The following is a 57,671-nucleotide window of genomic DNA, read 5'->3' as shown; positions in this document are numbered from 1 at the left end:
GCCGACTTAGTAAACACCCTCTCAGGATGACGAGCGCGCGGTTTAATCACGATTCGTATGAGATCCCTCAGGTCGCTACCGCTCCCTTCGGGATGACACATAGAGCGTGTTATGCACTTTCCAGCTGAGAAACTGGCTTGGGTGCCACGGTTTGGTACTCCAAGCCGTGCCGGTACACGCAGACACGGCTTGGAGTACCAAACCGTGGCACCCAGCGTCGTCACGCCTGCGTTACTGGTCCCCAAAGTGCATAACACGCTCTAAGGACTTACAGCCACGCGAGCGGGCGTGTCCGGCAGGCGTAGCGGCCGGCCAGTGCCGTCATGAAGGGTGACGGAACATCGGTATTACCCCAAAAGCCGTCAATCATTCGCGGCGAACGGTCGACCATTCGACCCGGACCGTCGACCGTTTGCCCCAAATGGTCGACCGTTTAGCCCAAAGCGTCGACCGTTTGACCCAAAACGTCGACCGTTTGACCCAAAACGTCGACCGTTTGGGGTGAACGGTCGACCGTTCGACTCAAACCGTCGACCGTTTGCCCTGACGCGTCGACGTTTTGGGACGGAACGTCGACGCGTTGGCCCGACTGGCAGACCGTTCGGCCGACGAAAGGCATCGCGCTCGACTTATGCGTGTAACGGTCCGACGTAAAGGACGCCAATCATGATCGGCCGATAATCGTCGGCCGCTCAATCCACCCCGATGTCCTCGTTCCACAGCGTGGGGTTGTTCTTGATGAAGTCGGTCATCATCGCGATGCACTCGGCATCGTGCAGGTCGATCACCTCGATGCCGTTGGCCTTCATGAAGTCGGGCGACTTACCCCACCTGCCCTCGCCGCCGGGGAAGGTGACGGATTCGCCGACGACGACCTTGGGGATGCCGAACTGGATGACCGCCCCGGTGCAGAGGTAGCAGGGCATGAGCGTGCTGTAGAGGACGGTGTCCTTGTAGGTCGTCTGCCGTTTGGCCTGGGTGAGGCAGTCGATCTCGGCGTGGGCCATCGGGTCGCCATGCTGCACGCGGCGGTTGTGGCCGCGGGCGACGATCTGCCCGCCCCGCACCAGCACGCTGCCGATCGGCAGGCCGCCCTCGGCTAAACCTTGTTTGGCTTCATCGATGGCGGCGCGGAGGAAGGGATCCATGGGGGAATGCTCCTGGTTGGGCGGCGGCTGGTTCGGCGGAGTATAGCGGTCGGTGGATGGGAAGAGAACGCGAAGCCGCGATGGCGCGAAGGAAGCCGCGAAGGTGAAGAGGGAGGGAATTGAACCACAGAGGACACAGAGGGCACAGAGGCAGATACGGAGAAGAGAGGGTGAGTGGCCGTGGCATGGGCGTCTCGCCCATGCCTGTAAGGAGTCGAGAATACTTCCTTTGTGGCAGTTGCTCGGTCGAAGCGGACGGCCACTAAAACATTTCCATTCCAACCCACAGTCATGGGCGAGACGCCCATGCTACGTGAGGGTCCCGCTCTGCGCCTTCGCTCTCTGTCTTTCGCTCTGTGCCCTCCGTGTCCTCGTGGTTCAATCCCCTCTTCTTCGCGGCTTCCTTCGCGCCATCGCGCCTTCGCGTTCTCTTCTCATCTTGTCGAGCCCCGCTGTCACGGCTACGCTTTCCGCCATGTCCTACCAACCCGCCGCCGATCGTTACAAGTCGTTACCGAACCCCGAATGGTTTCGCCGTTGCGGCAAGTCCGGCCTGAAGCTGCCCGCGATCTCGCTCGGCTGTTGGCACAACTTTGGCGGTGTGGGGACGGATTCCGGCAAGCATACCGACGAGGCGTCGTTCCACGACAACTGCCGGCAGATGCTCTTCACGGCGTTCGACCACGGCATCACCCACTTCGACCTCGCCAACAACTACGGCCCACCGGCGGGCAGCGCCGAGGAACGCGTTGGGCGCATCCTGAACGACGACTTCAAGGCGCAACGCGACGAGCTGATCATCGCGACCAAGGCCGGCTACGGGATGTGGGCGGGCCCGTACGGGGACTTCGGCAGCCGTAAGTACCTGCTGAGCAGCCTCGACGCCTCGCTGAAGCGGCTGAAGCTGGACTACGTCGACATCTTCTACCACCACCGCCCCGACCCCAACACGCCGTTGGACGAGACGATGGGCGCGCTCGACCAGGCCGTGAAGAGCGGCAAGGCGATCTACGCCGCCATCAGCAACTACCGCGGCGGCCTGACCGCCGAGGCCTTGGGCGTGTGCAAGGAGAACGGCTTCGCCAAGCCGATCCTGCACCAGCCGAACTACAACATGTTCGACCGTTGGATCGAGAACGACCTGCTGCCCGTCACCGAACGCCTCGGCCTCGGCACGATCGTCTTCTCGCCCATGGCCCAGGGCATGCTGAGCGACAAGTACCTGAACGGCATCCCCGCCCACAGCCGCGCGACGGCAGAGGGCGGCTTCCTGCGCCCCAGCCATGTGACCGACGCCAAGCTCGCCAAGATCCGCAAGCTGAACGACCTCGCCAAGCAGCGCGGCCAATCGCTCGCCCAGATGGCCCTCGTCTGGACGCTGCGCAAGCCCGCTGTCACCAGCGCCCTGATCGGCGCCAGCCGGCCGGAACAGATCACGGAGAACATCGCGGCGCTGAAGAACGCGAGCTTCAGTGAGGATGAGCTGAAGCAGATCGAGACGATCCTGGCATCGTAGTTGCCGGTACGGGCGCGACGACGGCGACATGCGTGAGCGTTGCGTCTCCGACCCGGAAACTCCTCCGAGGACACGACCGAACGCCCGTGGTCGCGTCGATCTGCTTTCTCGCGCAGGGGGTTGGGGAACGAGTCTGCTCAAGTCTCAGATCAGCGGAGCGCCTTGCGAATCGTCACACCTCTAAGCGTCGGTCTGGGCCTGCTCGGCGTCACGGCGATTTCCGCCTTCACGCCGTTCAACAACTACGTCGCCAGCAACACGGACATCATCGGTAGCGCCCTGCCTACCGGCGTCGTCGTGCTGCTGTTGTTCACCGTGATCGTCAACGGCCTGATCCATCGCGCCGCGCCTCGATACGCAGCGAGCCCCGGGGAACTCGGGCTGGCGGTGGGCATGATGTTGGTGGCGTGCGGCGTTGCGGGCGTCGGCTTGATGCGCTGGCTGCCGCCGCACCTGGTGCAGTACTACGCGATGCCCGTCGAGAACACGTCGTTCGCCGAGGTCGTGCGGACGATGGACCTGCCCGACTGGCTGTGGCCGAACGTGTCGGGCGCGACGGAAGCGGCGCGGGCGTCGGACCCGCTCGTTCGGGACTTTATCGGCCGCGCGCCGTTGATGGACCCAACGCTGCTGGACCACGTGCGCGCCGTGCCGTGGGCCGCCTGGGCGACGCCCGCCGCCACGTGGGGGACGTTCTTTGCGCTGCTGTTCGGCGCGGTGATCTTCATGTCGCTGATCTTCCGCCGGCAGTGGGTGGACAACGAGCGCCTGCCGTTCCCGCTGGCGACGGTCTACCTGTCGCTGATCGAGCCGCCGGCGCCGGGGCGGGCGTTGAACCGGTTGCTGTCGTCGCGCGCGTTCTGGATCGCGTTCGGGTGCGTCTTCGTGGTTCACCTGCTGAACGGGCTGTCGAAGTACGACCCGACGCACTTCCCGCCGTTGCCGTTGACGTACGACCTGACGGGCGTGCTGAGCGAGCAACCCTGGACGCTGACCGACTGGGGGCTGAAGCGGCAGACGATCTACTTCACGGTCATCGGCGTCATCTACTTCGCCGACACGCGGGTCGCGCTGAGCCTGTGGGGCCTGTACCTGGCCAAGCAGGTGTACCACGTGACGGCGGGCGCCAGTGGGGCGGAACTGACCGAGCCGATGCAGCTCGACCAGATCATCGGCGCGACCGTGGCGTTCGCGGGCGCCATCCTCTGGATCGCGCGGCGGCACCTGGCGGAAGTCGTGCGGCAGATGGTCGGGCGGCGACGCGACGGCGACTCGCAGGGGCGCTACCTGCCCCACGCGCTGTCGGGCTGGGGGCTGGTGGTCTGCCTCGTCGGCCTGGTGGCGTGGCTGACGCTGGCGGGCGCGTCAGTCGTGGGGGCGGTGGCGCTGGTGACGATGCTGATGCTCATCTACCTCGTGCTGGCCAAGGTGGTCGCCGAGACGGGGCTGCTCTACGTGCTGATCCCGTTCGACCTGCGGCGACCGTGGGCGATGGTGGGGCAGGACCTGCCCGGTGGGCTGTCGGGACGCACGACGCTCGGGTCCTATTTTTACGCCTCGATGTTCAGCGGCGTGCTGACGCACGACTTACGCCAGGCCATGCCCGCGTTCGTGCCGCAGGCGATCCGCGTGAGCGATGAGACCGGGGCAGCCGAGGGCGACCGCGATGGGCGGGCGGCGACCGCGTCGTGGCGCAGCCGGTGGCCGATCGTGGCGTGCCTGGCATTGGCGATCGTGACGGCGTTCGTGGTGTCGGGCGCGTCGATGCTGCTGGCCGAGTACACGTATTCGACGGCGCTGGACCGCGTCGCCGAATCCCCGTTCTCCATCTGGAGCACTGTCAACATGCCGCGCTACATGACCTACGGCCCCGTCGCCGATTACCTGCCCCCGCGACTGGGCCCGCGCGAGCCGCACGACCGGCTGGTGCACGTGGGCGTCGGCGCCGCAGCGGTAGTGGCCCTCAGCGCGCTGCGCCTGCGCTTCGTCGGCTGGCCGGTCCACCCGGTCGGCTTTTTGCTCGTCCACACGTGGGGGATCCAGGTGACCTGGTTCAGCATCTTCCTCGGCTGGCTCGCCAAGACGCTGATCATTCGGCTGGGCGGGTCGGACCTGTTCGCCCGCGCCAAGCCGCTGTTCCTGGGTCTGATCGTCGGCGAGGCGAGCGCCGCGGCGTTCTGGCTCACCGCGAGCTGGATCCGGATCGCCATGGGGCTTCCGTACGAAACCATCCAGCTATTGCCGACGTAAGCCGGCGCAACGCGTTACGCGAGCAGGGTGCAAAGACTTCGCCACTGAAGTGGCGAGCCCCGGGCGGGGCAACCGTGCCTACAGGGGCCCGCCCTTGGCGCCACTGGGAGGACGCGGCAGGCGGCTATCACTGCGGTCGACCTTCCGAATCTCGACGATGATGCGGTTCTCGGTGCCGGGCAGTTCGACCGGGTGAATGATCGGCGAGCCCCCACCCCCGAGGCGGATGGCTTTCTTTGAGAATGGCAGTTCCTCGTGGGCCTTGGGGCCCTTCAGGCAGAGGACCTTGCCCCCCTTGCGGGCCAGCGGCAGGCACCACTCGGCTAGCCAGGGCATCGTGGCGACGGCGCGGGCGACGACGACGTCAAAACTCTCGCGGCGACCGCCAGTGGCGGCCTCCTCGGCGCGCTCGGCGGTGATGCGCACGTTGGTTAAGCCCAGCGCGGTCACGGCCTCGGTCAGGAACGCGGCCTTCTTCTTCGTCGCCTCGATCAGCGTGACCCGCACGTCGGGTCGCGCGATCGCAAGGGGAATGCCGGGCACGCCACCCCCGGTGCCCACGTCGGCCAGCGAGTGCCCGCCGGGCGGCAGGTGGGGCAGGACGGTCAGGGCGTCACCGATGTGCTGCACCTCGGCCGTCTCGCGGTCGACGATGCGCGTGAGGTTCATCCGATTGTTGGCGGCCGTCAGCAGCTTCAGGTAGGTCGAGAGCTGTTCGTGTTGGGCCTCGGTCAACGTCACGTTGGCCTTGGCAGCGAGTTCGTTCCAGAGCGGGTGCATGTCCGCCATGGTGCGGGAAAGCGCCCCGGATGCCAAGGGCGGTTGCGGAGGTGACCTCCCGGCCGGCTTGTTGCTCTTCTGAGGACAGGCATTCCTGCCTGTCTCTCCCCCCGTCTTCTGTCTTTGCATCGGGTGGGACGGACATTCTTGTCTGTCTCTATTGCGCTTTCACCCGCAGAGAAGAGACGCGAAGGCACGAAGAAATCGCGAAGGCGGCTCTGCAAACTGCTGTCGCGGCGGCGGTTTGGGTAAGGCAAAATGCGATTTCGTGCACCATTTTGCACCATTGTGCAACATCGGGTGATGGCGATGGGGACTGGCCCTGTCACGCGCGTCGGCTATTCGGTTGTCAAAGAGCAGGCTATCCATCTCTACGCCCGCGCTGCGCGGTTGAGGGGGAGCCGGCGCAACGCGCTTCGTTTTCCTTCGCGTCTGGCTTCGCGCCTTCGCGACTTCGCGTCTCTTCGTTCTTTCAACAAATTCGCAGAGAGACAGACAAGAATGTCGGTCCCAACGGCAGAGAAGACGAAGAGACACAGGCAAGAATGCCTGTGCCACAGAAGATAGAGACGGAATACGGGGGGAGAGCAATACCGGGGGGAGAGACAGGCAGGAATGCCTGTCCTACAGAATAGGGACACGCGGCCAGACGCGAGGGTCAAATCATGATCGACCCACCCGCGGCCAGCGTGCTGCGGAGGTCGTCGGTGTTGACGCGGCGGACGTCGCGGTCGTGGCGCATGGCAAGCACGCTGGCGACGCCGGCGGCTTCGCCGGTCTGGTTCATGTTGACCATCACGCGGATGGCGGCATGGGCCTCGGTGTCGGCGTCGATCATCCGGCCGGCGACCAGCAGGTTCGACAGGCCCTCGGGCAGCATCGAGCGGTAGGGGATCTGGTAGAACGTGGGGTCCTGCGCGATCGGTTCGCGCCAGCGGCTTTGCACGGCCGGCTCGCCGGGGACGACGTAATGTTCGGTGCCGTCCAGGTAGCGGAAGGTCAGGCCGGGGCGCTCCTGGTGGTGGATGTCGACGCGGTACGAACCGTTGGCGATCGCGTCGGGGAAGCGCCGGCCGTTTAAAACGTCGGCGCCGGTCAACTGGTGGCCGCAGTGCACGTGGCGGCTCTCGCGCAAACCGATGCGGGCTGGCAGGCCGACCAGCCGCCAGTCGGCGTGCGGCGCGTGCTGCTTGACCATCTTCAGGAACCCATCCACCTGCCGGCGGCCCTCGATTTCGCTGGCGGTCATGTCGTTGCCGTCGGACGGATCGAGCCCGCGCACGCGCGTGCCGGCCATCATGTACAGCTGCGAACCGGGGATGCGCACGCCCCAGACGAAGCCCTGCGTCAGCCCGAACGCCTCGCCGTGCTGGCGCAGCAAATCGCCGATGTCATTGGGCTTCAGCGAGTCGTAGTTTTCGATGAGGGCGCAGGTGGTGGATGGTTGGGCGTGTGGTGCCTTGTAGCAGGGCAGGCCCGCGCGATGGGCGACGTCGCCGTCACCCGTGGCGTCGACGAAGGTCTTCGCGCGGATCGCCTGTCGGCCGGTCTTGTTCTCGACGATAACCGCGTCGATGCGCCCGCCGTTGACGATTGGCGCAACGAACGACGTGTGCAGCATCGGCTCGATGCCGTGTTCCAGCACGAGCTTGTCCAGCTCGATCATCATGTCGAACGAGTTGAACGCCCAAGCCCAGTGCGGGCTGTTGGGGCGTTCGGTGATCGCGCCGCGCCGCTTCAGGCGGTCGACGAGTTCCAGCGTCAGGCCACCGATGATCGGGCGCTGGTAGATGGTGTCGAGCGGCGTGTGCCAGACGTTTACGAGTGAGATCGTCGCCACGCCACCGAACGCGCCGGCCTTTTCGACGATCACCACCTTCGCGCCCAACCGCGCCGCCCGCACCGCCGCGAACACACCGGTGCAGCTGCCACCGATGACGCAGAGGTCGACATCGTGAATGACGGGCGTTTGGCGGGAGGGTTCGGTGATTGTGGTCATCGTGCGGGCGATCTGTGAAGGTAACGAAGGATGCGAAAGAGAAACGCACGGGCGGGCAAGGCGCCAGGGGCGAGCGCTGCGCTATCCGATGAAGGCGCCCAAGACCATTAGCCCGATGACGCCCAGGATGATCAGGCCGTTGAAGATCAGGCCGAGCACGGAGAAGACCTTGGCGGCGTTCGCGTTCACGAGGCCCACAATCGAGAAGATCAGCCCGACGAGCGCCAGCGCGATCCCACCGAAGAGCCCCAGGCCGATCGCGATGGCTTCGGGCGAGGTTTCGTCGATTTCGCCGTCGGCGTTCATCGCGATCACGGCGGCGATGACGAACAGCGCGATCATGGCGACGATCGATACCAGCCCAATAATGAACGATGCGATGCCGAACTTCGAGTGCGGCCGATTGACGGGCGCGCCGTAGTCGGGGTAGCCGCCGTACGATTGCTGCCACTGGGTGGGGGGCTCGTGTTGGTTTTGCTGCTGGGGGTTCTGCCAGGTCATGCGGAGGGGTCCTTGGACGTAGTGGATGGCTGGGCATCGCCCCCGGTCGGTCGCGCGCGGTTACTCGCCGGGAATGTAGCTGATGACGCCTTCGAACGGGCTGCTGGCGGTCGCGTATCGCTTCTTCGGAATACGGCCGGATTGGTAGGACAGGCGGCCGGCCTCCAGCGCGTGGCGCATCGCGGCGGCCATCTTCACGGGGTCCTTGGCGTGGGCGATGGCGGTGTTGAGCAGCACGCCGTCGGCGCCCAGTTCCATCGCGACCGCGACATCACTGGCGGCGCCGACGCCTGCGTCGACGATGACGGGGTAGGATGGGTCGCCGTCCTTCAGCAGTTCCAGACAGAGCGAGATGTTCAGCGGGTTCAAAATGCCCTGACCGCTACCGATCGGGCTGCCCGCGGGCATCACACTGGCGGCGCCGGCCTCCTTGATATGCACGGCCGAGCGCGGGTCGTCGCTGGTGTAGGCAAGGACGGTAAAGCCCTCCTTCACCAGTTCGCGCGTCGCCTCGATCGTACCGACGGGGTCGGGCAGAAGCGTCTTCTTGTCGCCCAGCACTTCCAGCTTCACCCAGCCGGCGCCCTTGTTGCCGTTCTTTTCCAGCAGATCGCGCCCGAGCAGCGCCACGCGAATCGCGTCGTCGGCGGTGAAGCAGCCGGCGGTGTTGGGGAGGATCGTGTAGCGGTTCAGGTCCAGGTAATCCAGCAGCGACTTGCCCGCGCTGTCGATCAACCGTTCCCGGCGAACCGCGACGGTGACCACCTCGCACGCGCTGGCGTCGAGCGCCTGCTGCATGACCTCGTACGACGCGTACTTGCCGGTGCCGACGAAGAGGCGATTGTGAACTTCAAAATTGCCGATGCGAAAGACGTCCATAGGACGCGGATTATAGGGAAAGTGGGGCGGCGCGTCTTGTGGGGGAAGAGGCGGACCCGCTCCGGTCCCTCTCCCGGTATGCCGGGAGAGGCTAAGTGAGGGTGATTTTCGAACTGCTGACCCGTTGTGCCGGCTCCGGTCACCCCCACCCTAGCCCTCCCCCGGAGTACCGGGAGAGGGGATCGGAGCGTCGCGCTCACCCGCCACCCACGAACGTCACGATCTCCACCTCGTCGTTCTCGTTCAGCGGGGCGTCGTACTTATCCGCCCGCACCAGCCGGCGGTTCAGTTCGATCGCGACCTTTTCGGGCGTCAGCTTCGACTCGGCCAGCAGCGACCGCAGCGTGGTGCCCTCGGGAACGGTGCGGTCGGAGCCGTTGACTTTGATCTGCATGGGGAACGTAACTTAGCTGTTGCGCGCGGCGGGGCAAGTTCGCGCGTGCCGCGGGCGGGCCGCCCGTGAATCTCCGTTAGGAAGTAATAACGACTAGGTGCAGGCCATCGTCATCATGAAAGGGTATCAGAGAACACGGACGCGGCTGCCTTGCCGTGGCATGGGCGTCTCGCCCATGCATGTGGACTGGAATGTGAAGCATCATTTGTTGGCCGCTGCGCCGACCAAGCCGCTGCAACCAATGGTGTTTTCTGGTTCCAACACACGCATGGGCGAGACGCCCATGCCACGGTCGGAGCGGACGCGGCATTCTTCTTTAGCACCCTCGCAGGATGACGATGGGGGCATACTCAAATTTCGGCGCGTTGAAGCGAAGACACGGACGGGTCGTTCGTGGTACGGGGCTACTGCGGCTTACGATCGTTCAGGGCTTCGCGGTAGATGCTCTTCAGCGGCTCGCTGGTGCGGTTCAGGCCGCCGTCGGCTTCGAGGGTGATCGTGTAGAGGCGGTTGGGTTCGAAGGGGCCCCAGACGCTTTCAGGGTTGGCGACGCGCACGCCCTTGCTGACGCGCAGCGACTCGTCGGTCGTCAGCCGCCAGAAGCTGTCCCACAGGTCGCGTTCGAAGGTCGTCACCTTCGGGTCGGCGTCCTGGTAGATCGCGGGGATGCTGCCGGGCTCATCGATGCGGAAGCCGTCGGCGGGCGTCTGGTGTTCGCCAAACAGGCGGTGGAACAGCACGATGCTGTGGCCGCGCAGCGGGTCGTTCTCCTTCACGAAGTCGCGGTCGAACTTGATCACCATCGCGTCGATGTGCGCCCCGTTGCCCTGAACCGTAAACCGCTTCGGCGGCAGCTCGCGGCCGGTCTTGTCGAACTCGACGAACAGCAGCGTCGTGTGCGGCACACCGTCGATCATCGTCACGTCGGTCACGATGACGTTGGCGACGCGTTTCTCGTCCGTTAGTCGTTCGACGAACTGCTGCAACTGCGCGTTCTGCCGTTCCGCCTCGCGCAACTTCGTCGCCGTCGAATCGTGCTGCACGTACGCGACGATGCCGATGCCCGCAGCGACCGTGAGGGTGAAGAGGACGAGGGTTTTACCGAGGGAACGGAACATTTTTGGTTCGTCATCCGGAGGGGGCGGTCAGGACGGTGCTTGGCTCACTCCGGCCGTGGCATGGGCGTCTCGCCCATGCTTGTGTTAAGGCGGTGATATACAATTCGAATCGGCGGCTTGGTCAGCGCGGCAGCCAGTCAATCGCATTTCCTTCTCCAGTCCACATGCATGGGCGAGACGCCCATGCCACGGCCGGAACAGAAGCGTCCCAAGAGAACCACGCTGACTTACCGACAAATAAGCCATCACACGTTTTCAGTTCTGCCTTCCCACGTTCACCTTACGATTTATCGACCATTCCCGCCATTGGGCTCCACCTGGGGTGTTTCACTGGGGCGGGAAAGGTTCAGGCCTTCCCAACGCTTGGCCAAATCGTCACTTGTGGTCGCGACGTAGCTGATGGTCAGCGGGGTGCCGGACTCATCAGGGTACTTGGTCTCGCTGCCGAGGTAACGGCCGCCGTCCTCGATGTAGTGGGTGGTCACGTAACCGTCGAGGCCGATTTTCTCTTCAATCGGGGTTGCGCGGACCGTCTGGCCGGCGAACGTCACCTGCCGGCTCGGCAGCGTGTCGACGTAGCGCATCATCACCTCGCGGCGGTCGGGGACGAACGTCGCGAACAGGTAACCCTTCCGCTCGCCCAGCGGCAGCGCGCGCGGCAGGATGTGGCCCAGCGCCTGTGGCATGTACCACGGCGGCAACTGGCGCTCGACCGGTTCGGGCGCGCCCTTGCTGCCGGCGTACTTCACGGTCAGCGGGTAGTCGTCGACCATGCGAATGCCCGGCTTCACGCCGCCCATCTGCTGGTCCCGGTCCAACTGCTCGGCGACGGCCTTGGTCGCGTGGTCGCTGGCGCCGATCTCGGTCGCATGCGTGCGTTTGTCGCCGTCGATCGCCACCGACAGGCGCGACCACTGTTCGTGCTTGCGGTCGGTGGACATGCGCAGCCACGCTTCGGCGTCGACCTGCCGCTTCTTGTCGTCGAACGTGCGGCTGCGCATGCCGACCTGGATGGCGGGGAAGCCGCCGAGCTTGGTCTTTTCCTCGACGGTGTAGAGGTAGCCGATGTCCTTGCCGTTCTTCAGGATGCGGAACCACTGCTCGGGCACGAGCGCGTTCTCGATCGCGCGTTGCGACAGGTTCACGAAGAACGCGCGCGTGCGGTAGAGCCGCTGGTCCTGGTCCATCTTGATGTTCGAGCGGTCCAGCAGCTTCACGGTGTCCAGCACGGCCGAGAAGGTCTCGAAGGCCCGCTGTTCGCGCGGGTCGATCGATTCTTCTGGCGTGTTTGGACGTGAGCCGGGCGTGACGTAGGTCAGCGTGTAGTACAGCTGCGGCGAGCCCTGCACGATCGCCTGCTGACTGAGGAACGAACTGGTGCCGAGCGAGTAGCGGGCGACGATGATGCCGACGGAACCGTCGCCGACGTTGGTCAGGTCCTGGCGGATGATCTGCGCGGCAGGGTGCTGGCCCTTCAGGTCGGCCACTGCCATTTCGAGCATGCCGTCGGTCGTGGCGCCCGGCACGTTGGTGCTGGTGAGCGGCGTGGGGTTGCGCGGCGTGGACTGCACGACGATGAACGCCGCGCCGTCCGGCTCGTACACGTAGCGAACCACCTCCGCGTCGCCCGGCCGGCGGATGACCTTCCCACCCGCCGGTGGCCGCAGGCTGATGCCCGCGACGGCGCTCTCGAAGACCGGCCCGAGCTGCTCGGTCGCCGACACGTCCTGATCCGGCCGGCCCGCCAGCAGGTCGACCGGCCCCGGGGCCTCCTGCGCCAGGCAAAAGCTCGACATCGCGATCGACAGTACGGCAGTGCGGAGCGTGGGGTAGTTCATGGTGGTTCCCGCAGATGATACCGAACCGCAGCCGATTCCCATCGTGCATTGCGCGGTTGACGGGAGGAAATTCCGGAAGAGTAGAGTCTGCCGGCCGCCGATGCGATGGCCTGAGCAGCCGCGGCTGTCTTCACGTGGCATGGGCGTCTCGCCCATGCCTGTCGAGTGGAATAGGAGATTTTATTTGTGGCGTGCCGCGCTGACCGCGCAGCTGACAACAAATGAGATTGCTCGGCCTTACCACGGGCATGGGCGAGACGCCCATGCCACGGTCGGAGCGGCCGCACACTGATCGGCTGGTCACTCGCTACGTGGCGCCGGCCGCGGGGGCGTCGAACGCGCCTGTCCGATAATGGGGGTGGGCGCAACTTCCCAGTGTGCTTCAAGCGGCGCGAATCGATGGCCGCGTTGGGGAAGCGGGCCAGCCGGTCAGGACGTTCCCCGGGTACGACGGAAATACGCCGCCCCCTTCACAAGGGCGCCGCGCCGTTCACAACGGAGACTTCCCCTTCACAAATGCGCATCGCAATTCAGAAATGCGCCGCGCAATTCAGAAATGCGCCGCGCATTTCCCTGGCAAATCGCTTGTTTGGGATACGAATCAGAGCGTTATCGGAACGGTGCTGCCCACTCCAGCGTTATCCGGACGTAATCTCCCCCTTACGGCCACATGCCCGGGGCGGTGCCGAAGGAGTTTTCCAGTTCGGTTTCGGTGGTCGAACTGCGATGCAGGCCGTTGGCGAAGTCGATTTGGGCGATCGTGCCGTCGGCGTGGAAGTACCAGCGGGAAATCTGGCCGCTGCCGTTGACGCTGGCCGTCACGCAGCGGAGGGGGCCGGAGTGGTCGTCGGCCTGGCGGGGGAACTCGACGCTGGGCTCGATTAGCACGCTGAGCAGGCCGCCTTTGACCGAGGGCTCGTGGCCGGGGAAGTAGTCGGTGCGAATCAGGATCGGTTCGTCGCCGAGCCGGTTCATCATCCCCTCCAGCACCGGGCCGGGCAGGAAGTTGGCGGGCGCGACGCGGTCGTCGACCTTCACGCTGCCCGTGGGCACGGTCCAGCTGATGCTCAGCCGACCACCCACCAGCCGCACCTGTTGCCGCGGGCCGGTGGCGTCGTTGGAACTGGCGGCGGTGGTGTCGTTGGCGCGGTCGTCCACGTCGGTCGTCGTTTGGCGGGAATAGGCGGTCGCGCCGGCGTTGCGTTCCCAGCGGTCCTGGGACTGGCCGACGAGGTCACCGTTGCGCCAGCGCGTTTGCCGCAGGCCGGCGAGCGGGTTGCCACCGATGCCGGTCTCGGCCGACGACCAGCCGATCAGCGGATCGTCACCGTCGCGAAACCAGAGCCACCACGATTCCTGGCCACCGGCGTTCCCGGGTGCCCGCGCCAGTTGTTTCTTCACGCGATCGGCGACCCGCTCACCCGCGGCCGTCAGCGTCGCGACATCGCGCGGCTGGCCGAAGGTAAGGCCGGCCACGATCGCCCGCCACGCCGCGTCGGCGGAGGTGTCGCGCGGCAGGTCACCGCGAATGACGGCCAGCACCGCGGCGCCCGTGGGGTCGGCCGCGAGGTAGGCGATTGCCTGGGCCGGGTTGGCGGTGCCGGCGGCCGGCAGGATCTGCCATTGCCGCACGCCGGGCGTGGTGTTGGATAGCGGCTTGAACGTGCCACCGTGGAACGACGAATCGTGCAGCTCGGCCAGCACGATCTTGTCGGCGTTCGTGTCGCTGGGCGCGATCGTGCAGGGCACCAGTTCCAGCACCGCCGACGGGCCACTGACGAACGCGCGGGCGGTCTTGTTCGCGTCGCGCTCGTCGACCCCGACGAACCCCGCGGGCAGCGTGATGCGCGTGCCGCCGGTGAGCGTGACCGATTCGGCGATCTCCGGCGCGGGCGGGACGATTGTCGACGACGCGGTAAACGACTCCTTCAGCTCGATCGACTGGGCCACGCGGCGCAGGATGTCGAGGTCGTCGGGCATGGGCTGCCCGGTGCCCTGCAGCGAGACCATCACCGCCAGCCGTTGCGGCAAGATGGCAGTGGCGAAGTAGGCCTGCGTGGTCATGATCCGGCCGAGCATTTCCTCGTCCACCGTACGCCGCCGCCGCGCGCCACCCGTGATGAGGCCGGTCTGACCGACCATCTTGATTTCCTCTGTGGGCATCGGCTGGCTGCGGCCATTCTGCAGCGCGACGAGCCCGGTCGGCAGGCGATTGCGGGCCAGGAATTGCGCGGGCGTGAGGGAGCGGTCGATCGGCAGCACGTGGATGCTGATGCTGCGCCCGGAGGTATCGTCGGCCGGCTCGAGCGCGCGAATGATGACCGACGCATCGTCGGCCGGGTCGTCCACGGGGGCCCACCCGCGCGGCAGGCGGTAATCTTTGATCGGCGTGGAATCGTCGTCGGCCAGCTGCATGAGCTGCATCGGCCGATTCGACAGAAACGCCGCCGCCCCCAGTGACGCGGCAAACACCGCCCACATCGCCCCCTGCATCGTCATCCGCCGCCAGCGTGGATATTGCCATCGGTTGGCCATGGGGCGAATTGTAATACGAGGATCGGGGGAAAGCGCGGGAAGGGGGGAGGGGTGGGACTCCGGCTCCTCTCCCGGTATTCCCGGGGGAGGTTGGGTGGGGGCGATCTGAGTGACCAATGGCGAATCCCGTCATCCTGTGAGGGTGCTGACGAACGCGATCGCGTTTGCCTTTCACGTGGCATGGGCGCCAGAGCCCATGCCTGTGGACTGGAACGGGAAAGGCGATTTGCTGGCGAATGCGCCGACCAAGCCGCGGCTCTAAATCGAGTCTTCCGGCCCTGACACACGCATGGGCGAGACGCCCATGCCACGTTCGGAGCGGACGCAGCGTCGTTCTTCGATACCCTCTGAGGCCCTCCGAAGGATCTCTTCCGTCCCACATTCGAATAACGGGGGGAGATCCTTCGGAGTACCTCAGGATGACGAGCTTTTAGGCTGGCGCTAAGTGATAGGACCGGAGCGACGTCGTCCGACGCAATCTACGCCCGCACGGCCCAGCGCAGCTTTGCGCTGCGGCTGCGGGGGTTGTCGCGCAGTTCGGCTTCGGTGGCGATGATGGGGTCGGAAGGGGCTTCCTCGAAACTCTCGTCGCGCAGCATGTCGCGGAAGGCTTTCTTCACCCGGCGGTCCTCGCCGGAGTGGAACGAGATGATCGCGACGCGCCCGCCGGGCTTCAGGATCTGCGGGATGACCGCCAGCAGGCGGTCGAGGTTGGGCACCTCGCGGTTCACCAGCATGCGCAGCGCCTGAAACGTGCGGGCGGCCGGGTGCAACTTGGCGCCGGCGGCGCGCTGCAGCGTGAAGTCGCGGGCCTCGCAAACGATGGCGGTCAGGTCCTCGGTCGTCTCGATCGGTTTGACCTGCCTGCGGGCGACGATCAGCGGGGCGATCTTGTCGGCGTCGTCCTCGTCGCCATATTCCAGCAACGCGTCGCGCAGTTCCTTTTCGGTCATGCGGGCTAAAAGCTGGGCGGCCGACTCCTTGCGCGATGGGTCCATGCGCATGTCGAGCGGCCCCGGCCTGCGATACGAAAACCCGCGGGCGGGGTCGTCGATCTGCGGGCTGGCGACGCCCAGGTCGGCCAGAAGCGCGTCGATTTTCTCCACGCCCTCGCTCGCCAGCACACTGGGCAGCGCAGCGAAGTTCGTGTTGTGGACTGAGAACTGCCCGTTGCGCACGAACGACAGATGCTGGCGAGCGAACTCGATGTTTCTCGGATCGAAATCCGTCGCGATCAACCGGCCGTCCGGCTTCACCCGCTCCAACATCAACCGCGAGTGCCCGCCAAGACCCAGTGTGCAATCGACGACGACGTTCCCGGGCCGCAGTGCGAGCGTGCGTAATACGGCGTCGGCCAGGACCGGCACATGACGAAAATCGCGCGGTTGATCGCGTTTGGGCATTCAGCCGAAGTTTAGCCGCTGCGGGGCGCGCTCGCACGCACTGGCGCGGTCAGGGGCATAGAAGATGAACCGCGGAGACGCGGAGGACGCGGAGATAGAGGGAGAAGATGCAGTAAAGGGGATCGTCCGGTCCCTCTCCCGGTACTCCGGGAGAGGCTAGGTGAGGGTGATTTCGATCGGCAGACCGCCCACGAATGGGCACGAATCACCACGAATGGGAAGACGCAAGATTGCTTAGCTCTTATTCGTGTTCATTCGTGCCCATTCGTGGGCAACTCTCAATCGTGACGTGTGGGGCAACTAGAAATCACCCTCACCTAACCTCTCCCATGAGTACATGGGAGAGGGACCGGAAGACTACCACGTCACAAATGATCTCCTTCTATCTCCGCGTCTCCGCGGTTCAACCTCTTCATCCCACAGATGAGCGGCGGAACCAAAACCACACGCGCATGAAAAAGGCCGCACGGTGGAGGGTTAGAGTCCGTGCGGCCTGGCGGAGGAGGAAACGAGGCTTGTCGCGAAGCGGTCGTCTGTCGCGGGGGTGCGATCTGTCACACCCGCAGTCAGGCGACCTGCTTCGCCTTTATGTTTTGGTGAGTCGGCTCCAGTTTGGGAACGGTCAAAATGCTGTTCCAGCCCATTTTCGTCTGCTCGACCCCGGTGGCGGCGTAATCAACGAAGGCCTGCCCGTCGGCAAGGTATCGGAAGCGGTAATCACCCGCGGCGATTGTCGCCACCGCCGACCACCAACCGTTGCCCTCGTGCCGCATCGCGATCGGATCGACCGGTCGCGGTGCGTTGAAGTCACCCATGATGCGAACTTCCCGAACGCCCGGCCGGTAGAACCGGAATTCGATCCGGCCGTCGCTCGTTATTGTCGTCATCCTTGTCCGTCCCTTCGAAAAGCACTAGAACAAAGGTCGTGCCACGCGCCGCAGACGAAAATAAATCTGCTGGTGTACGCTCTCCATCTGCTCTAAAATCGACGTTTCCTTCGGGAAATCGCGACTTTTTCGGTGTTCATGCATTATTGGTCCGTCGGCGTCGCCATCGCGCGATCGAAGATGGACGCTTGCCCGGTTGGCGAAAGATGTGGCAATCTCTGACCCCCATGCGTAACGACTGTGCAACGGCGCGACGAGAGAGGACGCATCAGGCATGATGTCGCCCTTTTACCTGGCCGTCGCGCGCGCGGTGTTATTGCTCGTTGGCCTGATCGCGGTGCTTCCCATGGGGTGCAGCGGTGGATCGCGGTCCAACGGATGGTCGGGCCGGGCTGGCGACGGCGGGCTGATCGCAACCGATTTGCACGACACCGCGGGGCCGGCCGAGCGCCCGGGACCGATCGCGCTGGTGGGGGCGCGCAACGAATGGCTATCAACGACCATCCGCATTCCCAACTGGCAGGGTGGCCGCGGCGCGCGGTTGCGTTTGCGCAACGCCAACAGCATCTCGGCGGCGCCGCAATTGAAGCCGACGCTGGCGGTCATGCAGTTGATCGCAATGCCGGTCGACCAGTCCGGCGCCGCCTTCGTGCGGCAAGCCGGCAGGCCCGCAGCCTCGCGCACCGCGCCACGGGCGCTGCTGCCGGTCGCGCGCGACCGCAACGGTGAGTTTGACCTGTCGACCCTGCGCGACCCCAATGCGCCACCCGGTGGCCCGGCGCGCACCGCCGATGGATCGCGGCCGGTGGACCTGTGGATCGACCTACTCGTGCCCGCAGAGACGCCGGCGGGGCGGTACGAGCTATCGATCGAACTGCTTCGCAAGCCCGGTGGGAAGCCGGTGGCGCAGCTGCCCCTGTCGATCGACGTGCACGACTTCGTCCTGCCCGACGACCGCCATCTCACGCTGGCGGCCAAGCTGGATTGGGACGATCTGGCGCAGCATTACAACGGGGCGTTCCAAGGCGTTTCGCCTCGCCTCGTCAATCGCACCAACCCGCGTTTCAGCGATGCGGTGCGCGTGCTCGATCGGTTGATGACGCTGGCGCAGTCGCATCGCACGAGCCTCTTCGTGCCTCAGTTGCAGCCGACCGTGAAGTGGCCATCGGGCGAGCCGCCGAGCATCGATTGGAACGATTACGATTCGATCGTGCGTCCCTGGCTGAGCGGCGACCAGTTCAACGACCGCATTCCCCTGGGCTTCTGGGCGCTGCCGTCGCCGGACCAGATCGACGAGTTCGACCCGGCGAGCCAGCGGGAGTATTGGGGGCTTGCGGCGTCGCACTTCGACCAACTGGACTGGCTCGATCGCTCGGCCATCCTGCTGTCCAGCGGCGACGCGACCGGCGCGACGGGCCGTGCCAACGCGGTCAGCAGCATCCGCCTGTCGACCGAGGCCGCCGCGGCGCTGGCGGGGCATCCGCGGTTGCGCGTGGTGGTGCCGTTGAACGGCGACCAGGTGCAGTTCGCCGGGCCGTCGACGTCGAACCGCCTCGTGCCCCCCGAGGCGGCCGACCGGTTGGTGATCGCAGCGCCGGGGTTGATTTCCGCTCCACCGATTCAAAACTGGCCACGGGCCGCCGGCCACCCCAGGCGGTGGATGCGCACGGACGTGCGCGAGGTGGTCCCGGCCACCGGGGCGGCCGGCGGCGAGCACGACGTGCGCCTCTGGGCGTGGCTGGCTTTCCTGCGCGACGCCGGGACCATTATCTGGAACGATCCGCTCCCGTCGCAAATGGTGCCGCAACGGTCGGCCGACCCGGCGAACCTCGTGTGGTTTTATCCCGGGCATTGGTTCGGGCAGAACGACCCGGTTCCCACCGTGCACTTGAAGTGGCTTCGCCGGGCCGAGCAGGACTACGAGTACCTGTACCTTGCATCGCAGCGGGGCGAGACGACCAACACCCGGCTGCTGGCCGAGCTGCTCGCCAAGCCGGTCGAGGTGCAACCGAACCAGAACCCTGACCCCGTCTACGGCCTGTTGACCGGCACCACCGACGCCGCGGCGTGGGACGGGGCGCTGCAACTGGTCGCCCGGTCGATTCTGCTGCGGCCACCGGGACAGTTGCCCGATTTGGCGGTGCAGCACCAGTTGGAACTGGAGACGCGCCGCTGGACCGATCCCCAGCAACGGCCGGTGCTGGTGGCGCGGTCGTCGCAGTGGTTGATCGACCCGCTGATGCCCGGGCGGGGCATCAGCAACTGGATCGACCTGCGCTGCGGCATCGACATCTACAACACCGCCGCCACCGACCCCACGACGCACACGCTGCAGTGGACGGGCATCGGCGCGGGTTGGCGCGTCCCCGGGCAGCCCACGGTGGTACGGGCGCTGGACGGCTACCGCGTTCGCCGGGTGTCGATGGACGCGCGGGTGAACCTCGGCGAACTGGGCGCCGAGACGCGCGAGCCGCTGGAGATCACGTTCACGCACGGCTTCACCCGGCGGGAGACCAAACTACAAGTTGTGGTGCCGGCCGCGGCGCTCGACCGGCGCGACGAGCCGTTGACGGTCGACGGTTCGCTCGGCGACTGGCGCGAGGTGGACGCGATCGGCTCCGGCGCGCTGGTGAAGATGCTCAGCCGTCCGACGGTGCAGCAGGGGGCGCTGGAGCGGATGTCGACGCCGGTCAATTTGTACGCCAACTGGGCCGACGATGCGGTGAACGTCGCGTTTCGCGTCGAGGGCCTCAGCAGCGCCGGCGGACGGGTGTCGCGGAACTTCATCGAGTACGACCTGCGGCGCGCCTGGGGCGAGGACGTCTGCGAGGTGCTGATGCAGCCCGTTTACGCCGACAATTCGGTCGGGCCGACGTTGAACGTGACGCTGAAGCCCACGAGCGTGTGGGTCGAGCGCAAGCTCGATGCCCGCACGAACGCCGACCCCTGGGCACCCCTGGAGGGCGCCGCCGTCCGGTACGCCGCGACCGTGGATGGTGGGCAGGTCTGGCGCGGCGAGATCACCGTGCCGTGGAAAGCGATCGGCGACCCCGCCAAGGGGCGACCGGTTCTGCTGCGGTTCAACTTCTCCCAGCATCGCGCCGCCACCGGTGAGAGCGGCTCCTGGGCGGGGCCGATCGATTTCGGACGCGACGACGCGTTCACCGGTATCCTGCACATCCGTGACACCGGCGCGTTCGTGGCACCGGGTCGCTAAAGCGACCATGCCGGTGGCGCACGGCTCTCGTCATCGTCACGCAAGAGAACGAGGTTCTATGAAGCCCCAGCAGGTCACCGTCAACGATCGCATGCAGCAGGGCTACGTCTACCAACGCACCGAACCGCCGGGGAAGAACTTCCGTGAGGACTTTCGGCCGGACCTGTCGCCGAAGCAGATGCTGGAACTGGGCGTGTTCGGTGGAAAGTACATGACCGACTGCACGGCCGAGTTTCCGGCGGATTGGTTTGCCAAGGCAAAGCTGTCGCCCGAACGGCGCGACCCGACGCTCAACTGCTTCGGCGTGCACGCGTCGCAACCGCTGGCGGTGTGGCAGGAGAAGGGGTGGATCCACAAGGACGACCCACGCGGGTGGTTTCAGTGGTATTGCCGTTACTACATGGGCCGGCGCAGCGGTGACGACGACCGACAGATCGCCCGCTGGCGGGCGGTGCGACGGCACATCGCGCAACTGCGCCACCACTGCCAGCCCGGCGACGTGAACTGTCGCCCGCGCCAACGGCAGGCGCTAATGCACTGGGCGTACGACGCGCGGAAGCTTTAAGGCTAGCAGACAAAACCCCTGCATTGGTCACGGACGTGTCATCCCGATGGGAGGCTCGCCGACCTGACCCATCTCCCAAGGCCGAGAACCGTCCGTGGCTCGAGATCCCTCAGGTCGCCTTAGGCTCCCTTCGGGATGGCAACCGATCGCGAGGCGACAAGGTGTTGTTCGCTAGAGCGCGTTATGCACTTTCCAACTCAAAACTGGCTTGGGTGCCACGGTTTGGTACTCCAAGCCGTGCCGGTACACGCAGACACGGCTTGGAGTACCAAACCGTGGCACCCAGCGTCGTCACGCCTGCGTTACTGACCCCGAAAGTGCCTAACACGCTCTAGCCTTTAGGGACGCGTCACGCTTACCTGTAGCGTCCTAGATTTAGCTACGGGCTTTCCGGTGTCCTTCTACTGACCCGCGCAAGACCACGGGCAAGCCCGTGACTATATGAATGGCATCCGGAGAGGGCCTCGACCCTACTTCACCCCGCCCATTCCCATGCCGCCACCCATGCCACCGCCCATCGTCCCACCCATGCCACCACCCATCGTCCCACCCATGGATGGCGCTTTGGCATCTGCGTCATCGTCATCGTGATGGTCGTGTTCCACGGTCGGGTCGGCGATCGCGCAGCCCATCAGGCCGTTGTTCATGCTGGCGATCGTGCGGGCGGCGAACTCACTGGCGCGGCTGCGTTCGTCGGCAGGTTGCAGCGCGGCGCACGGGGTGCCGAACTTCGGCACCGCGAACGGCAGGTGCGTGTTGCCGCGAGCCAGGATATGGCTGGCGTTGACGCCACCGGTGACCGGGTCCTTACCCTTGTTCGGCTGCGACTCGTCCGACCCCCAATACGTGAAGCTGCGCGCGTTGCAATAGTGACTGACAAAGCTTCGGCGGAATCGGTCGGTCGACCAGTTCTGCTTGCTGCGGTGCAGCACGTGCCCGTTGAAGAACGCCACGTCTCCCGCCTTCATCGGCGCCAGCACTTGGTCGTACCGGTCGGCGATCGGGGACAGGGCGTTCTTCGTGTCGTCGGTGTTCGACGCGCCATTGATGTAGCGGATGTCGCTGAGCAGCTTCTCACCAAACCCGTAACCCACCTCCGGGCAGGGCGGGTAGACCGGCTCGTTGCCGCTGCCCTTGGCGAACCACATCGCGCCGTTGCGCTCGTCGCAGTCGTCGATCGCAATCCACGCGCCGCAGAGCGTGTCGGGGTGCGTGGGGATGTAGTAGCTGTCCTGGTGCCACCCCTGCCCGGCCGAGCCCGCGGGCTTCAGGAAGAGCATCGTCTGCAGCGCCAGCAGATCGGGCCCGATCAGCACCTCCAGCACGTCGAGCACGCGCGGGTGCAGCATGAACCGCTCGTGCAGTTCGAGCTGGCGGTGCAACATGTGGATGCGCAGGAAGAAGTTGGCCTTTTCCGCCGGCGACAAGTGGGCCGGCGGGGCGCCGAAGTCGTTGACGGTCACGGTGCCGCTACTGCTGTCGAGGTGCCGCGCAGTCACCTGCTGCTCGGGCAGGCGGCCCTGCATCAGGTCCTCGGTGTGCTGCCGCAGTTCGGCAATCTCAGCCGGCGACACGAGGTCGCGCACGATCAGGAACCCGTCGCGGCGGAAGTTGATGTACTGGGCAATCGAAACCTGATAACGATCCAGCTGCACGTTGTTGATGGGTGCGGTGGCGACCATTTCTTCGCTCCTGTGGTGGTGAAGAGTTGTAACGCCAAGAATATTGCCCATTCCGGCAACCAGGGCCATGGTCGGCTTTACCCGAGTCATGGCTGCTATTGATTTTTCGGCGTTTCGCCGCTGACCCGATGCGTGCCATTCCAATACTTCAGCAGACGGCTCAGGGGTGGCGACTGCCCGGCCTCGATGCGCTTGCGCAGCACCGCCGGGGCCGCGCCGAATGCGCGGGTGAACAGTCGCGTGAAGTGGAACGGTGTGGCAAATCCGCACGTGGCGGCGATCTGCTTGACCGAGAAGTTGCTGCGAACCACCAGTTCCAGCGAGCGATCCAGTCTAGCCAGACGAACCGTCTCGGCGGGGGAGTGACCGGTAGCGCTCTTGAACAGTCGGCAGAGGTGCGGCCCGGTGACGCAGCTGGCCTCCACCAATGCGTCGAACTCAATTGGCGCGGCCAGGTTACGATCGAGGGCGGTGTACAGGAACGTCATCGCACGCTCGACCGGGTCGGGCAGGGCGTCGTGCGGAACGTCAGCGGTGGTCGCCTCGCCGGTAACGAACGTGGCCAGCAGGTGGTTCAGCGTCAGCTGGACCAGCGTGGGATCGCCACGCTCGTGCCACGCCAGCAGGTGGCGGAACATAGGGGGCACGATATGCGCGTCGGTGAAGGCACGCACGACCGGCCATTGGGCGGGGGACGGCCAAGCCGGCGGGTACCGGTCGACGTGAAAGTGCACGTACGCGTGACGCGTTCGGCGGGCAGGGTCCCAACGGAACGAGTCGGTAATCCCCGGGCGGCACAAGACGACGCTCCCCTGTGGCGCGGCCACCTCGTGGTCGTCGTGAAAATACTGGGCGTCCCCCTCGATCATCCAGACCAGTTCGTATTCGCGCATCACCCGTGGGCCGAAAGTCGCGCCCGGTGGGTACGTGGCAATGTCCGTCCAGCCTCCGAGCCGCGTCTCTAAATCGAGCGCCATCGGGACCCATCTTAACGCAAAAAATATGCATTTGCTGCCCGAATCACCTCAACTTCGTCTGCGGAAACGCCGATGACGCCCTTTGATGGATGCTGCGATCACCACCCAACCCGACGCGGCGCCGGCGGCGACCGGCGCGTCGGTGAACCGCCGGCGAACCTTCCGCGTGCCGGCCGACGGGCTCACGATGAAGGCGTGGCGGATGGACCCGCACGAGCGCCTGATCGACCGTCCCCTGCCCAGCCGGCGCATCGTGATGTCGACGATCGACCTCGGCCGGTACGGCGCCGGTGTGGTCGTGCCGGTCAGTGGCCCTGTCCTGCCCGTATCGATCAATTCGCCGACCCCACCCGCCCTCGGCGACCGCTGGCGACTAGAAGTACCGCTGGACACCGCACATACGACGATTATGCTGGAAGGACGCGTCGCGTCCGTCGTGCCGCGCGACGATGGTCAGTTGCGCATCGGGTTGGCCTTTCGCGAGGCGCTGTCCGAAACGCAGGTCCGCCGGATCAACACTGCCATGGATAAGCTGCTGGCCACCCTTCAGCGGGTCCAATTGCGTCGCTTACGGGAGAATGTGGCATAATCCGGACATTTCCACCCGCACCTGTGTCAGAGCCCTCCGTGGACGGCGTCAACGGCTTGCCGCCGGGCCATCCTGCGGTACGCTGTTGCTACTGAACACGGAGACCGCCATGGCCAAGTCGCACTCCCCCCGGTTTCTCAAGCTTGCCGAGGAGGCAAAGCAGAGCGTACGCGAGGTATCACCGACCGAGGTAAAGCGAATGCTGGACACCGGCGATCGGTTCCACCTGATCGACGTTCGCGAGGACCACGAGTGGGCCGTCGGTCACCTGCCGCAGGCAAGGCACCTGGGGCGCGGCATTCTGGAACGCGACATCGAGAAGGCCGTCCCCGACGAGCGCGACCCGATCGTGCTGTACTGCGGCGGTGGATACCGATCCGCGATGGCGGCGATGAACCTGGCGCGCATGGGTTACACGAACGTCCTGTCCATGCAGGGCGGCTTCAGTGGTTGGGAAGAGGCCGGGCTTGACGTGTCACGTTAGCGCAATAAATGAGTGCCGGTCGCACGCGATGTGTTGAAACGCCTGTGAGGAAATGGTAACTGGAAAAGACGGACGAATAGGCAAACTGAAGTGGAGCACTGCAATAGAGATTTAGTTGCCGATACCATGACATCGTGATCAGTTTGAGCCCAACAGGACAAATGCCTGACTGCAAATGCATGATCGAAATGTGGTCAGGCGGTCCTGAAACATTCGAAGAATTACATCATGGGCTTATTCGATCAACTTAGTCCAAAACTCTACAGCCTGGTCAAGCGGAATCGACAGCTGCGCAATGCCGTGATGCCCCTCTGGCAGTTGATGGCGAGGGCCTTCGTCAAAGGGCGAAGCATCCTCAATCGTGACGTGGAACTGCCGGCACCGACCGGCATCTGCACCTCGACCGAGCAGTGGGTTCAATCCGCCCTGGCGCGCGATCCCGCGGCGCGTCATTCGTTCCAACTGCTTCACCCCGCGACCGAGATCCGGCGGGCGCTGCCGAAGACGATCGAGAAGACCGTCCACTGGCGATTCCGCGCCGGTGAGGTGACGACCCAACCGGCGACCTTCGTGGCGACGATCGAGCAGGGCCGGGCCTATAACGAGGGCGCGGTCATCACGCCCGACGATCAATTGCTCGCCGACGTCTCCTGGATGATCGTGGCCGGTGAGTACAGCAAGGACGCGAGCGATCACGCCGTCTTCAAGAACCGCAGGTTGCCGCCGCTTCACAAGGTAGATGGGCGGGTCGCGGTCCTCTCGGCGACCAGTGGTCGGGGGTATTACCATTGGATGTTCGACGTGTTACCGCGCCTTCATCTGCTGCGCGAGGCCGGCATTTCGCTGGATTCGATCGACCGGTTCCTCGTCAACAACTACGTGTCGCGCTTCCACATCGAGACGCTGAGCATCCTCGGCATTCCGCGGGGCAAGATCATGGAAAGCCACTGGAACCCGCACGTTAAGGCGGACCAGCTGATCGTGCCCTCGCTCGTCGGCGACACGGGGTACGTGCCGGTGTACGCGTGCGAATTCCTGCGTGACACGTTCCTTCCCAAGGTGCCGATCGACGGTGCCGCGCGGCCCAAGCGGCTCTATTTTAACCGTACGCAGGTCACGCATCGGCGGGTGACGAACGAGACTGAGGTCATCGACCTGCTCGGGCGACATGGCTTCGAAAGCATCACGCTCGAGAACCTGCCGCTGACGGAGCAGATCGCGTTGCTGGCGGGCGCCGAGGTGGTCGTGGTGCCCCACGGCGCTGGCCTGACGAATATCGTCTTCTGCAAGCCGGGGACGAAGATCATCGAACTGCTGTCGCCGAACGCGGTCAACGTGATGTACTGGACGATCAGCAATCAGGTGGGGCTCGACTATTATTACGTCTTGTCCGACGGCGCCCGCGCACCGGAGTTCGTAAATCCATATAATAACAACGACGACCTGCGCATCAGCTTGACGGACCTGAGCGACGTCCTGGAAATGGCGGGGTTGGACCGGCAGTCGACGGCGATAGTTGGCCAGACGTTGCGCGGCAGCGCGTGAGACTTGTTTGACGCTGCTGCTTCCCCGCCTCCGTAAGGTGTGGTAGACGTGCCGTGGGGACCACTGCTTACGGAACGATGATCATCATGGGCCTGTTTGAACGCATTACCCCTCGACTGTACGCGCTGGTCAAGCGCAACCGTCGGTTGCGCAACGCGCTGATGCCGGTCTGGCAGTTTTCGGCCAAGGCGACGACGCGGACCCGAAGCCTGCTGAGCCGAGAAGAGGTGCTGCCACCCCCGCAGAGTTTCGCCGAGACGACCGCCGATTGGGTGGCCGCGGTCAACGCCGCTTCACCGGAGGGGGAGCGACGGTACACGTACCTGCCACTGCACGACCCGGTCACCGTCGAGCGCACGCCCCCGAAGACGATCGACCCCGAGGTGCACTGGAAGTTCCGGGTTCACCGGACGCGCACGCTGCCCGCACGCTTCGTCGCCTTGATCGAGGACGGGCGCGTGTACGGCGAGGGGAACGTCATCACGCCCGACGACCAGCTGCTCGCGGACGTCTCGCGCACCACCGCTGGCGGTCAGTTCGCCGACACCGACAAGCACCCGATCTTCACGAAGAAACTGCTGCCGCCCCTGCGCAAGGTAAAGGGGAACGTCGCGGTGCTTTCGGCGTTGCACGGGCGCGGGTACTACCACTGGATGTTCGACGTGCTGCCCCGGCTGCAATTGCTGACGGAGGCCGGCTTTACCGGCGACTCGGTCGACCGGTACCTGGTCAACAACTACGTGTCGCGCTTCCACATCGAGACGCTGAACATCCTCGGCATTCCGCGCGAGAAGGTGCTGGAGAGCCACTGGAACCCGCACATCCGCGCCGAGCAGCTGATCGTGCCGTCGCTCGTGGGCGACACCGGTCACATTCCCGCTTACGCGTGCGACTTCCTGCGCAACACCTTTTTGCCGAAGGTGTCGGCCGACGTGCCCGACAGCCCCAAGCGCCTGTACTTCAACCGTGGTCAGGTGACGCACCGCAAGGTGACCAACGAGGCCGCGGTCGTCGAACTGCTCGGCCGGCATGGGTTCAAGAGCATCACGCTGGAGGACCTGCCCCTGATGGAGCAGATCAAGCTGATGGCCAACGCCGACGTGGTCGTGGTGCCGCACGGTGCGGGGCTGACGAACATCGTCTTCTGCAAGCCGGGCACGAAGGTGATCGAGTTCCTGTCGCCCGTGGCCGTCAACGTGATGTACTGGACGCTGTGCAACCAGGTCGGCCTAGAATACCACTACCTGCTGGCCGAGGGCGAACGCCCACCGGAGCCGATCGACCCGCATCAGAACCACGAGAACATGACGATCAACCTCGCGGGGCTGGCCGACCTGCTGAAGGTGGCGGGGGTGGACTAAGCACCCTCCGACTGATCGCAGCTAGCGGTTCATATCCCGTAAGCTCAGGTTGTCATCCCGATGGGAGCCCTGGCGACCTGAAGAATCTCCCACTGGCGTGAATCGCTCGGCATTCGAGATCCCTCCCGTCGCCTGAGGCTCCGCTCGGGATGACAACTGGGGCGTCTGGACCACTCACTCAGATCCGGTCAACACTACCCCACGGGTCGCGGAGCGAAATCCAAAGTAACACTTTCACGGACCGCTTCGCCTTACGTGCACGCCTGCCGCTCGTAGGCCCGGCGGTGGATGCGCTCGGCCTCGGTCTCGCGGTCGTACATCTCTCGCCATTCCAGGAAACGGGAGATCACCCGCTCGAAGTCGCTCGCGCTGTCGATCGTGCGCATCTCGTCCTTCAACGGCCAGCAGGGGTGCATCTGCTTGGCGTACCAGCTGACGCGCTTGCGGAACTCGACGACGGCCGCCCGTTCGCTGCGGTGGTCCATGTAGACGCGGAAGTGGTCGCGCATCAGTTGGGCCTTGTGCTGGATCGTGAGCGGCTCGGGGATGACGCCGGTCGTCAGGTAGCTCCAGGTGTCGCGGAAGATCCAAGGCTGGCTGAGCGCCGCCCGGCCGATCATCACTCCGGCGCAGCCCGTGTAGTCCATCATGTGCTTGGCCACCTGCGGACTGGTGACGTCCCCGTTACCGACGACGGGGATCTTCTTCACCGCTGCCACGACCGCAGCGATGCCGTCGAGGCGGCACTGGCCACCGAAGCGCATCTCGGTGGTGCGCCCATGGATGGTCACGAGTGCAATGCCCGCTTCCTCCAACTTGGCGGCTAGCTTGGGCGCGACGATGCACGTGTCGTCCCAGCCTAATCGCAGCTTGGCGGTCAGCGGCGTGTGGCGCAGGACGGCGACGATTTTTTCAACCATGCACAGCGTGTTGTCGACGTCGCACAGCAGCTTGCTGCCGCCGTCACGCTTGGTGATCTTGTCGACCGGGCAGCCCATGTTGATGTCGATGACGTGGGCCCCGCGGTCCTCGGCCCAGCGGGCCGCGTCGCACAATCGGTCGGCCGACGAGCCGTACAACTGCATGCAGATCGGCGAGTCATGCTCGTTGGTGGCCGCCAGGACCATCGACTTGTAGTTTTCGCGTAGCACGCCTTCGGGGCAGAGCAAGTCGGTGCTGGCCATCCCCACGCCGCCACACGACCGCGCGACCAGGCGAAAGCCCAAATCGCAGTAACCGGCGATCGGGGCGAGCAACAGATTCGTGGCGAGCTTCAGCTTGCCGATGGTGAGCGGCGCGACCATGGGGCGATTCTCCCACAACGTGATGGCGGAGCAAGCGCGGCCGCCCGGTCCCTCTCCCGCATGCGCCGGGAGAGCCTAGGTGAGGGTGATTTCGAGCTGCTGACGGGTCTGGTAGAACGAAATCACCCTCACCTAGCCTCTCCCATGAGTACATGGGAGTTGGACCGGAGCAGGGCCGCGATCATCCCGTCCGATAACCCTGTCAACCCCTTTCGGCGTCAACCCAGTGAATTTACTACGATAATCCGTCGATACTCCTATCAAGGTCCGACTGGGTCGCGGTGTGTCGCTTGGGAGCGATCGCCAGACAGCGCCCGCCGGCCATGCTCGAGGTAACCGTCAATTCTATGGCCACCGATACCTTGGCCGCAGCCGGCTTAGCGCCGGTTAACCTGTCCGATCGCGCCGTGATGGCACCGTACTTCGACGCGGTCGCGCAACCGCTGTCGGACTACACCTTCTCGCAGGTCTTCACCTGGCGCAACAGCCTGCGCCTCGGGTGGCGGATCATCCGCAACCACCTGTGCATCTTCGCCAACGGTAGCGGCGACCTCACGCTGCTGTTGCCACCGATGGGCGACACCGGTGGCGACGCCGCGCTATCTGAAGCGCGCCAGCTGATGGACGCCTACAACGCCGACCACGACGTGCCCGACCGCACGCGCGTCGAGTACGTCAGCGAGTGGATGCTCAGCCGCTTCGACCGCAGCAACTTCGACGTCCAACCGATGGGCGGCGACTACGTCTACGACGTCACCCGCATGATCGACCTTGCCGGTGGCGACCTGAAAAGCAAACGGCAGGAGAAGAACCGCTTCTCGCGCAACTACGTCGCCCGCGTGGAAACGTACGACGCCAACCGACACCTGAACGACTGCCTGCGCCTGCTGCACGCGTGGCGCGATCGGCAAGATACGAAGCACGCCGGCGACACGTCGTCCGGCACGGCGGCGGTCAAACGACATAAAGAGGCGTTGGCAACCGAGGTCGCGCTCTGTCACGCCAAGGAGCTTGGCCTCGGTGGCATGCTCGTCTGGGTGGCCGACGAGACGGGCGTCGAAAGCGTCAAGGGCTTCACGTTCGGCGAACTGCTGGGCGGCGACCAGAGCAGCATCGTGATCGAGAAGACCGACCTGGAGATCAAGGGCCTGTCGCAGTTCATCTTCAGCGAGTTCTGCCGTCTGCATTGGGCCCACCGACCGCTGGTGAATGCCGGCGACGACTGGGGCCTGGAATCGCTCGCCTGGACGAAGAACAGCTACCGCCCGGTGACGATTTTGCCCAAGTACGCGATGCGCCCCAAGGCCGCGGTGCAGAGCACGACCGGCTGGTCGCCCGAAGCGATCGCGACGCCCGCGGTAGCCGTTGAAGAACAGGCCGCCGCGCCGGCGATGAGCATCGTGCCGGACGAGCAGCCGATCCACGTCCGCGTCGCGCAGCCGACGGATCTGGAAGCCATCGCGAACCTCGAGTCGCGCTGCTTCGACACCTACAGCCTCTCGCGCCGTCGGCTGCAGTACCTGGCGGCCCGGTCGAGCGCCGTCGTGCTTGTCGCCGAGAACGACGGCCAAGTGGTCGGCGAAGCCGTCGGCCTGCTGCGTCATCACAAGAAGGGCCTGACGGGCCGGATCTACAGCCTCGTCGTCGACCCCGCGATGCGTGGACGCGGCGTCGGTCGGCAGCTGATGGCCGATTTGCTCGTCACCTTCGCCCAGCGTGGTGTCGGCCGCGTCTACCTGGAGGTCGAGCGCACCAACGCTGGCGCCGTCGCGCTCTACGAGAAGCTCGGCTTCCGGAGCATCGGCACGATCGGCGACTACTACGGCGACGGCCGCGATGCCCTGCACATGATGTGCGAAATGGGCGTCAACCCAAGACTGCTCAAGCCGCTGGCGGCGTGATGGGCTCCGGTCCCTCTCCCGGTACGCCGGGAGAGGCTAGGTGAGGGTGATTTCGACGGCTGACGATTTCCGTCGCTCAGAATCACCCTCACCCTAACCTTTCCCGGCGTACCGGGAGAGGGAACAGAGCCCCCCGATCCCTCCTCTTCCCCTCCAGCCGTGCTAAGATACGCATATGCCGTCCTCACCCATCCCGGAGATCTTAGAAGAACTGAAGCGTGGCAAGCCGATCGTGCTCGTCGATGATGAGGATCGCGAGAACGAGGGCGACATCGTCTACGCCGCCGAGAAGTGCACGCCCGAGGCGGTCAACTTCATGGTGACGCACGCCCGCGGCGTCGTCTGCCTGGCGCTGACCGAAGAACGCTGCAGCCACCTGCTGCTGCACCCGCAAACCGACCTGAATACCGCCCAGCTCGGCACGGCGTTCACCGTCACGGTCGACGCCCATCCGAAGTTCGGCGTTTCCACCGGAGTTAGCGCCCGCGACCGCGCGACGACGATCCAGGTTGCCATCGCCGAAGATGCCCAGCCACAGGATTTGCTGCGGCCCGGGCACATCAACCCGCTGCGTGCCCGCGATGGGGGCGTGCTCGTGCGGGCCGGGCAGACCGAAGGTTCCGTCGACCTTGCCCGTTTGGCCGGCATGAAGCCGGCGGCCGTCATCTGCGAGATCATGCGCGACGACGGCGAGATGATGCGCCGCCCGGAGCTGGAAGGGTTCTGCGCCAAGCACGATTTGAAGATCTGTTCCGTCGCGGAGCTCATCAGCTACCGCATGAAGCGCGAGCAGTTCGTGAAGCGCATCGAATCGATCATGCTCCCCACGCCGTGGGGCGACTTCCAACTGCACGCGTACCAAAGCATGATCGACCCCCAGCCGCACCTGGCTTTGTGCAAGGGAGGCGTCGGCGACTACGACGCCCACGGCCAGCCGATCGCACACCCCGAGCCCGTGCTGGTGCGCGTCCACAGCGAATGTTTGACCGGCGACATCTTCGGCTCCGGCCGGTGCGACTGTGGCCCGCAACTGTCGACCGCCATGCAGATGATCGAGGCCGCCGGCAAAGGGGCCTTGATCTACCTGCGCCAGGAGGGCCGCGGCATCGGTCTGGCCAATAAACTGCATGCCTACGCGCTGCAGGATAAAGGCTTCGATACCGTCGAGGCCAACGAGCGCCTCGGCCTGCCGATCGACAAGCGCGACTACGGCATCGGCAGCCAGATCCTGCGCGACCTTGGCCTGTCGAAGCTGCGCATCATGACCAACAACCCCAAGAAGATTTACGGCATCGACGGCTACGGCCTGCAGGTCGTCGAAGAGGTCCCCGTTCAAATCGAGCCGGGCGACCACAATCGGCGGTACCTGGAGACGAAGAAATTAAAGATGGGACATAAACTTTAGTTGCGCGTTCATGGCTGACCTTCGACGCAGCTGGAAGAGACGCGAAGGCGCGAAGGCACGAAGGGATCGCGAAGAAGAGTCTAACGAGACGTCGCGGCGGCGGTTTGGGTAAGTGGAAACGCGATTTCGTGCACCATTTTGCACCATTGTGCAACATCGGGTGAGTGAGTTGGCCCGAGCGAGATTCGGCGTGTCAGCTATTCGGTTGTCAAAGATCACACTGTCCATCTCTACGCCGGCGCTGCGCGGTTGAGGTGGAAATCGCGCAACACCCTCGCTTTTCTTCGCGGCTTCCTTCGACCCATCGCGCCTTCGCGTTCTCTTCAAGAATGTCCGCCCCACCGCTAGAAGCGAAAGACAGAAGAGACACGGCAAGAATGCCCGTGCCACAGAATACGGGGGGAGATGAAGACGGGGGGAGAGACAGGCAGGAATGCCTGTCCTACAGAAGAGGGGGTTGTGGCAGAATGAGGGGCAGTTGTTATGCCCGATGTCGATCCACTCAATACTTTTAAGCCGCAGGACGGCAACCGGCCCGACCCGCCGCCGCGCGAGGGGGATGGGTCGCCGGTGCCGAAGCTCGATTATGAGCCCTGGCCCCAGCGGCGAGTGACGCCAAAGCCGGTGAAGGTGCTGATCTGGGTCGCGATCATCACGCACGCGCTGGGGATCATCCCGGCCGTCGCGTTTCTGTATTACACCGCGACGCAGGACACTCGCTTTATCGACATGCTCAGTGGCGGCACGTGCTGCTTCCCGCTGGTGGCGTTGGTGGCGCTGGGATTGTTCTTCTTGATGATGAAGGTGGGTGGGCACGACGAGCGATGACGGACCGTGTGGCTCTGTGCTCTCCCTCCCGTGGCAGGGGCGTCTCACCCGTGCTCGTGAGCAGGACGGAGAGTGGCGTTCATTTCAAGCGATAAAGTCTTGGTGCAAAAAGCATCGCCGGCCCTGCTGGCGTGCATGGGCGAGACGCCCATGCCACGGGTGGAGCGGACGCGATTCCCGCTACATCTGTTCCGGATGCTCGATGCCCAGCAGGTCCAACCCGCGCGCCATCACCTTTGCGGTAAGGTCGCAGATCGCCAGCCGGCTCATCTTGGTCGCGTCGTCGCTCTGCAGCACGGGGCAGTTCTCGTAGAAGCTGCTGAACCGCGACGCGAGGTCGTACAGGTAGGTGCAGAGCATGTGCGGCTTCAATTCACGCGCCACGGCCTCCACCGTCTCGCCGAAGCGCGCGAGATGCTTGGCGAGCGCCTGCTCGTAGGGGCTATCGAGCCGGATGGTTGATGGGTCAATCGCCGCGGTTACGCCGGCCTTGCGGAAGATCGACCGGATGCGGGCGTAGACGTACTGCAAGTAGGGGGCGGTGTTGCCCTCCATTGCCAGCATTTTGTCCCACGAGAAGACGTAGTCGCTGACGCGGTCCTTCGACAGATCGCTGTACTTCACGGCCCCGATGCCGATGGCCTTGGCGATCGCTTTTTTCTGTTCGTCGGGCAGCGAGGGGTTCTTCTGCTCGACGATCGCCATCGCCCGTTCCTCGGCCTCGTCCAGCAGGTCTTCGAGCTTCACGGACTCGCCCTTGCGGGTCTTGAAGGGTTTGCCGTCCTCGCCGAGCACGGCGCCGAAGGGGGCGTACTCGAATCGTGCTTGCTGGCCGTCCACGTTGTCCCAGCCCAGCGCCTTGGCGACGGCGAACAGCATCGCGAAGTGCTCGGCCTGGCGCGTGTCGTGCGTGTAGATGACGCGCGTGGCCCGCAGCGCCGTGACGCGATACCGCAGTGCGGCCAAGTCGTAGGTTGGATATTGAAAAGACCCATCGCGACTTCGGACGATGAACGGCCGCGGCTCGCCGTCCCGGTTTACGAAGCCCGGCGGAAAGATGCCGATCGCGCCGTCCGACTCCCGCGCCTGGCCCTCAGCGATCAGGCTTTCGACCATCGGCGCGTAGTCGTCGCTGTAGTCGCTTTCCCCGCGCACGTCGTCGGGCGTCAGCAGGACACCGAGCCGGCCGTACACCTGTTGGGCGGCCGTCAGCGTCAGCTCGCGCACCCGCCGCCAAGCGTGCAACTGGTCCTTCGGGGTGTTCTGCAGGACGCTCGTCCGCTCGGCCATCTGCCGGCGGACGGTGGGCTCGTCGCTGTCCTTGCTGATCTTCTTGTACAACTGCGCCAGGTCCGCCAGCGTGAACGACTCGGCCGCGGCGCCGCTTTGCTCCAACGCGAAGGTGACCATGCCCATCTGCAGGCCCCAGTCACCGATGTGGTTTTGGCGGATGACGTCGTTGCCCGTCGCGCTCAGCACGCGCACGAACGCGTCGCCGATCACCGTGCTGCGCAAGTGGTGAACCAGCATTTCCTTGGCGATGTTCGGTCCGGAATAGTCGACAACGACCTTGGACTGCGCCGCCGCAAGCGGAATGCCGAGCCGCTCGTCGGTCGCTTGCGCTGTGGCGACGCCGGCGAGCCACGTCGGGCTCAGCTTCACGTTAATGAACCCCGGGCCGGCGATCGTCGGCTTCTCGGTGGCGATGTCGGCCAGATCCAGCATCTCGACGATCTGCTCGGCCACCTGGCGCGGGTTGGTCTTCTGGCCGGTCTTCTCACTGACCTGCTTGGCCAGCCCCATGGCCGCGTTCGATTGGTAGTCGCCGAACTTGTCGTTCTGGCTGGGACCGATCAGGGGATCGGCATCCATGCCAAAGGCGGCTTGGATGGCGGTGCGGAAGGCGGCGTCGAGTTGGGCGGTGATGGTCGGCACGGGGGATCTTTAGTAAAGATTGAAAAGTGAGGACGCTTCCGGTCCCTCTCCCATGTACGCATGGGAGAGGTTCGATGAGGGTGATTTTGATCTGCCGAGTCGCCAGCAGTTCGAAATCACCCTCACCTAGCCTCTCCCGGGGTACCGGGAGAGGGACCGGACGGTGCTTCCGGCAAACTTCAAAATCGACAATCGGACGTATCCGACGGCCCGGACCGCAACTATGATCCGGCTCGATCATGCTACATGAGCGCGGTGAACTTCTCTACGGTGACGCAGCGGCCGACATTGCCGAGTTCCTGCGGTACAGTTGGCCATTCGATTTTGCCCGGTTTGACCCGGTCGACGTGAACGGCCAACCGCGGCTCATCGTATGGGTTAATGTCGAAGCGGGCGCGTTGGCGGTCAGTCGCAAGGACGACCCCGCCGACGTGCTGCACTTCGTCGCCGGCTGCGAGCGGCGCTGGCGCTCCCGCGGTAGCCGGCGGATGATCTGCTCGTGCGGGTCCGATTTGCACGAGGTGACGGCCGGTCACCAGGTCGACGCCACCGGCCGCGACGTCTGGATCGTCACCGGCACGCGGTGCCCCGAGTGCGGGTTGCTGGCGTCACCGGTCGATTGGAACGTGGAATCGGGCTCGTAAGCGGGCGTCAACGTTTTCGGAACTCGTTTGCCTGACGATTTGCAACCCCCGTGCCACCGCGCGGTGCGGTCAGCGAAAAAAAAATCGTGCCGATCCACTCCTTGGCGGCCGATAGCGTTTGATCTGAACGTATGACAGGGGTATGGTCTGTGGTGGCAATTTGGGCGGGCGTTGTACTACCCGCCACCGCGCTGGCCATTCGTACAGCCACCTATCCCGCAGCATTACGCATCAAGAGGAAGAGCTCCATGACATTCCGGTTTACCCGTTTCGCGTTGGCGGTGTCGATGGCGGTCGCGACGGCGACGCCGGTGTTGCCCCAGTGGGCCCGCGCCGAGGTTGCGAACGCTGGTGAGCAGGGACAGCAGGTCGCGCTGCAAGAGGTGACGCCCAAGCCGGCCGCGTCGGTCGACGAGCTGAAGCAGCAGGCCTTCACCGCCGCGCGCAGCGGTCACTTCGAGAAGACCAACGAGCTGCTCGCCACCGCCGCCAAGATCAGCAACGACCCGCAGCTGGTGCAGATGGCAACGTGGGCCGGTCAGTTTGAATCGCAGCGACAGGAGTTCGCCGCCGAGCGCCAGAAGCAGTACGAGAAGGCCGTCGAGGACGTGCACAAGCTGCTGGATGCCGGCCAGGCCGACTACGCGATCGACGCCGCCGCCCGCGCGCACTCGCTGGCGACCGACAAGGCGACGTTCCGCAAGGAGAAGTGGGTTGACGACCTCGTGAAGCGCACGGTGACGCGCGCCGAGGAAAGCGAGCAGAACGAGCAGTGGATCAAGGCCCTGCGCCTTTATTCGGACCTGAGCTCGGTGGAGCCGGCCAGCCCGGAATGGAAGAGCCGCCTGAAGCTGATGACCCGCCGGGTGCGCCTGCTGGCGGTCTACACGCCCGACCAGTTGAAGGTGCTGCAGGAGCGCGAGAGCAAGGACCGCGAGGCCGCCGACCGCGTGCTGCGCCCCGAGGCCGCCAAGAACGACCCGACGACGAAGCCCGCCGAGCAGTTGAACGATTCGTTCCGCATCGACTGGCGCGAGACCGTCAAGGGCGTCAACAAGATGATGCTGAGCGATGCGCTCGACGAGGCGCAGAGCAACTACTACCGCGACGTGCAGTTCCGCAACCTGGCCTTGGGTGGCATCAACGGCCTGCGGGCCGTCGCGACCACCAAGGGCCTCGACCAGACCTTCCCTGGCCTGGCCGACGAGCAGAAGCGCAACGCCTTCATCATGGCGCTCGACGAGAGCGAGCGCCAGGTGAACGCCGCCCCGGCCGACCAGCAACAGCTGGCGCTTCGGCAGACGATCTCGACCCTGGTGAACGCCGGCCGCGACACGGTCGGCCTGCCCGAAGAAGTGCTCGTGAGCGAGTTCGCCGACGGCGCGTTCGCCGAGCTGGACCCGTTCAGCGGCGTCATCTGGCCGGTGGACGTGCCCGAGTTCACCAAGACCACGCAAGGCGAGTTCCAGGGCGTCGGCATTCAGATCCAGAACGACGAGGAAGGCAACATCAAAGTCGTCACGCCGATCGAGGACAGCCCCGCGTTCAAGGCGGGCGTCGAGGCGGGGTCGATCATCACGCACATCGACGGCAAGAGCGCCAAGAACATCAGCGTGAACCAGGCCGTCAAGAGCATCACCGGGCCCGGCGGCACGAAGGTGACGCTGACCATTCGCAACGATTCAGGCGTGGTGCAGGACTACACGCTGAAGCGAGACACGATCAAGGTCGCCAGCGTAAAGGGCTGGCAGCACCTGCCGGGTGGCGGGTGGAATTACTTCGTCGATCCCGAGCAGAAGATCGCCTACATCCGCCTGACCAACTTCAGCAAGACCACCAGCGAGGACATGGACGCCGCCGTCGACGCGCTGGCGAGCGAGGGCGTGAAGGGCATCATCCTCGATTTGCGCAACAACCCCGGTGGCCTGCTGACCGAGGCGACGCGCGTGAGCGACCGATTCCTGAAGGACGGCGTGATCGTCAGCACCCGCGCCGACCGTGAGACGCCCAACCCGCCCAGCGCCATCAAGGCCCGCGTCGAACGCGACGATGAGACGAAGGTGCCGCTGGTCGTGCTGGTGAACCAGTACAGCGCCAGCGCGTCGGAAATCGTCTCGGGCGCGCTGAAGGACCTTGGCCGGTCGATGGTGGTGGGCGACCGCACGTTCGGTAAGGGCAGCGTGCAGATGCTCTTCCCCCTGGAAGGGCGCAACGCGCTGCTGAAGCTGACGACGAGCCACTATTACCTGCCCAGCGGCCGCTGCCTGCATCGCGAGGAGAACAGCGTCGACTGGGGCGTCGAGCCCGACGTGAAGGTCGAGATGACCCCCGAGCAGATGCGGGCCGCCAACGAGGCCCGGCAAGACCTGGACGTGCTGCGCGAGATCAACAGCGCCCCAGCCGAGCCCCAGCAGGAAAAGCTGAACGATAAGGCCGAGGTCATGCAGGAGGTTGTGGAAGAGGTGACCGCCGACGCCACGGGCGAGCCGAAGAAGGTCAAACGCGACCTGCTGAGCAGCGACCCGCAACTGTCGGCGGCGCTGTTGCTGCTGCGTCTTCAGTTGAACGGCGCGCAGTTGTAAGAGCGCGACCAAAATCCGGTCCTCCAGACCGTTGCTGGCTTGTTAGACAATCAAAAGTGCCACGGGCGACTCGGTCGCTCGTGGCACTTTTCATTTTGCGAACTGGCCGTGGCAGGGGCGCTAGAGCCTATGCAGGTGGACTGAAATGAGGCGCTTCATTTGTTGGCCGCTACGGATCGGGGGGGCCTTACCGGGGCGGAGCCGCAGATGATGTGAGGGACCTCACGTTAAGAAAATGTTTCCAGTTGCGTTCGGCGGTGGCGGTGGTACTATTTATTCGTCGTGGCGCGACTTGGCCACGATTGCATCTCTTTGTGGGTGACGGATAACCAAGGGCCACACCGATCGGAGTCGGGTTGGTCCGCAAGAAGGATGGGGAAAATGCCTCAAGCGAACAATTGGATGGGCTGCGGGATCGCGTTGGCGGGTTGCGTTCTGTCTGTACCGGCCGCACAGGCGGCGATGGTCTATGGGGTGACGCAGGACAACGCGCTGTTCAGCTTCGATTCCGCCGCGCCCGGCACGCTGCTAAGCGGCCTGTCGATCAGCGGGTTCTCCGCCAACAACGAATCGATCCGCGGCATCGATTTCCGCCCGGCGAACGGTCAGCTCTACGCGATCGGCAGCTTCGGTCAACTGTACACGCTGGACAAAACCACCGCCGTACTCACCGCCGTCGGTGGTGGCGTCGGCGCGATCAATGGCACGGCCTTTGGGTTCGATTTCAACCCCACCATCGACCGCATTCGCCTTGTCAGCAATACCGATCGCAACTACGTCCTCAATCCCGATACCGGCGCGTTGCAAGCAACGGCGACTCCACTGGCCTATGGGGCTGGGGATCCGAACTTCGGCGTCAACCCGAACGTGGTGGGGTCGGCTTACAGCAACAACAACCTGGGCAACGTGCCCGCCACGTCGCAACTGTACGGCATCGACGCCGGCATCGACGTTCTCGTCAAGCAGGCCAACAACGATGGTGTGCTGGAGACCGTAGGGCCGCTGCTCACCGTGAACACCAGTGACCTCGTCGGCTTCGACATCTTCACCACGCCCGAAGGCGACAACATCGCCTATGCCTCACTGACGCCCTCAGGCGGCAGCGTCTCCAACTTCTACACGGTCGACCTCATCACGGGCACCGCGGTGCTGGTGGGCCAGATCAACGGCGGCACGCTCGTCTCCGACATCGCGGTCGAACCCGTCGCCATCCCGGAACCCGCAAGCCTGGCGCTCGTCGGCCTGGGCGCGATCGGCCTGCTCGCCCGCCGGCGTGGGGCTTAGGCGCGGGATCGATTGTTCAACTTGATTTGCGATGACGGACAGCCAATAGGCTGTCCGTTATTCGTTTGTGGATCAGTTGGCGCACTTACATTTCATTTGTAGCGGGTCAAGGCATGTTGTCATCCCGAACCCAGCGGTAGCGACCTGCCCCATCTCCCACGGCCCGCACCATCAGTCAATCGAGATCCCTCAGGTCGCCAAGGCTTCCATCGGGATGACAACGTGTACTGCGTCCGCAATGAATGAAGTGAGAATGCTCTAGCGTTGAGCTGCGACCGAAGTGAGCGTGATGCGCCTAGCGTGATCTATCGTCATCCTGAGGTATGCCCAACGATCCCTTCGTGTTGCGCGTTGGGACGGAAGAGATCCTTCGACGTACCTCAGGATGCCGAGTGGTGCTGCAGGCTACGCTCCAGATGCGCATGCCCTAATTTGGTGAATCGCTATCTGGTGCGATGGCCCGGTTGGCGTTGGTGATCGCGTCGGCGGCGCCTTGGAGGTCGCCACCGGGATGGGTGGTTTTGTTGGGCGCGTCGGGTGCCGACTTATCGGCGCGCGCGTCCGATTCGACCGGCATGGCACTCGTCCCACCGCGATCCGTGTCGCCGATCGACGAGGCATCCTCCTGCAACGGTGAGCCACCCCCGACGGCGGCAGTCAGGCCGGCGCCAAGGCCGACGTCGCTTGAGGGGCGTTCGTCAGGCAGGGGATCGAGGTGGTCGGCGCTGCGTTGGGTTCGTTCGTCCGGCATCTTGGCCTCCTTTTCATCGTGAGTGGTACCGCTGCACAGTTCGTGCAAATCGCGGGCCGATGAGGGGAGACGAAAGGAGCTAATCCGATCAGTCAGAATTTCACCGCGAGCGGACGAGCATGGCATCGCTGAAGCCTAATTCACGTCGTTTCAGATCGATATCGGCCAAAAATCGGTTGCCATCCCCGTAGTAGCCCGCCGTCGGTTGCACGTCGGGCAAATGGGTGCGCCAGTAGGCGTTGAACCGGCCCATCAGGGCCTCGCGGAGGTACTTGCTCAGCATCGACGCGATCGCGACCGGCATGCACTGGGCCTCGGCCTTCTCGCAGAAGATGATGCGCACCGCCCGTTCGCCGCGCAGCAGGCAGTAGGCGCTGTGGCCGTCCCGCTCGCGCTCGATTTCCAGCGACCAGTCCTCGAACATCAGCCGTAAGAGCGACCCGTAATGCTCGCGCCCGCCCTGGCGATCGCAGAAGATGACCAGCCCTTGGTCGGCGTACGTGCGAATGAGGGTGTCGAGGTGAATGGCGGCCGTCGAGAAGAGCACGCTGCTCTTGTTGCGCGTGGCCTCGACCATGCGGTTGTACTGCCCCTCGCACACCACCCGGGCCGCCAGATGCACCGGCCGAGCGCCGGCACGCTCCATTTCGGCCTTCAGACCATTGGCAAACAACTGCACCGACATCGCGTCCAGGTTCAGCGGAAACGCCGGCTCGGCGGCGGCGTACCACGGGTAGCCCGCCAGGTCCACCGTCGCGTGACCGGCGACGCGGGCGACGAACGTGTCCAAGTCGCCCGACCAACCCGCCCACACCGTGGCGATGGAAAGCAGACTGCGCTCCAGTTCCCGCAAGCCCGTGGAGGGGGAATAGACCAGTTTGCTGTCGTTAACGTGGATCCGCTTCCCATGCCGACAGCGGGTCTTGCTGACGAGCTTGCGCAGCCGCTTCCAGAGGCACGGGAGGTCGCCCGCGGGGTCGGCGTCGTTCACCTCAAACGCGGCGCAGCCCACGACCAAGGGACCCAAAACCGGGCCATAGCCTGCTTCGTCGATGCCAGCCAGAATCATGGTGCTGAGTATAGGAGGTTTGCGACGGGGCATCACGTAAAGCGGGGCGGGAAGACATGGCTACTGAAGCGGCAAAGCCGTCGCGGGAGGTGCTTGGAAGCGGCGCTTCGCGCGTTCGGGGGTCTTGACAACACGCGCCCAAGGCCTAAATTACCCGACCCCAAACACGGGGACGTAGCTCAATTGGTTAGAGCACCGGACTGTCGATCCGGATGTTGCGGGTTCGAGCCCCGTCGTCCTCGCTTGCACGCCTTTCCTCGGAAAACACTGGTTTTCAGAGGGAAGGCGTTCTTTTTTGCCCTGCCCGCGGACTGCTTACAACCGCCCGCAACAATCGGTTTCTACCCCATCGAAATCTAATCAGCCATGGGGTCAGCCATGGGGGATCGGCCCCCGGTGCGCCCCTTCGCCGAAACGAAAAGCCTACCGGATACGGTTGGCCGTCTTACCCATCTTCCAACTCAGGAGAAGTCATGTCCCTCGCCAACGCGATGGCGCGCGCCGCTGCGCCAACTTCGCACGTCTTTTCTACCGAACTGAAGGCGGCACAGGACGCCGCTATCAAGTTGAACCAAGCCGACCGTGAGCACTTCCTAACTTGGTTCCAACAGTGGCACCACCTGATCACCGACCCGAAGGCCCGGCCTGAGATCGAAGCGGCTGCCCGTGAAGAAATCGGGGCGCTGATCCGCCACAAGCGAGACGGCGAGCCGCTGCCGGCCAACTTGGCGGCCGACTTCGAGAACGCCGACGGCCCTGCCTTGGCGCGGATCAATCGACTGACGCAATCGCCCGGCAAGCCCACCGGCAACAGCGAGCCTCGCAGTCGGGACGCAGAACGATGGGATGGGATGGCATAGGGCCCAAACGAGGACCGCCGCCCCATGTTGGGGCGGCGGTCAATTCAAACAACCTTTAGCCGGGTCCAGCTTGGCGGCACGACCCGGCAGATCAGGAGATGACAATGTTACCAGACAAAAACGGCGGCGTCTTGTGGAAATTGTGGTTCGACGGGCTCTGCGAGCCGGTCAACCCCGGCGGTGGCCTCGGCATGGGCTACCACCTCGTCATGCACAACGGTCAGGAGCGGTCGAGCGGCTACGCGCTGCACCCGGCGCCCGAGAACACGAATAACCAGGCAGAGTACATGGCGTTGATGAGCGGCCTGACCGCCGTCACCGAACTGGCACGCCTGAACGCCAAGCCGGACCAGTTGGAAATCTACGGCGACAGCATGCTGGTCATCAACCAGCTTAATGGCCGCTGGCAGTGCAAAAGCCCGGTAATGGCCGGCCTCCGTGATGAATGCCTCAAAGAACTGGCGAAGGTCTGGAGCGACCGCTGGTGGTCCGCCACATGGATTCCGCGGGACCAAAACGAGCGGGCCGACGCGGTCAGCCGCCGGGTCTACACCGAACTGACCGGAAGGCAGGCACCTGAGCGCCACCCCATGCTTCGAACCGGGGCCGACCTGCAACGCGACATCGCCAACCGTCGTGAGCGAACGATCCGCCGCCCGCATCAAGGTCAGTTTCCCTACGCGAAAGGGCGGTGACCCATGTTGATGCTCGCAACACCTATCGAGACGGAAGCCGACGCATGGACCGAGTACATGCGGACGAGGTCCGGGCACGCCAAGGCAAAACTGATGGCAAGCCTGTTGTACCTGCTCGAACAGGTGGCAGGACGGATGAAGCGACGTCTGGCTGATTCGATCGAGGTCGAGGACTTGGTGCAGGCCGGATCGTTCGGGCTCGCTAAGGCGATTGAGAAGGTAGAGCACGTGGAGGGCAGCTTCCCGGCCTACGCCACGACGTGCATCAAGAACGCGATTTACGACTGGCTGAGGTACGAGGCGCGATGCACAGGACGCGGTCGAGTACGGGTGACGTCGCTGAACGCGCCGCGTGGTCACCATGACGATGCCGGCAGCTTGCTCGACGACGTGGCGTCGGCAGGAGGCGGCAGGGGCTTCGAGCTGATCGATCGCCGCGACCTCTTCGATGATCAGCTGCGGTCGTTACCTGAACACCAGCGACGGATCATGCGACTCCACTACCGCGATGGTCAGACGTTCGACCAGATCGCGGTCGCCTTGGGTATCGACGGAAACGCTGCCCTACGCGAACACGACAAGGCACTGAAGACACTGCGGGCCTTCGCGGTGCAGGAAGAAGCAAAAATGGAAACCACATTTGCCGAACCTACGGGTGAAACGCTCACCGATCTGACCACCACGGGCAACGGAGAACCGTCGGCCGCGCGACCGCCGTTAAACCCTGTCGACCGGTTCGAGGCAATCGTCCGCGACGCGGTCGACCACTTGGCGGAACTGGACGACGCGATCACCAAGGTGCGCGAGGACCTAGAACGAGCCATGTTGATCAGGCCGCGCGTCGCGAACGAAGAGATGCAGTTGGTGGACTACCTCATCGACCAGGGCATCCGCCACCTCGTCGCCGTTCGCCGCAGCACTGCGGTGCGGGCAAGACCCGCTAACCCAGTTGAAACGCCGAAGCCCGTACTGGCGCAGCCCACCCGCACGCTGGAAACGCTGCTGAGCATCTACGACCACGATGAGAAGGAAGACATGATCGACCGGTGGCTGGTCGGCGGGAAGAAGCTGATGGAGGCGACCGGGGCCGATCTGGATCGTGAGATCGCCAAGCACGAACGGCGGCGGTTCGAACACGGCAAGACGATCACGTTCTACCGCGAGGTGCGCAACAACGTTGACGACGACGAGAAGGTCGGCGCGCGCCTGCGGCGGGATGAACTGAAGGCCATCCTCAGGCGGCACAAACTGTAACGAACCAAAGCGGCGGCGGGCTAGGAAACGTGCCACCCATAACGATACCGCCCGCCGCCACGACATAACGAGCCCCGGCCTTCAGTACGTTGGCACCCGAGGTAGTGATGCCGGGGCTCGCAAAATTCGCCAGGCGTGGGCCATCTGGCCAGTGACACCCATAACCCCGTTGCCCATGCCTGGCATTGAACGAAGGACGAATGTCATGAAGACGAAACAATCGAAGCAGAGGACGACCACCACCCGTGTGTCACCCAAAAACGCCCTGCCGTCCTCTGCACGAACTAAGAAGCGACCGGCCACCCCTCGCGTGTCATCCACTGGCCCGTCGTCGGTCGCTACTCCGAAAACGGCTCGCTCGGCCACGACGTGTTTGACACCCTCGCTGCCGGTGTCGAGCGAGCCACAATCAATGCGACAGCGGACCCCGTTAAGGCAGACACCCATCCCGCCAGTGTCCGCCGTCGCACGAACCAAGAAGCGGTCGACCACCCAAAGTGTGTCACCCGCCGGCCGGCTGTCGGCCGCTTCTTCGAAACAGGCTCGTTCGGCCATCCCCGCCGTGACATCCATTAACGGCTTGCCGAGCGAGTCCAAACCAACGCGCCGATCGGCCAATGTCGTCGTGACACCCGATGATCGGATGCCGGTCGGCGCGATTGAATTAGAGCGAGGGGGCCATCGCCCCGGTGACACCCAACCCGCCGTTGCCCCCTCGCCCGATACTTTGCCCGAACTCGATGTCGATCGCATCTGCCGACAGTTGGTCGAGCTTCACAAGCAGCGCAATGCCGCCATGCGGACCCGCATCGGTCTGATGCACCCATTCGGGGCTCTGGCGCGGCAATTGGTGGCGCAAACGATACCGGACTCGGATGCCAAAGGGGACGCGGTCCGCGATCGCGGTAAGGCCATCGTTACCGCGATTACGAAGAACAAGCTCACCGGCCTGAACGAGTCCGAGCGGATGATCGCGATCGTCATGCGACCGGTGGCCGACCGGTTCATCGAAGCGGAGAAGATCTTTCGCGCGTGGCAGAACGAACTAGATCGGAAAATCCTCAAGCTCGTCGTGCAGTTGCCGGTCTGGTCTCGCTTCAAGGTCCGCGGATTCGGACCGCCCAGCCTTGCCCTGATCGTCGGTGAGGCGGGCGACCTCTCGAACTACGCCAACCCGGCAAAACTCTGGAAGCGGTTCGGACTCCACGTCTACAAGGGGAAGGCAGCGTCGACGTGGAAGCGGTGCGGGGGCATCACGGCGGAGGAGTTTCTGCAACTGGGCTACGTCGGCACTCGCAACTCCGTGATGTACACAATTGGGGGCAACCTCATCCGAGCAAAGAACCCCGAATACGCGAAGGTCTACAACGACCGCAAGGCGTACGAGAAGGCACGCGACCCGAAGTGCCGCGCGCACATGCGAGCCCTCAGGTTCATGCGTAAGCGGCTGCTGCGGGAACTGTGGCGCGCGTGGCGCGACCTTCCGACTAACCCTCTACAGGCCGAACATCCCGCGGGTTCGGAGTTGGAGGCCAAACTGCGTCACGCAAGGGCTGTTGATGCGCCAGCACAAGGGAGGGCAGCATGAACTGCCCCAGTTGCGACACGTTATTGAGCGCTCAGACGGGCCGTGTGGTCGATAGCCGTCCGGTACGTCAGGGCGTCCGTCGCCGTCGCCGCTGTAACTGCGGCCATTCGTTCACCACCTATGAACGTCTTGCATCGGCAGACCGTGCAATCGCTGACTCGCCTGCATACGGCCTCCGCTTGGCCGCAGATGCGACGATTACCTTTCCGCCTGCAGAGGGGACCGTTCAATTGCTAGAGCCAGGCATGCATCTGATGCCAGATGCACTCCTTCTTCTGGCCGCCCGGGCGCCGGCAGAAATCCCTGAGTGGTTTGATCAGCACGGGCAGGTGCAAGGTCTTGAGGCACCTGACGTGCCAACGTCCCCATCGCGGGATGAGCAGGAGCGCCGACACGAAGCGCGTCGCCAAGCCGCGATCGACCGTTACTTCGCGTGGCGATGGTTCTACGCCCAGCAGATGTTGAACGCCCGATCACACCTGGGGAAGGCTGGTGATGAATAGAAAGCAGGCATACAGGCTCAGGCGCCGCAAGCGAGTGAGCAAGTGTGAGGCGAGACGCATAGACAGATTACTGAAGGTGATCGACACGGCGAACACGCCCGCTTCGATGGCGGGGAAAGGAAAGCAATGAAGGTCGTGATGAGAAGCAACTTCCCAACCACCGCACGCGGCCCGGCCGTTGTGGTCGGCAACATGACACGGCACCTGCAACCATCACTGTCCCCTCCCGCTGGCGGGCGGAACCGGGAGGTAGAGAAGGTGGTCCACCTGAAGGGCAGCACCGACGCGATGGTCGACACCATCCTGCGGTCGATGGCCAACAGGCGAGGCCGAAGGACGGCGGGGTAAACCAGAAGGGATCGGCAAATGAACACGACGTTAGAGCAATTCAACCACTGGATGGCCTTAACACTGATCACGGCACATATGGTGCGCGGCACGGTCACCGAGAGCGAGGAGGAGGAGGCCACGCTGGCGATGGCCGTGCTTCAGTCAACCTCCAACATCTACCGCGGCATGATCGGCAACCGCGGGCCCCAAACGGTGATGTCGGACGCGGATTGGCGGTGCCTGTTCGAAAGCACGATTCGCGAAGCAGCCAAGATCGCCAACGTCGAACTGGAGGTGATCGGGTCAGTGTAAATAATGCGCGCACCCCCGCCCCTCCCCGTACGTCGGGACCAACCGATCGATCAGAGAGGAGCGGCGTAGGCGAGGGGAGCGGACCTTCCGCCCCCTTCACCCCTAACGAGGAATGCCACCGGGTCGAGCCAGGAGGTGGGCGATGAGCGGTAAGGCATACAGACTGGAACGCAACACCGGCATGGCCGGAGAGAGATCTAGATGACGACGACGTTTAACATCGACAAGCATCGGAACGCGACCGTGGAGGCCAAACAGCCGGCTGATCGCGACCCGCAGTTCATCCGGGTGTACTGCGCCGGCAAGATCGCCAAGAACGATTGGCGGCATGACCTGTTTCCGCACATGCGGAGCGCGTCGGGCAGCTGGGTGGCAAACGAGACCCCCGAGCCCGACCAGCCTCTATACCGTGGACGTTTCGCGTACGCAGGGCCATTCTTCCGCGGGTGCGATCACGGCTGTGGGCATGGTCGATCCAGCCACGGCGTCGGCGCCAACGACGGAAGCGTCTGCATGGCCAACCCGTCGCAGGCCCGTACGGTTGAACTCTGTCGCAAGTGGATCGACGACAGCGACGTAATGTTCGTGTGGCTCGACGCGATCGACGCCTACGGGACGGTTGCGGAGATCGGGTACGCCGTGGCCCGCGGCATTCCCGTCTGGCTGTTCGAGCCCGCCACCATGTCGGACGTGCAACGCACGGACATGTGGTTCGTGCGCACGATGGCGACGCGCGTCACGATCGCTGCAAACCCGCTCGACGCGTTCGCGCGATTCGCCGCAGCGCATGGCCTGTCAGCCGCCGGCGTGGGCCTCGCGCAAGTCCACCTGTTCCGGTCGAGCGTTGAACCCAGCCTGTTCTCCTTCGTGACGGACCGGTCATCGCTCCCGAACCTGATCGGCGACGGGGAGATCGTTCACACGATCGAGACGCCCGACGCTGCCGCGGCACGCCTCCGGTTCCGCGCCTACTTCGCCAAGCAACGCGTGGGACCCGAATGGTACGCGCTCAGCGAGATGGACGTGGTCATGTTGAAGGGCATCAAGAAGTTCGACGCAAAGTAAATCGATCTGCACACAGGGTACGTGCCAGGAAGTAAGTATGGTTGAAGCAACACCAGCAACGCCGATCGACGAACAAGCAATTTGGGCGGCGCGCGCGGCCGAACTCGCAGCATGGGCGGAAGCCCGGCTGGTCAACCGGACCACGGCCTGGGGAGCATACGTCGCCCCCGGGCATCGCAAGATGGTCACCCGCAAGGACGGTAGCGTAAAGCCCGATCAGGTCTCCTACACGGCCCCGGCCAAGGAGAAGCGGGGCGAGGTTCTACTGACCAGCCAGGTCATCGTCCGTCACTTCCGTGCCAAGCACGGCGGTGACGTGATCGGCCTGCATTCGACCAACGACGTCGACAGCATGTGCAGATGGCTGAGCGTCGACATCGACCACCATAGCGGTGATGCCGTCGCGCCGACCGCGAACTGGCACGCTGCCCTCGCGTGGCACACCCGCGTAGCATCGCTTGGGTTCAACCCACTGCTGGTCGACAGCAACGGCGACGGTGGCTACCGCCTGTGGGCGATGTTTGACCGTCCCACGCCTTCCGACATCGTCTACGCGTTCGCGCAGTGGATCGTCAGCGACTACGCAGCACTAGGATTAGCGCGAGCACCGGAGACCTTCCCTAAACAAGCCCACGTGGCGCCGGGTGAATTTGGCAATTGGGCGCGCATCCCCGGACGGCACCACACCAAGAACCACTGGTCGCGGGTCTGGGAGGGGAACGGGTGGGTCGGTGGTAATGACGCGATTGATCTGTTGCTAGGCTGCACGGGCGACTCGCCCATGCTTATTCCTGCAGAAGCGGCACCCACGCCGACGCCGGCACCAGCGCCACGGCCTCAGCGGGCCTTGCCGACGAAGTCTGCGAAGCTGATGACGAGCGACGAGATCGCCGTGAAGTGCCTGGACGGGCTGCGCGCTGACCGGGTCGACGACTACGACTCGTGGGTGAAGGTGCTGGCGATCCTGCATCTAGTCGAGAGCGAGACCGGCACGCCCATGCTTGAAGAGGCGATCCGCTGGAGTCAGAGCAGCTCGAAGTACGCCGAGGGCGATTGCGAGCAAAAGTGGAAGTCGTTTAAGGCGAGCCGCGGCAAGATCGCAAAACTCGGTTCCTTGATCAAGATGGCCCAGGACGATGGCGCTTGCATCTTCCCCGGCGACCGAAACGACCCGCGGGGTCCACGTGCCGCCCGCACGGCGGCGAAGGCTCCAAGTAAACCACCCAAAGATCACAGTACGGTCGGCGAGGACGGTATACCTGATGAATCAGCCGCGCGCGAGGGTGCGCGAAATTCGCCTCCTATCGACCTTAACTGCGGTACCGACCCTGACTTAACGGTGCGCGCCGACGACGTTGCTGCCGAGCAGGTGAGCGCCGCCGTTCGCGTGCGCGACGCGCTCGACACGGCAAAGGCGACGTTCGACCCTCAGGTGATCATCGCAGCAGCAGGGGACCTGGCACAGCTTAGCAAACGAGAATGGGCCAGCATCAAGGCAGAACTACGGCGGTGGCGGGACGAGGCCGGCGTCCATCTGGATTTGAAGGACTTGGCCGCAGCGATGAAAGAGGAGCAGGAGCGACAAGCCGAGGAAGCCAGCAATGCCGCCGTCCTTGATCCCGAAGATGAGCAGAGCATCACGCCCATTCGTGATGATGCCGACGATTACCTGCTAACGCCCGGCGCTCATCGGGATGATCGGGGCCAGTATTCAGAAATCGGCACCAGCACCTTTGCGGACGAGGTGCTTCGGCGAGTTCCTGAAGATGCCATCTACAGCATGGGCGACGTGCCGGGACAGATCATTCGTCGGCCCGGCAGCCGTAAGTTCCGGATGCTAGACGCTGACGCTACGCGGATGCTGGTGGACTCACACGTGAAGCTCGGGAAATGGGTGAAGCTGCCGGGTGACGAAGGTCAGGCCCTCATCTTCGTGCCATCTAATCGTGACCACGGGTCGTTGGTGCTCAACCGAGCATCTGCCTCCGAGCACGTGCGACAACTGCGCATGATGGTCCGCTATCCTACATTCCTCGAGAGCTTCGAATTAACGTCGCCTGGGTGGAACCCGAACGGCGTCTTCTACGATCAGCACTCGGACCTCGCCGACCTTGAACCGGAAATGGACATGGAGACGGCTCGCATGACGCTGGAGGACCTGCTGATCGACTTCCCGTTCCGCAGCGAGGCCGATCGACAGAACTTCATCGGCGGCATGGTGACGGTGGTGGTCGCCCCAGCGATTGGCTCGAACCGCCCGATGCACCTCGTGCAGGCGCCGCTCGAACGAACGGGTAAGTCGAAACTCATAGAACAGGTGCTGGGTCACATCTTCCTTAGACAGGAGGTGCCAGCGGAACAGCTGGCAATGTCCGAAGAAGAACGCGACAAGCGGATCATCGCCCTGCTGATCGGACAGGACACCATCGTCCACCTCGACAACCTGAAGCAATTCGTGGACTCAGGCGTGCTGGCATCACTGTTAACGGCTGCGATCTATCGTGGTCGGCTGCTCGGGCAAACGCAGATGGTAACGCTGCCCAACAATCTGATCCTGTTCGGTAGCGGCAACAACGTCGAGGGCACGGGAGAGATTATCAAACGTATGGTGCCAATCTTCCTTCAGCCGCAAACCGCCGATCCCCAGAATCGAAAGGAGTTCGTCCACCCGGACCTGCTAGAATATCTGCCGACGGTGCGACGGAAGGTCCTGTCCGCAATCCTGGGCATGGTCTGCGTTTGGCGGGCCGCAGGTAGGCCCAAGGGCGACCGGGCGATGGGCGGCTTCGAGCGATGGCAGAACGTCGTTGGTGGCGTCATGCAGACTGCGGGGTACACCGAATGGCTGAGCAACTTCAATCGCTGGGTGAAAGAGTCGGACCCGCAGGCGGCCGACCTGAACACGTTTGTCGCGCTCTGGGCGGATAGCCATAACGATCTTGCACGACCCACGAAGTACCTGGCAAACGTCGCGCGAGGCGCTGGGCTCTTCCCGAAATGCTTTCAATCGGTCAGCGAGCGAGCACAGCTTACAAGCTTCGGCATGACGATCCTGCGACACCAGTTGGATCGGCCAATCGGCAAATGGAAGATTAAGCGGAGCGGCACGGACTCCAACGCATTTTACTACCTGAGTGAACTCATGGGCGATCAACCAATCGTCGAGCCTAAACGGGATGAGTCCAGCGAGACTGACCCGCTGCCGTTTGATGTCGATGAAACACGACGGGCTGGTTGATCGGTTTTAATACGCTCGGTTTATTGACCTTTTAGCTTCCGGATGAAAAGGTCAATGCCCTAGGTCAATGCTAGGAAAGGGGCCTTGGGGCTACCAAGAATGCGGTTTCGAATGCGTCTGATTGACCTTTATTGACCTATTGACCTTTTCTGTATGCGCATGTGTGAGAGAGAGCGATTATCTGATCATCAAGTTCGCAGAGGCGTGGATGGAAAACAGAAATTGAACGTGCATCGCATGTGTGAACGAGAAGATATGTGCGAGCGCTATAGAGCAGCGTGCAAAGGTCAATAGGTCATAGAAGGTCAATAAAAGCCCGCGTGGTGATTCAGTATCGCGGAAAAGGTGTTAATCGGTCGCAGTTTGGCTAGGTCAAGAAGGTCAACGAAGGCCAATAGGTCACCGAAAGAAGAGAGGCATCATGTTGACGAAGGAACATCTGCTACACGAGTCCGACGTTCATTGGGAGCAACCGGTCCACGCGCTGCCAAGGTACGTGCGTGAGTCGTTCGTAATTGCGTCACGCAGAAGGGGACGGCTACGTCACGGTGACATGAAGGTCGTGGGATGGTCGAACCTGAAGCCCAATGCACCGTCTATCTCTCGGGGCACCTTCGAACGCCGGGTGTTCTGGCTGAAGGACTATGACCCCTACGAGAACGGTGGATGTCCTGCGGAGGCCGTCGACCCGCTGACCGTGTTGCCAGGGAAGCCAGGCAAGGTAACTGATCGCGTCGTTCGCGATGTTCCACCATCACCGGAGCCAGAAGCTAAGTGAATCGGCATCGGATCAACTTCGTGGTAACCCTGCGGGATGAGGGCAAGCCCGCGGAAGGGGAGCCACCGCCGTACTCGCGGCTCAAGGTGTTCTTGAAGCGGGCGCTGCGGTCGTACGGGCTGCGCGCTGTCGACGTCAAGTTAGTGACAACTCCAGCGACGACCCCCGTCGACAGCGAAAAACCGCGTTTTCAGGCCAAAAACGGCACATCTGGCGAAAAACCGCGTTTTTGACCGAAAAACAGGGGTGTCAGAATGGCATGGGTCCCCTTTGAGGGGGTACCGGCCGTTGCGGGTAAACAGCGGTCAAAATTCTTTCGCGTGTGGTGTGCGATTGTCGACTTCCACCACCGCCACCAGAGGGGCCAGCGTGGCGAATCGTGGGCAGAATGGAGCAAGGATGGGCGCAGGTAGCACAGCAGTGAAGCATCCCGGGAAACGGGGCAGGAAGCCGAAGGCGTTGAAGGCGTCGGTCGGCTCGACGATCGACGATCGGGGCGACGCGCTGTACGTCAGCGTCAGTCGCCGGTCCCAGCGCGCGGCAATGGACTACGCGGGGTGTGGGCCGAAGCGCGGCTACAGGGCCCCGCGTGACGCCGACGCCGCTCCACCGCCGCGACGCCGGCCGGACGCCGAGACCCGGTTGCACGATCGCGTTGCGGCCCACCGCTGGTGGGAGGCAAATCACCGGCTGCACCTGATCGTCCGCGCTCGCGCGTTCCTGCGGTGGGCCGGCGCCTACGAGGCGAGCGTCGAGCTGCTGGGCGTCATCGCGGTCGAGGGGTTCAGCCTGTGGGTCCAAGAGGAGGAGGATCGTGACCGCGAGGATGCCGAGGCGATCCGCCGCGGGAAGCCGGCGACCGACGAACGCCACACCCGGCGGCTGTACGAGATCCTGCAGGCGTACGGTCGGCGGGCCGACGATCGGTACGAAAGCCAGCGGGACCACGTCCTGGGCGTGGCGCCGGCAGGGTTCGTCGAGGCGATGGACGTTCTGTCCACGTCTGGCGGCCGTGTGACCGAGCGAAGCCTGCCAACCGATGACGATGCGCAACTCGCTGCACAAGTTGATCGTCACCGCCGCGGACTGAAAACCACGCTGTTTAAAGAGGATACGAAGTTTCGGAGTCGCGGCAGTCGATGAATCTGCAAACCGCGTTTTCAAATTCGGCCCCCTCCCCCCTCATCTCTAAGAGAGGGCCTATGTTTTCTTCTCCCGACGCCCCGCGGCGACCGACCGTGCGGCAGGCCGACGTGCTGGCGCTGTTCGACGCGGGCTGGTCCCGCCGTGAACTCGCCAGGCAGCTGAAGCTGTCGCCGGGTGCCGCGCGAAGCCGGGCCAAGCGTGCCCGCCAGCGTGCCAAGTTCGGCGTGTCGCGTGATGCGTTGCGAAAGCGCGAGAAGAACACCAGGCCCGCCATGCGGGCGGCTTAGCGAAAGGGCAACCCATGCAGAACTGCGGCGATCCCCGGTGCGACAAGTGCAGCGCGACCACAATCAGCCCGACCCTGGCCACTAGGAGCGTTGGGGTCTACGTCGTCCCGTCGGCGCTGCGCCCGCGGCCGTTGAACCTCGGCGGCCTCCTGCCGCACAAGACGCTGGACCGGTTCCGCCAGCACCAGCAGATGCTCGCCAAGTAGGTAAACCAATACAAGCGGGACCGGCCGGTTCGGCCCGATCGATCGTTTCGCGTTCTGTCCTGGCGACCGGTGTTCGCGATGCGACACCCACAGTCGCTCGTCGAGAAGTTCACGAGCGCGTACGTGCGGATCCGCCGCGCCGGCCTGTGCAGCTCGGCAGTCCCAATGATGCCCTACTGATGCCGAAGTTCGTCCAATTGCCGAAGCCGCGCAACCCCTCTTTGGAGTTGCCCAGGGATGCGCGAGAGGCGACGGCCCGCCAGCTGCTTCGCCAGTCGGTGGCCGCACCGTTCGCCAACGTGAAGGTCAGAGGATGCCGCCCACGGTTCTACCGCCGGCCGATGCAGGACAACGATCAATGAACTTCCAACGCATCCTCGGCAGCGCTAAATATCAGTCCGCCATGGGCATCAGCATCATGGCGATCCTGAACGTGCTGCTGCAGGTCTGGCTGTTCGCCGATCCCGGCATGAGCAACGCCGACAAGCGCGAGGTCTGCCAGCAGGCGATGTACATCATCCTCGGTGCATGGGGCATCGCGACCAGCTGGAACGGGATCGAGGACGTCGCCTCCAAGGTCCGCACCGGCGCCTCGACGAAGCTGCCGCTGGCCAAGCCACCGACCAATGGACCGGCCGCGGTGGTGAACATCGACGCCACCACGAAGACGCCGCCATCTTCGGGCCGTACCCATCGCGTCGACATCGAAAGGATCCCGCAGTGAAAGACATCGCCATCATCGTTGCCGTCGCCCTGATGCTCCTGGTCTGCGCGAACTCGAGCGGCTGCATCGCGTTCGACCCGAAGGCCAAAGATTACGCCGAGCGCATCAAGGCGCACGACGCGGAGATCTACGGCCAGTCGATCGACATCGCGAAGACGGCCGATCGCCGCGCCTACGCCGACCCGACGACGCGTCCCTACGTGCCGCCGGCCATCCTCGATCGCCACTATCAGAGCATCGACGAGGGCCGCGAGATTCAGGACAACTTCACCAAGTTCGCCAACCCAATCAAGTGAACTTAGAGCTGTTAGCTGATCCGTTTGTGAAGTGGAGCGTGTCGCTGAAGCGGCAGGTGCTGGCCATCTATCTCAACCCGTTCAGCGGAGTGCCCGTGGACCCGAAAACGATTACCGTCGAAAAGCTCGTCAACGCCATCATTCCCGCTTATCAGCGCGCCTTGCGCGAGCGAGATGCATTGCTGGTAGCAAAACAGCGCGAGATCGACGAGCTGACTGAAAAGCTCCGCACGGATCAGGCCCCGCCAACGACAGGAGGGCCTGACCTAAGCGACCCAGCGACCGCGGCCGTGTGGGAGCGGGCCGAGATGATCGTCGATACCGGCATCGCGCAGGACGACGCGCCGACGGGCGACCCCGGTGACCCGCGTCCGTTAGAAGAGATCGAGCCCGAGCACGACGGATCGATCGAGCAGCCCGGCTTTGGATCGCTTCCCGGCGACGAGGCTGCGCCCGGCGTCGGAGCGCCAACCGCCAAGCCCGAGGGGGACGGCAGCAACCCGACGTTCAACGGGGAGGACGTGTCGCACGTCTTGGACCTGGCCGAGGCAAAGTTGAAGTCGTGGTTCGGCTTCGGTCGCAAGCTCGCCGCGGCGGACCGGGAACGGTTCAAGGGACTGAAGATGCAGCTGGTCGCTCAGGCGGCGACGTTCGCCATGCTGAAGCTCGACGGTGATCCCTTCGCAGATCGGGCTATCGCGCAAGTGGCCCAATCTCTGCCAACCGTGGCCATGTCGCTCCAGCTCAGGGCAATGACGGCCACGCGCGAGAAGGTCGAAGCCGACCTCCGCGAGATCGTCGGCGCGCTCGTGACGGCGGGGAAGACGGTCGCGAAGGCCGCCGCATTGGCGGTGCTGGCGTAGTTCCCATTCACCCTCAACCCACGCCGAGCCCATCGCCATGGTCGATCTCAAACCCTTCACCGACGACTTTCTCCGCATCTTCGGGGGCGAGATTGCGTTGGCCCTCGCCGCCGCGATCGTGTACTGCTCCAAGCATGCTCGCCAGAAGCTGCTGCGTGCGTTCCGCAAGCGATCGACGCCGCTCGAGTACAGCTACAGGGACGACCTGGCCATCATGCTCGAACTGAAGGCGGCCATCGTCGGCATGGCGGCCATGCGGGTCTACTTGTCCAAGTACCACAACGGCGAGCACTTCGACGACAGCAGCGACATCCGGAAGAAGAGCCGTACGCACGAGGTGGTGGCCGACGGCGTCAATTACCAGGCCGACGAATACAAGAACGTTCTGACGAGCAGCGTCCCAGACGAGACGCAGCTGGTCCTACAGGCGAAGCTATTCAGCCGGGTCGCCGATTTGCCCGAGGGCAATTTTCGGTGGCGGTGCGAGCGCGGGGCGACGAAGGCGATCGCCCGCATCGCTATCCGCCGGGGCAAGTACGTGATCGCCTTCGTCGGTGCCGACTTCTCTGACGAGGTCCAGCCGGCCACGTTCAAGCCGCTGCTGGAGGCCGCGCGGAACATCGCCCAGCGCATCGGTGGCACGGTCACATGGACCGACCCCCGGGCCCAAACGCTCCCCGAAGCGCAGACGCCGGTGTTGGACCGCGTCGCCCGCATCGTCAGCCTGATCGTCGGGTGATCGCTCCGAGGTCCCCGCCACGAAGGATCCCCATGGCAGCCAAACCCAAGATCACACGCCTTGAACTGGCCATCCCGGGCGACATGCGGTTCGTCAACGTCACCGAGGCCACCGTCGCTGGGTCGTTCAACGTCGAGGTGAAGCAGGCGAGCGACACGAAGTCCATCCTGGTCCAGGTCGACAAGACGCAGCGGACCGAACAGTACGCGCCGCTCTGGGCGTTCGGTGACGACGGCGGCGTCCCGAAGATGCCGTTCCTCGGTGCCGGTGATCACGTCGTGACGCTGACCCCCTTCGAAAAGGCCGACGCCAAGGGCGCCAAGGGCACTCCGATCGTGATCCGCGTCAGGGTGCTGCCGCCGATGAAGCACCGGTTCACGCTCGACCTCAACCTTGACGGCGGCGACGTGGTCGACGTGACGGACCCCGCGGCGCGTCGCCTGATCAAGAAAATTCAGCTGGAAGCCTGATGGCAACCCTCTTCGTCAAGATCCGACCGACGCCGCGCACGGTCACCGCGCCGTCGGCGCCGACGAACGTCGGCATCACGACGAGCGTCAACGGCGTCGTCGCCACGTTCATCGCGGTCGACGGCACGCACGCGCACCTATACGAGGACGGCATCGTCGTCGCCACCGTCGCGCTGCCGGCGACCACGATCAGCTATGCCGGTACCGTGCCGGGCGTCGAACACACCTACCAGGTGGTCGCGTTCGACGTGGTGACGGGTGAATCGACAGCGTCGGCGACGTACAAGGCCACGCGCCCGTTCGATCCTATGCCGGTCGGGCTAACCGTCACCGCATCGCCCGAGTTGCTGCGGTTCGAGTGGGAGCCGGCTGCGGTGCCAGCAGCGGTCAGCTTTTGGCGCGGGACGATCGAACGCCTGCTCGATCAGGAGACGCTGGACGCCGACGGCGAGCCTGCGATCGTGCCCGAGTACGTGCCCGAGACGATCGACCTGCCCACGGCGACGCTGGAATACCTCGACACAGGCAGCGAGGTCGGCCGCGAAACCCGATTCTACCTGCAAGCGGTCAACGCGCTCGGCCACGCGTCGGAGCGGGCGCTAGTGCGGGCGACACGACCGCCGCCGCCGCCGGCCGAGGAACCGCCGAAGCCCGCCGCGCCCGAGGTCTTCACCGCGACCTACAGCGGCACGTCGATCGTCATCGTCTACAGCGCGACGCACCCGGTGCGCATCAGCCGACGGGATGCCGGCGGTTCCGCCTACGTGCTGCTGGCAACCGATACGGCCACGCCCTTCACCGACGAGGGCATCGACCCGGCCAAGGGGTACGACTACCAGTTCGAGACGTTCGATGGCGAGTTGGCGAGCGCCCCGGTCACGATCCAGGCCCGCCCGGTGCCGGTGGTCATCGTCGTCACCGGCAACATCCACGTGGATGCCGACGA

At 64.3% G+C, this 57,671-nt stretch carries 50 protein-coding genes and 1 tRNA gene; 34 read left to right on the top strand and 17 right to left on the bottom strand.

All coding sequences use genetic code 11. From position 1 onward, the window contains the following. Window positions 1-692 precede the first annotated feature (692 nt). Window positions 693-1,148 (bottom strand): nucleoside deaminase, encoded by a 456-nt coding sequence (locus VGN72_14745; GenBank protein HEV7300620.1) that lies wholly within the window; start codon window positions 1,146-1,148, stop codon window positions 693-695. A gap of 475 nt (window positions 1,149-1,623) precedes the next feature. On the opposite strand from VGN72_14745, the gene VGN72_14740 reads away from it, so the two are divergent. Then, on the top strand, window positions 1,624-2,664 hold the full coding sequence (locus VGN72_14740) for an aldo/keto reductase (protein HEV7300619.1): 1,041 nt from the start codon (window positions 1,624-1,626) through the stop codon (window positions 2,662-2,664). Window positions 2,665-2,826: 162 nt separating this feature from the next. After that, the gene (locus VGN72_14735) at window positions 2,827-4,914 is read left to right on the top strand and encodes a DUF6785 family protein (protein HEV7300618.1); all 2,088 of its coding nucleotides are present in this window, start codon (window positions 2,827-2,829) and stop codon (window positions 4,912-4,914) included. 78 nt (window positions 4,915-4,992) lie between these two features. On the opposite strand, the gene rsmG is transcribed toward VGN72_14735, so the two are convergent. From rsmG to VGN72_14685, 10 genes are all read right to left on the bottom strand, one after another. After that, window positions 4,993-5,703, bottom strand: a complete 711-nt coding sequence (gene rsmG, locus VGN72_14730; protein HEV7300617.1) for a 16S rRNA (guanine(527)-N(7))-methyltransferase RsmG — start codon at window positions 5,701-5,703, stop codon at window positions 4,993-4,995. A 649-nt stretch (window positions 5,704-6,352) separates the two neighbouring features. Next, window positions 6,353-7,693: an FAD-dependent oxidoreductase gene (locus VGN72_14725; GenBank protein ID HEV7300616.1), complete on the bottom strand. Its 1,341-nt coding sequence runs from the start codon at window positions 7,691-7,693 to the stop codon at window positions 6,353-6,355. Between the two features lie 81 nt (window positions 7,694-7,774). Next, window positions 7,775-8,194 carry a hypothetical protein gene (locus tag VGN72_14720; protein HEV7300615.1) on the bottom strand — a complete coding sequence of 140 codons (420 nt, stop codon included), beginning with the start codon at window positions 8,192-8,194 and terminating at the stop codon, window positions 7,775-7,777. A gap of 60 nt (window positions 8,195-8,254) precedes the next feature. Further along, entirely contained in the window at window positions 8,255-9,073 is an 819-nt protein-coding gene (locus VGN72_14715; GenBank protein HEV7300614.1) for a thiazole synthase, read from the bottom strand. 196 nt (window positions 9,074-9,269) lie between these two features. After that, complete coding sequence (thiS, locus tag VGN72_14710) at window positions 9,270-9,467, bottom strand: sulfur carrier protein ThiS (GenBank protein HEV7300613.1); 198 nt, start codon at window positions 9,465-9,467, stop codon at window positions 9,270-9,272. Window positions 9,468-9,871: 404 nt separating this feature from the next. After that, window positions 9,872-10,585 (bottom strand): hypothetical protein, encoded by a 714-nt coding sequence (locus tag VGN72_14705; GenBank protein ID HEV7300612.1) that lies wholly within the window; start codon window positions 10,583-10,585, stop codon window positions 9,872-9,874. A gap of 287 nt (window positions 10,586-10,872) precedes the next feature. Beyond that, complete coding sequence (locus tag VGN72_14700) at window positions 10,873-12,423, bottom strand: hypothetical protein (GenBank protein ID HEV7300611.1); 1,551 nt, start codon at window positions 12,421-12,423, stop codon at window positions 10,873-10,875. Window positions 12,424-13,083: 660 nt separating this feature from the next. Continuing rightward, the gene (locus tag VGN72_14695) at window positions 13,084-14,958 is read right to left on the bottom strand and encodes a hypothetical protein (protein HEV7300610.1); all 1,875 of its coding nucleotides are present in this window, start codon (window positions 14,956-14,958) and stop codon (window positions 13,084-13,086) included. 479 nt (window positions 14,959-15,437) lie between these two features. Further along, window positions 15,438-16,361: a 16S rRNA (cytosine(1402)-N(4))-methyltransferase RsmH gene (gene rsmH / locus VGN72_14690; protein ID HEV7300609.1), complete on the bottom strand. Its 924-nt coding sequence runs from the start codon at window positions 16,359-16,361 to the stop codon at window positions 15,438-15,440. Window positions 16,362-16,927: 566 nt separating this feature from the next. After that, complete coding sequence (locus tag VGN72_14685) at window positions 16,928-17,248, bottom strand: glycogen-binding domain-containing protein (protein ID HEV7300608.1); 321 nt, start codon at window positions 17,246-17,248, stop codon at window positions 16,928-16,930. 274 nt (window positions 17,249-17,522) lie between these two features. On the opposite strand from VGN72_14685, the gene VGN72_14680 reads away from it, so the two are divergent. Both VGN72_14680 and VGN72_14675 read left to right on the top strand, forming a co-directional pair. Further along, the gene (locus VGN72_14680; GenBank protein ID HEV7300607.1) at window positions 17,523-20,465 is read left to right on the top strand and encodes a hypothetical protein; all 2,943 of its coding nucleotides are present in this window, start codon (window positions 17,523-17,525) and stop codon (window positions 20,463-20,465) included. 58 nt (window positions 20,466-20,523) lie between these two features. Further along, window positions 20,524-21,030 carry a hypothetical protein gene (locus VGN72_14675; GenBank protein HEV7300606.1) on the top strand — a complete coding sequence of 169 codons (507 nt, stop codon included), beginning with the start codon at window positions 20,524-20,526 and terminating at the stop codon, window positions 21,028-21,030. A gap of 470 nt (window positions 21,031-21,500) precedes the next feature. On the opposite strand, the gene VGN72_14670 is transcribed toward VGN72_14675, so the two are convergent. Further along, a complete protein-coding gene (locus VGN72_14670; GenBank protein ID HEV7300605.1) occupies window positions 21,501-22,712 on the bottom strand; it encodes a phytanoyl-CoA dioxygenase family protein in 1,212 nt (403 codons plus the stop codon). Window positions 22,713-22,807: 95 nt separating this feature from the next. Beyond that, window positions 22,808-23,689, bottom strand: a complete 882-nt coding sequence (locus VGN72_14665) for a helix-turn-helix transcriptional regulator (GenBank protein ID HEV7300604.1) — start codon at window positions 23,687-23,689, stop codon at window positions 22,808-22,810. An 85-nt stretch (window positions 23,690-23,774) separates the two neighbouring features. On the opposite strand from VGN72_14665, the gene VGN72_14660 reads away from it, so the two are divergent. The 4 genes from VGN72_14660 (at window position 23,775) to VGN72_14645 (ending at window position 27,668) form a co-directional block, all read left to right on the top strand. Further along, window positions 23,775-24,278, top strand: coding sequence for a PilZ domain-containing protein (locus tag VGN72_14660; GenBank protein ID HEV7300603.1), 504 nt, complete (start codon window positions 23,775-23,777; stop codon window positions 24,276-24,278). Window positions 24,279-24,387: 109 nt separating this feature from the next. Beyond that, window positions 24,388-24,762, top strand: a complete 375-nt coding sequence (locus VGN72_14655; GenBank protein HEV7300602.1) for a rhodanese-like domain-containing protein — start codon at window positions 24,388-24,390, stop codon at window positions 24,760-24,762. A gap of 228 nt (window positions 24,763-24,990) precedes the next feature. Continuing rightward, entirely contained in the window at window positions 24,991-26,307 is a 1,317-nt protein-coding gene (locus tag VGN72_14650) for a glycosyltransferase family 61 protein (protein ID HEV7300601.1), read from the top strand. Window positions 26,308-26,393: 86 nt separating this feature from the next. Beyond that, window positions 26,394-27,668, top strand: a complete 1,275-nt coding sequence (locus VGN72_14645; GenBank protein ID HEV7300600.1) for a glycosyltransferase family 61 protein — start codon at window positions 26,394-26,396, stop codon at window positions 27,666-27,668. 251 nt (window positions 27,669-27,919) lie between these two features. On the opposite strand, the gene dusB is transcribed toward VGN72_14645, so the two are convergent. Then, complete coding sequence (gene dusB / locus VGN72_14640; protein ID HEV7300599.1) at window positions 27,920-28,972, bottom strand: tRNA dihydrouridine synthase DusB; 1,053 nt, start codon at window positions 28,970-28,972, stop codon at window positions 27,920-27,922. Window positions 28,973-29,319: 347 nt separating this feature from the next. Here dusB and VGN72_14635 point away from each other — a divergent pair, with 347 nt between their 5' ends. The 3 genes from VGN72_14635 to VGN72_14625 all read left to right on the top strand — a co-directional run bounded on the left by VGN72_14635 (window position 29,320) and on the right by VGN72_14625 (window position 33,106). After that, the gene (locus VGN72_14635) at window positions 29,320-30,873 is read left to right on the top strand and encodes a GNAT family N-acetyltransferase (protein HEV7300598.1); all 1,554 of its coding nucleotides are present in this window, start codon (window positions 29,320-29,322) and stop codon (window positions 30,871-30,873) included. A gap of 175 nt (window positions 30,874-31,048) precedes the next feature. Beyond that, entirely contained in the window at window positions 31,049-32,278 is a 1,230-nt protein-coding gene (locus VGN72_14630; GenBank protein HEV7300597.1) for a bifunctional 3,4-dihydroxy-2-butanone-4-phosphate synthase/GTP cyclohydrolase II, read from the top strand. A 483-nt stretch (window positions 32,279-32,761) separates the two neighbouring features. Then, window positions 32,762-33,106: a hypothetical protein gene (locus tag VGN72_14625; GenBank protein ID HEV7300596.1), complete on the top strand. Its 345-nt coding sequence runs from the start codon at window positions 32,762-32,764 to the stop codon at window positions 33,104-33,106. Between the two features lie 180 nt (window positions 33,107-33,286). On the opposite strand, the gene argS is transcribed toward VGN72_14625, so the two are convergent. Next, a complete protein-coding gene (gene argS / locus VGN72_14620) occupies window positions 33,287-35,041 on the bottom strand; it encodes an arginine--tRNA ligase (GenBank protein ID HEV7300595.1) in 1,755 nt (584 codons plus the stop codon). A 239-nt stretch (window positions 35,042-35,280) separates the two neighbouring features. Between argS and VGN72_14615 the strand changes: the two genes are divergently transcribed. From VGN72_14615 to VGN72_14605, 3 genes are all read left to right on the top strand, one after another. Further along, window positions 35,281-35,685 (top strand): hypothetical protein, encoded by a 405-nt coding sequence (locus VGN72_14615; GenBank protein ID HEV7300594.1) that lies wholly within the window; start codon window positions 35,281-35,283, stop codon window positions 35,683-35,685. 248 nt (window positions 35,686-35,933) lie between these two features. After that, window positions 35,934-38,267, top strand: a complete 2,334-nt coding sequence (locus VGN72_14610; GenBank protein HEV7300593.1) for a S41 family peptidase — start codon at window positions 35,934-35,936, stop codon at window positions 38,265-38,267. 381 nt (window positions 38,268-38,648) lie between these two features. Then, window positions 38,649-39,551: a DUF4394 domain-containing protein gene (locus tag VGN72_14605; GenBank protein HEV7300592.1), complete on the top strand. Its 903-nt coding sequence runs from the start codon at window positions 38,649-38,651 to the stop codon at window positions 39,549-39,551. A 427-nt stretch (window positions 39,552-39,978) separates the two neighbouring features. On the opposite strand, the gene VGN72_14600 is transcribed toward VGN72_14605, so the two are convergent. Together VGN72_14600 and VGN72_14595 are read right to left on the bottom strand one after the other, a co-directional pair. Further along, window positions 39,979-40,302 carry a hypothetical protein gene (locus VGN72_14600; GenBank protein HEV7300591.1) on the bottom strand — a complete coding sequence of 108 codons (324 nt, stop codon included), beginning with the start codon at window positions 40,300-40,302 and terminating at the stop codon, window positions 39,979-39,981. A 100-nt stretch (window positions 40,303-40,402) separates the two neighbouring features. Then, on the bottom strand, window positions 40,403-41,371 hold the full coding sequence (locus VGN72_14595; GenBank protein ID HEV7300590.1) for a hypothetical protein: 969 nt from the start codon (window positions 41,369-41,371) through the stop codon (window positions 40,403-40,405). 168 nt (window positions 41,372-41,539) lie between these two features. On the opposite strand from VGN72_14595, the gene VGN72_14590 reads away from it, so the two are divergent. The 20 genes from VGN72_14590 to VGN72_14495 all read left to right on the top strand — a co-directional run. Then, window positions 41,540-41,613 (top strand) — tRNA-Asp (locus VGN72_14590). Window positions 41,614-41,844: 231 nt separating this feature from the next. Beyond that, complete coding sequence (locus tag VGN72_14585; GenBank protein HEV7300589.1) at window positions 41,845-42,231, top strand: hypothetical protein; 387 nt, start codon at window positions 41,845-41,847, stop codon at window positions 42,229-42,231. A gap of 104 nt (window positions 42,232-42,335) precedes the next feature. Next, window positions 42,336-42,926, top strand: a complete 591-nt coding sequence (locus VGN72_14580) for a ribonuclease HI family protein (protein ID HEV7300588.1) — start codon at window positions 42,336-42,338, stop codon at window positions 42,924-42,926. 3 nt (window positions 42,927-42,929) lie between these two features. Beyond that, on the top strand, window positions 42,930-44,180 hold the full coding sequence (locus VGN72_14575; protein HEV7300587.1) for a sigma-70 family RNA polymerase sigma factor: 1,251 nt from the start codon (window positions 42,930-42,932) through the stop codon (window positions 44,178-44,180). A gap of 205 nt (window positions 44,181-44,385) precedes the next feature. After that, window positions 44,386-45,768 (top strand): hypothetical protein, encoded by a 1,383-nt coding sequence (locus VGN72_14570; GenBank protein HEV7300586.1) that lies wholly within the window; start codon window positions 44,386-44,388, stop codon window positions 45,766-45,768. A 353-nt stretch (window positions 45,769-46,121) separates the two neighbouring features. Then, window positions 46,122-46,271, top strand: a complete 150-nt coding sequence (locus VGN72_14565; GenBank protein ID HEV7300585.1) for a hypothetical protein — start codon at window positions 46,122-46,124, stop codon at window positions 46,269-46,271. Window positions 46,272-46,409: 138 nt separating this feature from the next. Next, window positions 46,410-46,619 carry a hypothetical protein gene (locus VGN72_14560; protein HEV7300584.1) on the top strand — a complete coding sequence of 70 codons (210 nt, stop codon included), beginning with the start codon at window positions 46,410-46,412 and terminating at the stop codon, window positions 46,617-46,619. An 18-nt stretch (window positions 46,620-46,637) separates the two neighbouring features. Further along, the gene (locus VGN72_14555; GenBank protein HEV7300583.1) at window positions 46,638-46,913 is read left to right on the top strand and encodes a hypothetical protein; all 276 of its coding nucleotides are present in this window, start codon (window positions 46,638-46,640) and stop codon (window positions 46,911-46,913) included. Between the two features lie 201 nt (window positions 46,914-47,114). After that, entirely contained in the window at window positions 47,115-47,978 is an 864-nt protein-coding gene (locus VGN72_14550) for a hypothetical protein (GenBank protein HEV7300582.1), read from the top strand. 37 nt (window positions 47,979-48,015) lie between these two features. Continuing rightward, the gene (locus VGN72_14545) at window positions 48,016-51,216 is read left to right on the top strand and encodes a PriCT-2 domain-containing protein (protein HEV7300581.1); all 3,201 of its coding nucleotides are present in this window, start codon (window positions 48,016-48,018) and stop codon (window positions 51,214-51,216) included. A 1,177-nt stretch (window positions 51,217-52,393) separates the two neighbouring features. Next, entirely contained in the window at window positions 52,394-53,137 is a 744-nt protein-coding gene (locus VGN72_14540; GenBank protein ID HEV7300580.1) for a hypothetical protein, read from the top strand. Between the two features lie 59 nt (window positions 53,138-53,196). Beyond that, window positions 53,197-53,427: a hypothetical protein gene (locus VGN72_14535; GenBank protein ID HEV7300579.1), complete on the top strand. Its 231-nt coding sequence runs from the start codon at window positions 53,197-53,199 to the stop codon at window positions 53,425-53,427. Between the two features lie 14 nt (window positions 53,428-53,441). Then, the gene (locus tag VGN72_14530; GenBank protein HEV7300578.1) at window positions 53,442-53,633 is read left to right on the top strand and encodes a hypothetical protein; all 192 of its coding nucleotides are present in this window, start codon (window positions 53,442-53,444) and stop codon (window positions 53,631-53,633) included. Between the two features lie 179 nt (window positions 53,634-53,812). Further along, a complete protein-coding gene (locus tag VGN72_14525; protein ID HEV7300577.1) occupies window positions 53,813-53,995 on the top strand; it encodes a hypothetical protein in 183 nt (60 codons plus the stop codon). Beyond that, window positions 53,992-54,357 (top strand): hypothetical protein, encoded by a 366-nt coding sequence (locus VGN72_14520; GenBank protein ID HEV7300576.1) that lies wholly within the window; start codon window positions 53,992-53,994, stop codon window positions 54,355-54,357. Before VGN72_14525 ends, VGN72_14520 begins: the two co-directional genes overlap by 4 nt. Beyond that, a complete protein-coding gene (locus VGN72_14515) occupies window positions 54,354-54,653 on the top strand; it encodes a hypothetical protein (GenBank protein HEV7300575.1) in 300 nt (99 codons plus the stop codon). Before VGN72_14520 ends, VGN72_14515 begins: the two co-directional genes overlap by 4 nt. Window positions 54,654-54,679: 26 nt before the next feature. Next, window positions 54,680-55,516 (top strand): hypothetical protein, encoded by an 837-nt coding sequence (locus VGN72_14510; GenBank protein ID HEV7300574.1) that lies wholly within the window; start codon window positions 54,680-54,682, stop codon window positions 55,514-55,516. 37 nt (window positions 55,517-55,553) lie between these two features. Next, complete coding sequence (locus tag VGN72_14505) at window positions 55,554-56,255, top strand: hypothetical protein (protein ID HEV7300573.1); 702 nt, start codon at window positions 55,554-55,556, stop codon at window positions 56,253-56,255. Between the two features lie 32 nt (window positions 56,256-56,287). Then, window positions 56,288-56,725, top strand: coding sequence for a hypothetical protein (locus VGN72_14500; protein ID HEV7300572.1), 438 nt, complete (start codon window positions 56,288-56,290; stop codon window positions 56,723-56,725). Then, a partial coding sequence (locus VGN72_14495) for a hypothetical protein (protein ID HEV7300571.1) occupies window positions 56,725-57,671 on the top strand: 947 nt, incomplete at its 3' end. The genes VGN72_14500 and VGN72_14495, both read left to right, overlap by 1 nt.

The organism is Tepidisphaeraceae bacterium, assembly GCA_035998445.1.
Taxonomy (GTDB): domain Bacteria; phylum Planctomycetota; class Phycisphaerae; order Tepidisphaerales; family Tepidisphaeraceae; genus DASYHQ01.
This window is presented reverse-complemented; position numbering and strand designations above follow the sequence as displayed.

Coding starts and splice junctions, on each gene's coding strand:
- VGN72_14680 (HEV7300607.1), top strand. CDS start 17,523: ATGATGTCGCCCTTTTACCTGGCCGTCGCGCGCGCGGTGTTATTGCTC.
- VGN72_14700 (HEV7300611.1), bottom strand. CDS start 12,423: ATGAACTACCCCACGCTCCGCACTGCCGTACTGTCGATCGCGATGTCG.
- VGN72_14740 (HEV7300619.1), top strand. CDS start 1,624: ATGTCCTACCAACCCGCCGCCGATCGTTACAAGTCGTTACCGAACCCC.
- VGN72_14655 (HEV7300602.1), top strand. CDS start 24,388: ATGGCCAAGTCGCACTCCCCCCGGTTTCTCAAGCTTGCCGAGGAGGCA.
- VGN72_14505 (HEV7300573.1), top strand. CDS start 55,554: ATGGTCGATCTCAAACCCTTCACCGACGACTTTCTCCGCATCTTCGGG.
- VGN72_14605 (HEV7300592.1), top strand. CDS start 38,649: ATGCCTCAAGCGAACAATTGGATGGGCTGCGGGATCGCGTTGGCGGGT.
- VGN72_14500 (HEV7300572.1), top strand. CDS start 56,288: ATGGCAGCCAAACCCAAGATCACACGCCTTGAACTGGCCATCCCGGGC.
- VGN72_14555 (HEV7300583.1), top strand. CDS start 46,638: ATGAACACGACGTTAGAGCAATTCAACCACTGGATGGCCTTAACACTG.
- VGN72_14725 (HEV7300616.1), bottom strand. CDS start 7,693: ATGACCACAATCACCGAACCCTCCCGCCAAACGCCCGTCATTCACGAT.
- VGN72_14665 (HEV7300604.1), bottom strand. CDS start 23,689: ATGGCGCTCGATTTAGAGACGCGGCTCGGAGGCTGGACGGACATTGCC.
- VGN72_14570 (HEV7300586.1), top strand. CDS start 44,386: ATGAAGACGAAACAATCGAAGCAGAGGACGACCACCACCCGTGTGTCA.
- thiS (HEV7300613.1), bottom strand. CDS start 9,467: ATGCAGATCAAAGTCAACGGCTCCGACCGCACCGTTCCCGAGGGCACC.
- VGN72_14720 (HEV7300615.1), bottom strand. CDS start 8,194: ATGACCTGGCAGAACCCCCAGCAGCAAAACCAACACGAGCCCCCCACC.
- VGN72_14550 (HEV7300582.1), top strand. CDS start 47,115: ATGACGACGACGTTTAACATCGACAAGCATCGGAACGCGACCGTGGAG.
- VGN72_14600 (HEV7300591.1), bottom strand. CDS start 40,302: ATGCCGGACGAACGAACCCAACGCAGCGCCGACCACCTCGATCCCCTG.
- VGN72_14695 (HEV7300610.1), bottom strand. CDS start 14,958: ATGGCCAACCGATGGCAATATCCACGCTGGCGGCGGATGACGATGCAG.
- VGN72_14670 (HEV7300605.1), bottom strand. CDS start 22,712: ATGGTCGCCACCGCACCCATCAACAACGTGCAGCTGGATCGTTATCAG.
- rsmG (HEV7300617.1), bottom strand. CDS start 5,703: ATGGCGGACATGCACCCGCTCTGGAACGAACTCGCTGCCAAGGCCAAC.
- VGN72_14610 (HEV7300593.1), top strand. CDS start 35,934: ATGACATTCCGGTTTACCCGTTTCGCGTTGGCGGTGTCGATGGCGGTC.
- VGN72_14745 (HEV7300620.1), bottom strand. CDS start 1,148: ATGGATCCCTTCCTCCGCGCCGCCATCGATGAAGCCAAACAAGGTTTA.
- VGN72_14635 (HEV7300598.1), top strand. CDS start 29,320: ATGGCCACCGATACCTTGGCCGCAGCCGGCTTAGCGCCGGTTAACCTG.
- VGN72_14540 (HEV7300580.1), top strand. CDS start 52,394: ATGGGCGCAGGTAGCACAGCAGTGAAGCATCCCGGGAAACGGGGCAGG.
- VGN72_14560 (HEV7300584.1), top strand. CDS start 46,410: ATGAGAAGCAACTTCCCAACCACCGCACGCGGCCCGGCCGTTGTGGTC.
- VGN72_14595 (HEV7300590.1), bottom strand. CDS start 41,371: ATGATTCTGGCTGGCATCGACGAAGCAGGCTATGGCCCGGTTTTGGGT.
- VGN72_14715 (HEV7300614.1), bottom strand. CDS start 9,073: ATGGACGTCTTTCGCATCGGCAATTTTGAAGTTCACAATCGCCTCTTC.
- VGN72_14545 (HEV7300581.1), top strand. CDS start 48,016: ATGGTTGAAGCAACACCAGCAACGCCGATCGACGAACAAGCAATTTGG.
- VGN72_14645 (HEV7300600.1), top strand. CDS start 26,394: ATGGGCCTGTTTGAACGCATTACCCCTCGACTGTACGCGCTGGTCAAG.
- VGN72_14705 (HEV7300612.1), bottom strand. CDS start 10,585: ATGTTCCGTTCCCTCGGTAAAACCCTCGTCCTCTTCACCCTCACGGTC.
- VGN72_14615 (HEV7300594.1), top strand. CDS start 35,281: ATGCTACATGAGCGCGGTGAACTTCTCTACGGTGACGCAGCGGCCGAC.
- VGN72_14575 (HEV7300587.1), top strand. CDS start 42,930: ATGTTGATGCTCGCAACACCTATCGAGACGGAAGCCGACGCATGGACC.
- VGN72_14530 (HEV7300578.1), top strand. CDS start 53,442: ATGCAGAACTGCGGCGATCCCCGGTGCGACAAGTGCAGCGCGACCACA.
- VGN72_14520 (HEV7300576.1), top strand. CDS start 53,992: ATGAACTTCCAACGCATCCTCGGCAGCGCTAAATATCAGTCCGCCATG.
- VGN72_14685 (HEV7300608.1), bottom strand. CDS start 17,248: ATGACGACAATAACGAGCGACGGCCGGATCGAATTCCGGTTCTACCGG.
- rsmH (HEV7300609.1), bottom strand. CDS start 16,361: ATGCCCAAACGCGATCAACCGCGCGATTTTCGTCATGTGCCGGTCCTG.
- VGN72_14585 (HEV7300589.1), top strand. CDS start 41,845: ATGTCCCTCGCCAACGCGATGGCGCGCGCCGCTGCGCCAACTTCGCAC.
- VGN72_14630 (HEV7300597.1), top strand. CDS start 31,049: ATGCCGTCCTCACCCATCCCGGAGATCTTAGAAGAACTGAAGCGTGGC.
- VGN72_14660 (HEV7300603.1), top strand. CDS start 23,775: ATGGATGCTGCGATCACCACCCAACCCGACGCGGCGCCGGCGGCGACC.
- VGN72_14650 (HEV7300601.1), top strand. CDS start 24,991: ATGGGCTTATTCGATCAACTTAGTCCAAAACTCTACAGCCTGGTCAAG.
- dusB (HEV7300599.1), bottom strand. CDS start 28,972: ATGGTCGCGCCGCTCACCATCGGCAAGCTGAAGCTCGCCACGAATCTG.
- VGN72_14675 (HEV7300606.1), top strand. CDS start 20,524: ATGAAGCCCCAGCAGGTCACCGTCAACGATCGCATGCAGCAGGGCTAC.
- VGN72_14535 (HEV7300579.1), top strand. CDS start 53,197: ATGTTTTCTTCTCCCGACGCCCCGCGGCGACCGACCGTGCGGCAGGCC.
- VGN72_14525 (HEV7300577.1), top strand. CDS start 53,813: ATGCCGAAGTTCGTCCAATTGCCGAAGCCGCGCAACCCCTCTTTGGAG.
- VGN72_14580 (HEV7300588.1), top strand. CDS start 42,336: ATGTTACCAGACAAAAACGGCGGCGTCTTGTGGAAATTGTGGTTCGAC.
- VGN72_14625 (HEV7300596.1), top strand. CDS start 32,762: ATGCCCGATGTCGATCCACTCAATACTTTTAAGCCGCAGGACGGCAAC.